This is a genomic window from Butyrivibrio sp. AE3004 (genome assembly GCF_000703165.1).
Classification (GTDB): Bacteria; Bacillota; Clostridia; order Lachnospirales; family Lachnospiraceae; genus Butyrivibrio.
This window is the reverse complement of sequence record NZ_JNLQ01000002.1, coordinates 2,869,692-2,927,362: the sequence shown is the minus strand read 5'-3', so window position 1 is coordinate 2,927,362 and position 57,671 is coordinate 2,869,692. Positions and strand designations below refer to the sequence as shown.

General features: G+C 39.7%; 40 protein-coding genes (2 of these 40 cut by a window edge). 33 read left to right on the top strand and 7 right to left on the bottom strand.

Annotation, left to right across the window (positions count from 1 at the left end; genetic code table 11):
* The 23 genes from BV60_RS0115560 to BV60_RS0115450 form a co-directional block, all read left to right on the top strand.
* On the top strand, positions 1-516 hold the 3' end of the coding sequence (locus tag BV60_RS0115560; protein ID WP_029323201.1) for a methyl-accepting chemotaxis protein. Its footprint begins 3,099 nt before the window's first position; 516 of the gene's 3,615 nt are visible here — the last part of the coding sequence; the start codon falls outside the window, past its left edge; its stop codon occupies positions 514-516.
* Positions 503-1,507, top strand: coding sequence for a fibronectin type III domain-containing protein (locus BV60_RS0115555; RefSeq protein ID WP_029323200.1), 1,005 nt, complete (start codon positions 503-505; stop codon positions 1,505-1,507). The genes BV60_RS0115560 and BV60_RS0115555 overlap by 14 nt, the downstream gene beginning before the upstream one ends.
* A 27-nt stretch (positions 1,508-1,534) precedes the next feature.
* On the top strand, positions 1,535-2,731 hold the full coding sequence (locus BV60_RS0115550) for a hypothetical protein (RefSeq protein ID WP_029323198.1): 1,197 nt from the start codon (positions 1,535-1,537) through the stop codon (positions 2,729-2,731).
* Positions 2,732-2,744: 13 nt separating this feature from the next.
* Positions 2,745-3,794 (top strand): glycosyltransferase family 2 protein, encoded by a 1,050-nt coding sequence (locus tag BV60_RS0115545; protein WP_029323197.1) that lies wholly within the window; start codon positions 2,745-2,747, stop codon positions 3,792-3,794.
* A gap of 2 nt (positions 3,795-3,796) precedes the next feature.
* A complete protein-coding gene (locus BV60_RS0115540; protein ID WP_035777285.1) occupies positions 3,797-4,921 on the top strand; it encodes a glycosyltransferase family 52 in 1,125 nt (374 codons plus the stop codon).
* Between the two features lie 36 nt (positions 4,922-4,957).
* Positions 4,958-6,709, top strand: a complete 1,752-nt coding sequence (locus BV60_RS0115535; protein ID WP_029323193.1) for an ABC transporter ATP-binding protein — start codon at positions 4,958-4,960, stop codon at positions 6,707-6,709.
* 74 nt (positions 6,710-6,783) lie between these two features.
* A complete protein-coding gene (locus tag BV60_RS0115530) occupies positions 6,784-8,544 on the top strand; it encodes a hypothetical protein (protein ID WP_029323191.1) in 1,761 nt (586 codons plus the stop codon).
* A 29-nt stretch (positions 8,545-8,573) separates the two neighbouring features.
* Positions 8,574-9,032 carry a GtrA family protein gene (locus tag BV60_RS0115525; RefSeq protein ID WP_029323189.1) on the top strand — a complete coding sequence of 153 codons (459 nt, stop codon included), beginning with the start codon at positions 8,574-8,576 and terminating at the stop codon, positions 9,030-9,032.
* A gap of 3 nt (positions 9,033-9,035) precedes the next feature.
* The gene (gene rffA / locus BV60_RS0115520) at positions 9,036-10,172 is read left to right on the top strand and encodes a dTDP-4-amino-4,6-dideoxygalactose transaminase (protein WP_029323187.1); all 1,137 of its coding nucleotides are present in this window, start codon (positions 9,036-9,038) and stop codon (positions 10,170-10,172) included.
* Positions 10,173-10,174: 2 nt separating this feature from the next.
* Complete coding sequence (locus BV60_RS0115515) at positions 10,175-12,058, top strand: hypothetical protein (protein WP_029323184.1); 1,884 nt, start codon at positions 10,175-10,177, stop codon at positions 12,056-12,058.
* Between the two features lie 15 nt (positions 12,059-12,073).
* The gene (locus tag BV60_RS0115510) at positions 12,074-12,619 is read left to right on the top strand and encodes a GNAT family N-acetyltransferase (RefSeq protein WP_051656787.1); all 546 of its coding nucleotides are present in this window, start codon (positions 12,074-12,076) and stop codon (positions 12,617-12,619) included.
* Between the two features lie 42 nt (positions 12,620-12,661).
* Positions 12,662-13,612, top strand: a complete 951-nt coding sequence (locus tag BV60_RS0115505; protein WP_029323181.1) for a glycosyltransferase family 2 protein — start codon at positions 12,662-12,664, stop codon at positions 13,610-13,612.
* Positions 13,605-15,269, top strand: a complete 1,665-nt coding sequence (locus BV60_RS0115500) for a DUF6020 family protein (RefSeq protein ID WP_029323179.1) — start codon at positions 13,605-13,607, stop codon at positions 15,267-15,269. The genes BV60_RS0115505 and BV60_RS0115500 overlap by 8 nt, the downstream gene beginning before the upstream one ends.
* The gene (locus tag BV60_RS0115495; RefSeq protein ID WP_029323177.1) at positions 15,266-17,980 is read left to right on the top strand and encodes an O-antigen ligase family protein; all 2,715 of its coding nucleotides are present in this window, start codon (positions 15,266-15,268) and stop codon (positions 17,978-17,980) included. The genes BV60_RS0115500 and BV60_RS0115495 overlap by 4 nt, the downstream gene beginning before the upstream one ends.
* 64 nt (positions 17,981-18,044) lie before the next feature.
* Positions 18,045-19,988, top strand: a complete 1,944-nt coding sequence (locus BV60_RS0115490; RefSeq protein WP_029323176.1) for a polysaccharide biosynthesis protein — start codon at positions 18,045-18,047, stop codon at positions 19,986-19,988.
* A 124-nt stretch (positions 19,989-20,112) separates the two neighbouring features.
* Entirely contained in the window at positions 20,113-21,396 is a 1,284-nt protein-coding gene (locus BV60_RS0115485) for a DegT/DnrJ/EryC1/StrS family aminotransferase (protein ID WP_029323174.1), read from the top strand.
* A gap of 20 nt (positions 21,397-21,416) precedes the next feature.
* Positions 21,417-22,979, top strand: a complete 1,563-nt coding sequence (locus tag BV60_RS23885; protein ID WP_242840990.1) for a WecB/TagA/CpsF family glycosyltransferase — start codon at positions 21,417-21,419, stop codon at positions 22,977-22,979.
* Between the two features lie 303 nt (positions 22,980-23,282).
* A complete protein-coding gene (locus BV60_RS0115475; RefSeq protein ID WP_029323171.1) occupies positions 23,283-23,843 on the top strand; it encodes a hypothetical protein in 561 nt (186 codons plus the stop codon).
* Between the two features lie 70 nt (positions 23,844-23,913).
* The gene (locus tag BV60_RS0115470) at positions 23,914-26,361 is read left to right on the top strand and encodes an ABC transporter substrate-binding protein (RefSeq protein WP_051656786.1); all 2,448 of its coding nucleotides are present in this window, start codon (positions 23,914-23,916) and stop codon (positions 26,359-26,361) included.
* A gap of 246 nt (positions 26,362-26,607) precedes the next feature.
* Complete coding sequence (locus tag BV60_RS0115465; protein WP_029323167.1) at positions 26,608-27,594, top strand: ABC transporter permease; 987 nt, start codon at positions 26,608-26,610, stop codon at positions 27,592-27,594.
* Positions 27,595-27,612: 18 nt separating this feature from the next.
* The gene (locus tag BV60_RS23880; RefSeq protein WP_029323165.1) at positions 27,613-29,292 is read left to right on the top strand and encodes an ABC transporter permease; all 1,680 of its coding nucleotides are present in this window, start codon (positions 27,613-27,615) and stop codon (positions 29,290-29,292) included.
* A gap of 178 nt (positions 29,293-29,470) precedes the next feature.
* The gene (locus BV60_RS0115455) at positions 29,471-30,634 is read left to right on the top strand and encodes an ABC transporter ATP-binding protein (protein WP_029323164.1); all 1,164 of its coding nucleotides are present in this window, start codon (positions 29,471-29,473) and stop codon (positions 30,632-30,634) included.
* Positions 30,634-31,608 carry an ABC transporter ATP-binding protein gene (locus BV60_RS0115450; RefSeq protein WP_051656785.1) on the top strand — a complete coding sequence of 325 codons (975 nt, stop codon included), beginning with the start codon at positions 30,634-30,636 and terminating at the stop codon, positions 31,606-31,608. Before BV60_RS0115455 ends, BV60_RS0115450 begins: the two co-directional genes overlap by 1 nt.
* 185 nt (positions 31,609-31,793) lie before the next feature.
* Here the strand turns inward: BV60_RS0115450 and BV60_RS0115445 are convergent, their stop codons facing one another.
* The gene (locus BV60_RS0115445; RefSeq protein ID WP_029323161.1) at positions 31,794-34,505 is read right to left on the bottom strand and encodes an ABC transporter permease; all 2,712 of its coding nucleotides are present in this window, start codon (positions 34,503-34,505) and stop codon (positions 31,794-31,796) included.
* A 69-nt stretch (positions 34,506-34,574) separates the two neighbouring features.
* On the bottom strand, positions 34,575-35,291 hold the full coding sequence (locus tag BV60_RS0115440) for an ABC transporter ATP-binding protein (RefSeq protein ID WP_029323160.1): 717 nt from the start codon (positions 35,289-35,291) through the stop codon (positions 34,575-34,577).
* Between the two features lie 221 nt (positions 35,292-35,512).
* On the opposite strand from BV60_RS0115440, the gene BV60_RS0115435 reads away from it, so the two are divergent.
* The gene (locus BV60_RS0115435; RefSeq protein WP_029323159.1) at positions 35,513-36,076 is read left to right on the top strand and encodes a zinc-ribbon domain-containing protein; all 564 of its coding nucleotides are present in this window, start codon (positions 35,513-35,515) and stop codon (positions 36,074-36,076) included.
* Positions 36,077-36,190: 114 nt separating this feature from the next.
* Positions 36,191-38,077: a putative bifunctional diguanylate cyclase/phosphodiesterase gene (locus BV60_RS0115430; protein ID WP_029323157.1), complete on the top strand. Its 1,887-nt coding sequence runs from the start codon at positions 36,191-36,193 to the stop codon at positions 38,075-38,077.
* A 118-nt stretch (positions 38,078-38,195) separates the two neighbouring features.
* Here BV60_RS0115430 and BV60_RS0115425 read toward each other — a convergent pair whose 3' ends face one another.
* Positions 38,196-39,365 carry a DUF3048 domain-containing protein gene (locus tag BV60_RS0115425; RefSeq protein ID WP_029323156.1) on the bottom strand — a complete coding sequence of 390 codons (1,170 nt, stop codon included), beginning with the start codon at positions 39,363-39,365 and terminating at the stop codon, positions 38,196-38,198.
* A 119-nt stretch (positions 39,366-39,484) separates the two neighbouring features.
* Entirely contained in the window at positions 39,485-40,564 is a 1,080-nt protein-coding gene (locus tag BV60_RS0115420) for a GGDEF domain-containing protein (RefSeq protein ID WP_029323154.1), read from the bottom strand.
* A gap of 113 nt (positions 40,565-40,677) precedes the next feature.
* Between BV60_RS0115420 and BV60_RS0115415 the strand changes: the two genes are divergently transcribed.
* Positions 40,678-41,625, top strand: a complete 948-nt coding sequence (locus BV60_RS0115415) for a phospho-N-acetylmuramoyl-pentapeptide-transferase (RefSeq protein WP_051656784.1) — start codon at positions 40,678-40,680, stop codon at positions 41,623-41,625.
* A gap of 58 nt (positions 41,626-41,683) precedes the next feature.
* On the opposite strand, the gene BV60_RS0115410 is transcribed toward BV60_RS0115415, so the two are convergent.
* Complete coding sequence (locus BV60_RS0115410; RefSeq protein ID WP_197029578.1) at positions 41,684-43,357, bottom strand: GGDEF domain-containing phosphodiesterase; 1,674 nt, start codon at positions 43,355-43,357, stop codon at positions 41,684-41,686.
* Between the two features lie 298 nt (positions 43,358-43,655).
* On the opposite strand from BV60_RS0115410, the gene BV60_RS0115405 reads away from it, so the two are divergent.
* A complete protein-coding gene (locus BV60_RS0115405; RefSeq protein WP_029323150.1) occupies positions 43,656-47,168 on the top strand; it encodes a glycosyl hydrolase 115 family protein in 3,513 nt (1,170 codons plus the stop codon).
* 113 nt (positions 47,169-47,281) lie between these two features.
* On the opposite strand, the gene BV60_RS0115400 is transcribed toward BV60_RS0115405, so the two are convergent.
* Both BV60_RS0115400 and BV60_RS0115395 read right to left on the bottom strand, forming a co-directional pair.
* Positions 47,282-48,421 carry a glycoside hydrolase family 88 protein gene (locus BV60_RS0115400; protein ID WP_029323148.1) on the bottom strand — a complete coding sequence of 380 codons (1,140 nt, stop codon included), beginning with the start codon at positions 48,419-48,421 and terminating at the stop codon, positions 47,282-47,284.
* On the bottom strand, positions 48,418-49,953 hold the full coding sequence (locus tag BV60_RS0115395) for a lipopolysaccharide biosynthesis protein (RefSeq protein WP_029323146.1): 1,536 nt from the start codon (positions 49,951-49,953) through the stop codon (positions 48,418-48,420). Before BV60_RS0115395 ends, BV60_RS0115400 begins: the two co-directional genes overlap by 4 nt.
* Positions 49,954-50,019: 66 nt before the next feature.
* Between BV60_RS0115395 and BV60_RS0115390 the strand changes: the two genes are divergently transcribed.
* The 6 genes from BV60_RS0115390 to BV60_RS0115365 form a co-directional block, all read left to right on the top strand.
* On the top strand, positions 50,020-51,075 hold the full coding sequence (locus tag BV60_RS0115390) for a GDP-mannose 4,6-dehydratase (RefSeq protein ID WP_029323145.1): 1,056 nt from the start codon (positions 50,020-50,022) through the stop codon (positions 51,073-51,075).
* A 2-nt stretch (positions 51,076-51,077) separates the two neighbouring features.
* Positions 51,078-52,667 carry a DUF6056 family protein gene (locus BV60_RS0115385; RefSeq protein WP_029323143.1) on the top strand — a complete coding sequence of 530 codons (1,590 nt, stop codon included), beginning with the start codon at positions 51,078-51,080 and terminating at the stop codon, positions 52,665-52,667.
* 26 nt (positions 52,668-52,693) lie between these two features.
* Positions 52,694-53,947 carry a glycosyltransferase 87 family protein gene (locus BV60_RS0115380; RefSeq protein ID WP_029323140.1) on the top strand — a complete coding sequence of 418 codons (1,254 nt, stop codon included), beginning with the start codon at positions 52,694-52,696 and terminating at the stop codon, positions 53,945-53,947.
* Positions 53,940-55,646 carry a hypothetical protein gene (locus tag BV60_RS0115375; protein ID WP_029323138.1) on the top strand — a complete coding sequence of 569 codons (1,707 nt, stop codon included), beginning with the start codon at positions 53,940-53,942 and terminating at the stop codon, positions 55,644-55,646. Before BV60_RS0115380 ends, BV60_RS0115375 begins: the two co-directional genes overlap by 8 nt.
* 114 nt (positions 55,647-55,760) lie before the next feature.
* On the top strand, positions 55,761-57,149 hold the full coding sequence (locus BV60_RS0115370) for an MBOAT family O-acyltransferase (protein ID WP_242840989.1): 1,389 nt from the start codon (positions 55,761-55,763) through the stop codon (positions 57,147-57,149).
* A 15-nt stretch (positions 57,150-57,164) separates the two neighbouring features.
* A protein-coding gene (locus tag BV60_RS0115365) for a hypothetical protein (RefSeq protein WP_029323135.1) crosses the window boundary here: on the top strand, positions 57,165-57,671 show its 5' portion. It continues 645 nt past the right edge of the window; 507 of the gene's 1,152 nt are visible here — the first part of the coding sequence; its start codon is at positions 57,165-57,167; its stop codon lies off the right edge, out of view.

Sequence of the window (57,671 nt, the reverse complement as noted above, 5' to 3'; positions counted from 1 at the left end):
GCTACCAACAAAGCAATAGAAAGCAGCGAATTATATGAGGATACCCAGAAACACATAGCAATCCTTGGAGGAAGCTATGGTGATGACGCACAGATTGTTGCAGAAACGGTAGATGAGCCGAAGTATGAAATAAAGAGTCCGACAGTTGAGAAAAAAGTTGTCAAATACAAGATTAGCATTGATGAAGGAACATATTCTCAGGCTGCAGACAGAAAGATAAGACTTTATAATCCTTTTAAAAACTCTGTTGTTAAGGTATACAGAGATGGGGACTGGGTGGAAATACCGTCAAAGAAAGTGGGAAGCTACCTGGAAATCGAAATGGAGAATAATGAGGAAGTATTTGCTATAGTCGAAAGAACAACCCTTTTTACAAGAATAATATATCTTCTGGCTGTTGCGGCTGTTATCGGTGTAATTGTGCTGCTTGTAAATAAGGCAATACTGAAGCATGATTTTACACTCCTGAAAAAAAGAAAAGGCAAAAAGAAAGAGGAAACGGATGAGAAAAAATAAAAATTTGTATTTAAAACAGTACATGCTGTTTTTACTGATGTTCCTATGCTTCTTAATGTTTTCCGAAAAAAGAGTATCCGCTGCCGTTTCCGCCATGACACAGAGCAAACTTTCTGCAGAAAGTGCGACAGTAAACTGGACAAAGGTTTCGGGTGCAAAAGAGTATTATCTCGGAATCGGAGTAAACGAAAATGATGCAAAGACTGCCGTCTCAAATCATATGGTGGTTGTCAGTGCCGATACGATACACTATACTTTTACAAATCTGAATCCCGGTATGAGATATTATGTGGTACTAAGATATCTTTACGAAGATAAGGACGGGGTAAAAAAGGAAGAACAGGCCGGAAGTATGATAATGAAGACTGTTCCTTCCAAGATAAGTGGTCTTACACAGGCGAGATGGTATAATAACCAGAAGAAAGTTTATGTTACATGGAATGAACAGCCTGCCGGCACTTACAGATATGTTTTTATGGATAAAAACGGTAAAAGGATTAAGGCGGGTGAGCTTCTTTCGAATTCGTTCAGTACCAGGATTGATAACAATAAATGCTATTCATTTAAAGTGAAATCTGTTGCGGTCATAAACGGTAAGACTTATGAAAGTGTATGGTCGGACAGAATATATCTTTTTGCACAGCCTATGATAAAGTCATATAATTATGGGAATGATTTTGACCTTACTATTAAAGGCGGCAGACTGGAACTGAAATGGGACCGTGTAAAATACGCAGATGCGGGTTACAGAATACATATATCCAGGAACCGCGACAAAGACTATGTTAGTGCAGGTACTGTAAGCAGGAAGAAAAGCTCAGCTGTTGTCAAGAGGTACAAAGGACATTCATTTAAGAGGTCCGAAACCTACTATGTCTATGTTGAGGGATTACGCAAATACGGCGGTCAGATAAGCTCTACAGGGATAGGCTATGTCTGGGAATACAAGAACGGAAGAGTCAGAAAAACTTACTATCACGGGAAGTATTGATCAATAAAGGATGAGGATATCAGAATTATGTATGAGATCGGAAGCGAATTCAATTTTGAAAATACGACAAGGAGAGAAAACTTTTTAAGTCTTTATTCTGAGCTTTCGCAAAGATGCGACAGAAGTATTGAGTTTTTGAGATGCGGAAGAGATGCAATAGGCTTTGTAGCCGATGATATAATTGCCAAGAACAAGGATCTGGAAAATGTATTTTTGCCTGCTTTGTCATGTGATTCGATGGTAAAACCTTTTGTGGTCAGAGGAACAAGAACTGTCTTTTACGGATTGGAAGAAACACTTTCGGTTAATGCAGATAAGCTTGCACTAAGAATAGAAGAAGTAATGGGCAAGGATGTAAAAGATAAGCCATTTGCAATTCTTTTAATGAACTTTTTCGGAATTGCCGATACTTTTGAGACAGAACGGGCTCTTAGAGACAGATTTAATAACATCATAATTATAGAGGATGTGACGCATATTCTTATGGAACCCGAAAAGTACATGTTTGAAGGCGGACTTGCGGACTACTATGTGGGAAGCATAAGAAAGTGGCTTGGAATTCCAGACGGAGCACTTGCTATTTCCAGATCGGAATTTGTAATGGGTGCACTGACCGGGGAAACAGATTTTACTGCCCTCAGGATGCAGGCGCTATTAGAGAAAACAGAGTATCTGGATAACGGTGATATGGAGCTGAAGGCACATTTTAGAAAACTTTTGTCTGAGGCAGAGGATTCACTTAGTGACGGTCTTGATCCGTATCATATATCAGATGTGAGCGCAGATTACTTAAGCGAAATTGATGTAGACAGAATCTGCGAAAGAAGATGTGCAAATTACAAAAATCTTTATAAGGAACTGAAAGCATTGCCTCTTTGCGGTAAAGCTTTCAGACTTCTTCCTGAGATACCGGTAAATGGGGATGGAGAATATAAATATACCCCGTTTATGCTTCCAATTGTACTTGATACTGATTTTATGCAGAGAAGTGCTATAACAGAGAGCGGAAAAAGTGTTACCCGTGACGAATTTGAAAAGCAGCTTGCTGAGAACGGAGTTTATGCTCCGGTACTTTGGCCTGTTTCCGATGAAGCAGCTAAAGTTTGCTCAAATTCAGAGCATTTTTCAAATAATATGCTCTCATTCTGGATTGATCAGAGATATAGCCGCTTTGACATGGAGAATGTGGCAAAAATACTAAATGATGAATTGAGCAGACTGTAAGAAAGATATTTATATGCGACTTAGTGTAATTGTGCCTGTTTATAATATGGCAGGTGAGGATAAATTAAAGCATTGTCTCGATTCACTTGTGAATCAGACTCTGCCGGACGGAGAAATAGAGATAATTGCGGTTGATGACTGTTCTACGGATAATTCCTTTGAGATAATGCAGGAATATGAAAAGGAATATCCCCAAAGGTTCATAGCCCTCCACAGCCCTGTAAATCACCACCAGGGAGGTGCCAAGAATCTGGGACTTGGAGCCAGCAGCGGAGAGTGGATAGGTTTTATTGATGCCGATGATTGGGTAGTACCTGATTATTATGAGAGACTGTTAAAAAAAGCTGACGAGACCGGAGCAGATATGGTGGGATGCGATTACAGCCTTGTAAATCACTACACCTTTGAACCTGGGCAGGTTGTGCATAACAATAATTCGGGGCAGACCGGGATTATGGATGAGGCGAAATATAAAAAGCTTCTTCTTGATACAGGAAGCCTTGTTGTAAAGATTTATAAGAGAAATATCGTTCTTGGAAAAAAAGAACTTAAAAACGGCAAATATGAGGTTTTTCCTGAAGATATTTTTTATGAAGACAACGCAGTGAGCAATACCTGGATGCTGAGGGTAAAGCACTTTGAGTATATAAAAGAGCCGCTTTATTTTTATTTTCAGCATGACGCTTCTACTGTTCACACGATCTCAAAAAAGAATCTCGAGGACAGGATGGCAGCCGGAAGACAGATTATTTCAGAGGCAAGAGAGAATGGCTATCTTGAAAAATACAAGCCTGAAATAGAGTTTATGTATACTGTTCTTTTTTATGTTAATACACTGTTTTCAGCAATGCCTATTGAACAGCATATAGAGGATTGCTATAGCTTTACAAAAAGTATGGGGCAGGAAATGAAGAAAGCTTTTCCTGATTTTCAGGCTAATCCGTACTATATTGAAAGAATTCACCCTGAGGAGAAGAAGCTTATAGGAATGCAGATGAAGTCTCATTTCCTTTTTTATGTATATTACAGACTTCTATGGTTCTACAGGGGACTGAGGAGATAAATTTGCACGATAGAATTTATGTATGTCACACTTTTTATCATGTATATGTGACATGCCTTAAGGAATTTCATATATTGCATCAGACAAGCCTAAAAGGCGAAAAAGCATCAGAGGGAAGTGAGGCTGCGGGAAGGGCAACTCTGGTGCTTTCCAAAATGAGTAATAAATTCGGTTCAATGGTTGAAAGAGCAAGAGAATGCGGGCTGTTTGAAGAGGTCATTGAATACGATGAAAAGGTGGATACATTCTTTCCGGAGCTTGCACCGCTTCGCACCAATACGGGCAGTCTTCCGAAAAATATGTTAAACAGAATAAAATTTTGCAAAAAGTTTGCAAAGCTTCAGGAACAGTATGTCCCGGTTGATTTTACAAAATACAGGGATATTTATGTATTTTGTGATTCAGACCCTATAGGCTATTATCTGAATTATAAAAAGATAAGATACCATGCGCTTGAGGACGGCCTAAACTGCATTAAGTACGGAGATCAGGCACGTTACGATAATAACGGGCATTTCAGGTTTAAGGCATGGCTGGCATCGACGGGACTTATTTTTATTCAGAATGGCTGGGGGAGATATTGCATAGATATGGAAGTTAATGATATTTCCATTCTTGATTATCCATGCCCCAAGTATATAGAGGTTCCCCGTGAACCGCTTGTGGACGAGCTTACGCAGGCTGATAAGGATCTGATGCTTAAGCTGTTTGTGGAAAATATGGATGAACTGAAAAAACAGCTTGAAGAAGGAAAGGATAAGCCAAGAGTTCTCATTTTATCGGAGCCCCTTTGCGACCTTAAGACCAGAGAGCGGCTGTTTAGGGATCTTGTAACGGAGTATGCGAAGGTGGACGGAAAGGATGCGATAGTCATGATAAAGCAGCATCCCCGCGATTATCTTGATTATAAGACTCTGTTTTCGGATGTTATTCTTCTTGCAGGAACTTTCCCTATGGAAATGCTTAACTTTATCGATGGGCTTAAATTTGATAAACTTGTATCTGTTTATACTGTTGTGGATTCAATCAGATTTGTAAAGGAAAAGGTGTTTCTCGGAGACGACTTCATGGATAAATATGAAGCACCCGAAATCCACAGACTGAATGAACAGATAATTGATGATTAAATCAGATAAAACTTGCGTTTATAAATTAGGAGAATTATGAAGAAGATTTACCAGAAAATGATGTTGCTGCTTGATGGAAGGCAAAAGAGACAGATGGTCCTGATCGTAATCATGATGCTTGTTGGAGGTCTCTTTGAAACCCTGGGAATTGCAATGATATTCCCTGTTATGAAAATTGTAATGGACCCTGATGCAGTATCTGAAAGCCCGAAGTATTCAGCTGTATATAATTTACTTGGATGCAGCAGTATCACTCAGTTTGCAGCAATAATCATGATATCGATGGTGCTTATATTCCTTGTAAAGAATATCTTTTTGTTTTTTATCAATGTAGTTCAGCTGCGATTTGTTTACACTAATCAGTTTGCGACCTCAAGACGCATGATGATCAACTTCATGCAGAGACCTTATGAGTATTACCTGAATGCTGATACATCGGTTATCCAGAGGAATATAACCTCTGATGTGAACAACATGTACGGACTGATACTGAGCTGCCTGCAGCTTATTTCGGAGATGATAGTTTTTGCATGCCTTGTGGTCATGCTACTTACTGTAGATGCAAAGATGACGCTTTCCATAGCATCCCTGCTTGTTGCGGTTCTGCTTATTATCAAATATATAATCAAGCCTGTTATGGCTAAGGCAGGGCAGGATAATCAGGACTACTACAGTGGACTTTTTAAATGGATTGAGGAATCCGTTACAGGTATAAAAGAGATCAAGATAGCAAATAAAGAGAATTATTTCATTAACGGTTATGCTGATTGCGGTGCCGGCTATGTTAATGCGGTACAAAAATATAATCTGTACAATTCAACCCCCAGACTTTTGATCGAAACCATAAGTGTGGCAGGAATGATTGGCTATATGCTCATAGTTATGATGAGTGGTCAGAGTGTAAAGGATCTTGTTCCGCTTTTCACTGTTCTCGGAGCAGCAGCGACAAGACTTCTTCCAAGTGCAAACAGAATAAACAACTACCTTACTTCCATAGCATATTTTGAACCCTTTTTCATGAATGTAAGCGATAATCTTCAGCAGGAGATAAATGATGGCAGTGTTTCTTATAAAGCTGAGGATTATAAGATAATGAAAGAAGTTGAAAAGCTTCCTGTTCATAAGTCTATAGAGCTTAAGAATATTACGTATCGCTATCCTAATTCCGCTGCCTATGTTTTAAAGAATGCGGATATGACAATACCTGTTGGAAAATCCATAGGTATTGTTGGAACTTCCGGTGCCGGAAAAACGACTATTGTTGACATTATGCTCGGATTATTACAGATAGAAACCGGAGAAATCCTGGCGGATGGTGTTGAGATAAGAGAGCATTATCCAGAGTGGCTTAAGAACATAGGGTATATTCCTCAGACTATTTTTATGCTGGATTCAACCATAAGGAAAAATGTTGCCTTTGGTGTTTCCGATGATGATATTGATGATAATAAGGTGTGGGCTGCATTGAAGGAAGCCCAGCTTGATGAGTATGTAAGATCCCTTCCGGAGGGGCTTGATACCACAATAGGAGAGAGAGGTATCAGACTGTCAGGTGGTCAGAGACAGAGAATCGGAATCGCAAGAGCCCTTTTTGAGGATCCGGAGGTTCTTGTTCTTGATGAAGCTACAAGTGCTCTTGATAATGAGACAGAGGCTGCGATCATGGATTCCATAAACAGACTTCATGGCAAGAAAACACTGATTATAATTGCACACAGACTGCAGACCATTGAAAAATGCGACATGGTTTACAGAGTAAACGGACAGAAGGTATCAATGGAGAGATAAGATACCTGAGAGAAAAAAGTTTTCCGACTTATAACAGGAGGTGCCTGCAATAATGGCAAACGAGGGGAGAAGGAATGCTGACGCTTAAGACCATAAGAGATAAGGTTTTTAAATTTAAAATATATCAGGAGCCGTTGGAAAAATGGATATTTCCGATAATTCTTTTATTCTATCCTATTATAGGTGCGACTCAGGGCGTTGATGTAACAGATACTACGTACAGTCTTGGGAATTATCAGTTTTCGGATGCACTTGATCCAATGTGGATGATAGCAACATATATTCCTAATGTTCTGGGAAAATTATTTATGAATCTTCCGGGCGGAAATACTATGCTCGGAATGAATATTTACTGCTCATTTATAATAAGTGCAACAGCTATTATTGCTTATTATCTGCTTCAGAGATGGATGCCAGGATGGATGACTTTTATCGGTGAGATAATTGCAATAAATCTTTGCTGGTGTCCCAGAGTTATATTGTATAACTATCTGACCTATTTTTGCTTTACCACAGGTACTTTGCTGCTCATGCATGCCATGACTGATTACGAGATTACAAAATGGAAGTTTGTGCTTGCAGGATTTGTTCTCGGATTATCTGTTATGGTGAGATTCCCCAATATAACCGAAGCTTCGATGATACTTATTTTGTGGTTTTACGAGGGGATTCACAGACGAGACTTTAATGAGATACTTAGAAAAACAGGATTGTGTATTCTTGGTTATTTTATTGGCTTTTTGATTCCCTTTATTGCAATCTGTATTCAATACGGAGTAAGCGCATATCCTGACATGATAATATCGCTTTCCGAAATGACAAAGGGAGCAGCTGATTATTCTGCATTTGGTATGCTGGGAGCAATTTTAAAAGCCTGGTACGGAAGTCTTAAGAATATGATCGTGATGATTCCATGCATTATAGTCGGAACGATCATGATAATGCTAAGATCCGGTAGATACTATTGGATAAAGAGAATACTTTATATTTTTGGTATTTTTGCCCTTCTGTATTTTTATTATGAGAGTGGTGTGTTTACCAGAAGTTATTGGTATTATGATTCAATGTTTGAACCCGCTATGATGTTTCTTATCTTCGGAATTATATTCTTTATTATAGGTATTACTCCGAAAATTCATGGTCAGGCTTCAGAGAGGAGTCTTTGCCTCGCATGTCTGATTATTATGGTTATTACTCCACTTGGTAGTAATAATTATACATATCCTCTTATTAATAATCTGTTTATTGTGGCACCGCTTATAATGTGGATGTTTAGAAGAATGAGGCAGGCAGCAGGTCCGAATGAGATTCATTTCACTTGGAAAGCCATGTATATGGCAATACTTGTACTTATATTTGTTCAGGGATCTCTTTTCCATTTAGAGCACAGCTTTCTGGACGGAACTGACGGAACAAAGCGATCAGCCCTTATGGGAACAAGGGATATACAAAAGGCAGCAGGCATGCATACTACCGAAAGTAATGCGGAGGAGCTTTCTGATCTCTATGATGCTATAAGAGAAAACGGACTTGAGGATAAAAGGCTCTTACAGTTCGGAAATGCTCCAGGACTTTCCTATCTGATGGATATGGAACCCGCTATTTTTTCAACATGGCCGAATCTTGATTCAAATACTACAGAAAAATTTGCAAGTGAACTGGCTACTTTTGATGGGGCAAAAAGTGAGGAAATGCCTGTTGTAATAATATGTCCCGAGTTTAAGGGAGAAGCATTGTGGGAAGAAAAGTATGACCTTATATTGGACTTCCTTAGAACTTGGAAGTATAATAATATCTTCGATGATGGACGATTCGAGGTTTATGTTGTCGAATAAAGGAAATGTTTTTTAGATGAGAGGATATTATGAATAATTTATTACAGCAGATCATGAAGTTTGGACTTGTGGGAGTTTTTTGTTTCTTTGTGGACTACTTCCTGTATCTTATAGCGAATTTTGCTTTTGAAAAAGTGGGAATAGCCTCAATTTTCCCCAAGTACTATCTATTATCTGCGCTGGTTGGTTTTATTGTTTCGGTAGTAGTCAATTATGTTCTGAGTTTTAAATTTGTCTTTGTACGTCGCGATGATATGAGCAGGAAGAAAGAATTTACAATATTCCTTATTCTCAGTATCATCGGACTTGGAGTAAATGAGCTTTGCCTTTTCGTCGGAATAGATCTTATCTATATGAATTGGGGATGGCTTCAGAGTATTATGAGCGAAGCTTTCGCAAAGAATCTTTTCTTCAAGTTTGGCGCTACAGCTGTGGTTATGGTATACAATTTTATAACACGTAAGATTTTTCTTGAGCAGAAGGATTAATATATGAGAATAAATTTTAATGTACCTCCCTATACCGGGAAGGAAATGGAATACATAAGGGAATGTGTTGAAAACCAGAAGATTTGCGGTGATGGCGTATACACAAAGATGGATAATGAGTGGATAGAGAAAAAGACAGGTGTAAAAAAATGTCTTTTGACCACATCCTGCACACATGCTACTGAGATGGCTGCAATTCTTGCGGGGATCAAAGAGGGCGATGAAGTTATAATGCCGTCATATACTTTTGTATCTACTGCCAATGCTTTTGTTCTTCGCGGAGCTAAGGTGGTTTTTGTGGATATCCGCCCGGATACCATGAATATCGATGAAAATCTTATTGAGGAAGCTATTACTTCTAAAACAAGAGCTATTGTACCTGTCCACTACGCAGGAGTAGGCTGTGAGATGGACACGATCATGGATATTGCAAAGCGTCACAATTTATTTGTTGTTGAAGATGCAGCACAGGGGGTAATGAGTACCTATAAGGGAAAAGCCCTTGGTGCAATAGGCGATTTCGGCAATTACAGCTTCCATGAAACAAAGAATTACAGTATGGGAGAAGGCGGAGCCCTGCTCCTTAGGGATGAAACCTATGTAAATGATGCCATAATCATCAGAGAAAAGGGAACCAACAGAACACTTTATCAGCTTGGAAAAGTAGATAAATATACCTGGTTACAGCCGGGGTCATCATACCTTCCAAGTGACATGAATGCTGCTTATCTCTATGCACAGCTTCAGATGGCAGATGAAATAAATGAAACCCGAATGGATCACTACAACAGATATTATGATGCGTTTAGAGATATGGCTGATTCAGGGATTATAGAATTGCCCTATGTGCCAAAGGAATGTGTTCATAATGCGCATATGTTCTACATAAAGTGTAAGGATGCAGAGGAGAGAGAAGGCCTTATACAGTATCTGAAGGCAAATGACATTCTTCCGGCCTCTCATTATGTGCCGCTTCATACATCAACTGCCGGACTTAAGTACAGCCGGTTTAACGGTGAGGATAAGTATACTACCAAAGAAAGCTTAAGGCTTCTCAGGCTTCCTATGTATTATAGTCTTACTAACGAGGATCTTGACGAAGTAGTGATGCGTGTTAAGGAGTACTATAAAGCTGTATAAATATGGAAAATAAAGGAAAAACAAAATCCCTCAATTCTATAATAACAGGTCTCATGACTGCTGCTTTTGCGGTGGTTATGGGACTTTTATACGCTTATTACTACGATCTTAATGATGATGTTTTAATGAAAGATCTTTTGTCGGGGGTTTTTACAGGAGAGCCCTGCTCACACAATATACAGATGCTTTACTCGATAAGCTTTTTCATAAGTCTTTTCTACAGGATTTTCAGAAATGCGGATTGTTATGGTATATATCTGCTTTTGTGTCAGTACATCAGTCTGTTTATTATCTTGAGATTTGTGTCAGGAAACATATCAAAGCTGATTCTTGGGAAAATGGGCAATAATACTGCTCTTTGGAAAAATGCCTTAATACATTTTTTTGCTGCCCTTCCGCTATTTGCTGTCGTACTGGCACTTATGCCCGGTCATTTGGTAATGGTTCAGTATACCTATGCCGTTGCGATGATATGTGCGGCAGCAGCTGTGTTGTTTTCAGAAAATAAGGATGTATTTGCGGTAATTCTTGTGATTCTGGCATTTTGTACCAGGTCCGAAATGACACTTCTTATGCTTCCCTTTGTATTGCTTGTGCCATTTTTCAGATATTTTGACGAAAACGGGAAGAATTTAAAAGAGCAGATAATTCCTGTTTTTGCTGTGGTAGTCGGACTTATAGTGTGTGAACTTATAAATTTTGCAGGCTATTCATCTAAGGAATGGAGGGAATTTAATTCCTTTTTTGACAGCAGAACACAGATATATGATTTTTACCAGATTCCGGATTATGAGGAAAATAAAGTTTTTTATGATTCGATTCAGTTAAAACGGAGTGAATATGAACTTCTTGTAAACTATAATTTCGGATTGGACAGTGATATTGATGCTTCAAAAATGGCGAAGATCGCAGACTATGCAAAGAGCATAAGTACGAAAGAAGGAATTCTGCCTGCCATAAAGAAAAATCTTCCTTTATACTTCTACAGACTGAGAAGTATAGGGATTCCACAAGACTATGAATACCCTATGACGGATTCTCCATGGAATATTGTTACAGGGGCTATGTATGTCATAACCTTTGTTTTGACGTTTCTCTATATGAGTGGCAAAAAGAGCATGCTTTTTACTATATGGAGTTCTGTTTGGAGACTTCTTATACTCTTTGGCGGAAGAACGCTTCTGTGGATGTATATTCTTGTAAGAGGTCGCGATCCAATAAGAATAACCCATTCTCTTTATCTTTTGGAGATTACGGTTCTTGTGATAACTGCTTGTAAAATGCTTGTGAGGCTGGTTAAATCAGCAGAGGAAAAAAAGCATGATAATAGTGAAAACCGTCAGAATGTGGAAATGGTCGCACATTTTTTTGCCGGTTTTTGTGTCCTTGTATTTTTTTCGGTTTGTATAAGATATATTCCGGAGGGCGCAAAGATAGTCAAAAAAGAGTGTCTTGGCAGAGATGAATATAATAGAGCATATGAGGAACTGGACAACTACTTTAAGGAACATGGGGATGAGTTTTTCTTTGTTGATGTTTATAGCTCTGTTGCCTATGCGGATATGGGATATACATATTCGCAGAGAATGCTCCATGACACAGATAACAGTGTTTCCAACTCAGTCCTTATGGGAGGCTGGGCGTCAAAGAGCCCTGCTGAAAAACAAAAGCTCTTGTATTTTTGCTTTGATGAACCGATGGAAGAGGCAATACTGGAGGATAAGTCTTATATAGTGTCCGATATGGATGACGATATGGAATGGATTTTCAACTATTACCTGGATAAAGACCGATATGTTACCCTTACAAGAGAGGATGAGGTTGCAGGGGAGTTTGTTATCTGGAAGATGACTGAAAATAAAGATACCGGTACTGTCTGGAATTGAGAAGAGGAATAATAGATGGAAACCATTATAGGAGAGAAGATAATACTTCGGAAAATAACTTATGATGATACACCGCTTGTGGTTAAATGGAGAAATAATCCAAGAGTAAGGAATAATTTTATTTATCGGGAATTCTTTACTGATGAAATTCACAATGGCTGGATGAAAAACAAAGTTGAAACAGGTGAAGTGGTTCAGCTTATCATCTGTGAAAAGCCGGAAACATGGGATAAGGAAGAGAACGAGATGTCCTTAAGACCTGTGGGAAGTGTGTACTTAAGGGATATAGACAATAAGGAAAAGACGGCCGAGTATGGTGTTTTTATAGGCGAGGATGACGCAACTGGTCACGGTTATGGCAACGAAGCTGCAGACCTTATGTGTGAATATGCAGCTTATGTGCTTAAACTTGAGAAACTGATACTTCGTGTTTTCGTGGGAAATGAAGCAGCCAGGAAAAGCTATGAGCATGCAGGATTTATAAAGAAGCAGGATCTGCCAAAAGTAGAGTGTTCCGATGGCTCAATAAGGGATATGATACTGATGGAAAAGATGCTTTAATGTTTTCGGAATAATAAAGAAAGAATATGGTAAAATAACCCTATGCGAAATAAATTAGTTAGCTTTGTGATTCCGTGCTATCGCTCGGAGAAAACAATTGAAGATGTTATAAATGAGATAGAAGGCGCAATGGACATGCTTGTCCTTTACAGCTATGAGATAATCCTTGTAAATGATTGCTCTCCGGACAATACCTGGGATAAAATCTGTGAGCTTGTCAGGGAGCATGACGAGGTTCGGGGCTATAATCTTGCTAAGAACTTTGGTCAGCACTGCGCCATAATGGCAGGCCTTAATGAGGCAAAGGGTAACATAATAGTATGCCTTGATGATGATGGACAGACTCCTGCCGATGAAGTTGGAAAACTCCTCTATCAGATAGAGAAAGGTGCAGATGTTGCATATGCAAGATATGCGCATAAAAAGCATAATCTTTTCAGAAATTTCGGAAGCGCCATGAATGAGTGGATGGCTCATATCATGCTCGGAAAACCGAAGGAGCTGTCTGTGTCCAGTTATTTTGCGGCAAGACGTTTTGTTGTGGATGAGATGATTAAGTATAAGAGCTCTTATCCATACGTTATCGGACTGGTACTGCGGACTACAAAAAATATCGTAAACGTAGATGTTACTCACAGAGCAAGAGAAGTCGGTGAGAGTGGCTATACCTTTTCAAAGCTCATGGGACTTTGGATAAATGGCTTTACCGCCTTTAGTGTTAAGCCTTTGCGTATAGGAACCCTGATGGGCGGAATATTTGCCGGTATAGGATTCATGTACGGAATATTTACGGTAATAAAGAAGATTTTGTATCCTGATCTTCCTGCGGTTGGATTTTCAGCGCTTATGTCAGCTATTACCTTTATGTGCGGAATGCTTATGCTAATGGTGGGTATGGCCGGTGAATATATAGGAAGAATATATATTTCCCAGAATAATAATCCGCAGTATGTTATTCGTGATGAGGCTAAACATGAGGAATCGAATGAGTAAGAATAAGACCTGGCTGTTGCCGGTCTTATTTGGTGTAGGTGCATCGCTGAGTCTGGTATTAGGATATCAGCTAGAAACGACTGACCATGTGGACCTTGGTAATACAAGGATGCTTATGCTCTTTGCCGGGCTGACAGTACTTATCAGCTTTCTTGTACATTTATCCTGGCAGAGACTTTTACTTAAGGCTGGAAGAGAATTAAACAGTATTTCAGCGGAGAGCACCTATAAAAATATAACGAAAATCAGAACGAAAAAGGGATATACCCGTAGCGAATTTTTCAGGGTCTGGATGCTTATAGCTCTTTGTAATTTTGTTGTTCTCCTTGGAGTCTATCCCGGTTTTTTCGTTTACGATGCTCAGACGGAAGTTATAGAAGTGCTTTCAAGAAGCTTTAATACGCACCATCCGCTTTTGCATGTGCTTCTTCTTGGCGGCAGCGTTGCTTTTTTTCATAAATTTACAGGCAGCTATAATTTGGGGATTTTTGCCTATATATTTATTCAGATGCTTGTGATGACCTGGATATTTACCTATTTCATCAGCTTCCTTAAAAAGCATGGAGCAGGAAAGAGGATAAGAACGGCATCAGCTCTGTTTTTTGGGGGTTTTCCGACAATAGTTATGTATACCCTTTGCTCCTGTAAGGATGGATTTTTTTCTGCATTTTTAATTCTTACAGTAATTCTGATGATGGAATGGGAAGAGCTTTCGGGAAGAGGAGAAAAAAAGAAAAAGGCCGGGCAGATTATCATCTGTGCTGTTCTTATGATGCTTTTTAGGCACAACGGATTTTATGCTTATATTGTTTTTGCGGTTATTGTACTGATTGTATCAAAGCTTCTAAAGATAAAAGACAGATTTCACGGGGCTACATTTTTGATCGCTCCTGTAATTATCTATTTTTGCATCAATCTTGTGATAGGACATGTGGTAGGAGCTTCCGGCGGAGAGCATCAGGAAATGCTTACGGTTCCGATTCAGCAGCTTGCCAGAGTGTATTATTACGACAGTGATAGTTTTACGCAGGAAGAAAAAGACATCTTGCACAGATACCTGAGCGAAGAGGGGTTATCTCACTATACACCCAGAATATCGGACATACTTAAGATGTACTTCGACAACAGAGCTTACGAAGAGGATAAAAAAGCATTTTTGAAGCTTTGGATTACAAAGGGAATACAGAATCCCATGAGTTACCTCAACGGCTGGTTTTTGACATCTTACGGATACTGGTATCCGGGTGCAGTCATAAATGTTTATCAGGGAAATACTGTATTTACTTTTACTTATACGGATAGTTCATATTTTGGTTACGAGGTTGAACTGCCGGGTGAAAGACACAGTTTTATACCGATAATCGACAGCTTTTACAGAAAATTGTCCATAGAGAAATTTCAACAGAACATTCCGGTTGTTTCTCTTTTGTTCTCGCCGGCAGCATATTTCTGGTTGTGCTTTTACCTTCTTTTGACATGGTTTGTTGTCAGGAAGGAAAAGAATATATATCCATGGATTCTTGTAATGCTGGTTTGGCTTACGGTATTACTTGGGCCGACATACCTTGTGAGATATACGATTTATCTGTGGTATAGCGCTCCGATTTTGGTGTATACTGTTTTACTGCGTAAGCATACGTCAGTGGAGGATTTATGAGAAGAAAAGTTGTTTATAAGGGGACAGCTATAAGAGCGGTAATAATAATCTTTGCAGTTATTGCCATACTATCTGTTTTTCCTTTTAGAATCTGGCAAAGAACAATCACCGAAAAGGGTGGAGGTGAGATTGTTCAGATTTCGGACAGAGTAAATGATTATCATGACATAGTTCAGAAATTTATAGCTCAGTATGACAGGCTTGAATCAATAGATATATATGTTGATAATATAGAACTCGGAAATTATATGTCCATGGTTTTTTATAATGAAAACATGGAAGAAGTCTACCAGAGATTTGTGTATTTAAGAGATGCAAACCTTCCGGGCTACATAAATGTTAAGGTGGGGCTTGACCTTAATGTTGGTGAGACATACACCATGATACTAAACGGTGCATTTTCAACGTTTTATGTAGCGTTCGAGCATGCGGGGGAAGATACATCGCCATATTTTGTTTCCTTTGCCTACCATGATACAACAGTGGATGGACTTCAGCTTGCGGCAGCATATAACTACAGACAGCCTATAACTAAGAAGATGTCGCTTCTGATCATTGCAGGAATAATTCTGCTTGCTGTTTTATTGTGCGCTATTGAAAGACTGACTGCAGATAAAAGAAAGAACAAGCTTGTAACCGTCCATCAGGTAGTAAGAGTAGTATGCAATCCCATAGCTTTCGTGGTTGCTATAGGATTGATGGTCCTTATATACCCTGTTAAGTATTTTGATACAAGACCTCTTGAGAATGTGTTTCTTGAGGTCGGAGTTGTTATAACAGCAGCATTTGTTTTCTACGCTATAAATCATGAAAACGATGCCACACTTGATGTTAAGCTTTGGCATAATCTCAGAAATTTTACTCAGATGGGATTTATTGCAGCAGCTTTATGGTTCTGCTGTGAATATATGAACGCTCTTTACACAATTTATCAGACGCTGGCAGAACGTAAGGAAATGATATTTCTTTTACTATTCCTTTGTGCGGCTATTCCGTTCTCCAGATTGCTTAAGACCGGAAATGTTGTATATATAATTATTGCTATGGTAATCGGGACACTATATAGAAATGCTCATTTACTTCCTGATACTGAGAAGGAATACGATCTTCACAATGCAGCACTTACTTATGGGATAATAATTGCCATTCTGGCAGGATTTCTGATTATTAATTTTGCTGTGGAAATATATTACAGACTGCGAAAAAAAGAGGAATATGTGTCAATGGGCACAGGCCTTAAAATAAGCAGTTTCGGAATTATACTTTTAGCATTTTTTGCGGTCCTTGTCGCTTTCAGAAACACAAGATGGTGGGGAGTTGCGCTTGCTGTTTTTGTAATCGGACTTATGCTCAGCTATGGCTTGTATGGATTTAAGGCATATCCTGAGTTGATTATCGGAGGATTACTCCTCAACTTTGTTATATCAATGGGATATTGCTGGATGTATAGAAGCTTTGCTGCTTTTAACACCGGAAGATATGCGTTTGTTTTCCACACGGTGACAGTAACGGCAGAATATATGACCGTAATGGAATGTGCATCAGCGGTACTGCTTTTATACAAGATATATACGACGAGGGATGAAAAGTCCTTCAGGAGCAGGTTCAGATATCTGTGGAAGGAGTTTGTTCTTTTTGGCTTTGTCACCGCATATATGCTGTTTACTATCTCCCGTACTTCATATCTTGCTTGTGTAGTAATGTTTATTTGCATGCTTGCCATCACAGCTGCAGATTGTAAGAAAGGAAAGCTTCGCTATCTGGGAATACAGGTAGTTACCATGGCATTGTCGGTAATTTTGTGTTTCCCCGCAGCTTTTGCACTTCAGAGAATGCTTCCCGCAATAGTGGCTCATCCTAAGAAGTTTCCGATTGAGACAGGAAACTATGGATTGTATGGAGGAGGACAGCCGGACAATCATCTATATATGAATATAGAAAGATTTGTGGATCTGTTTTCCGAGAAGATTCTTAATGTTGACTTTATGGATTATAATTATCCGGAAGATATAGCTAATTTCAACGATGAAGGATATTCAACTGTCGGAGAGAACGGAGTTCCGCTGACTGAGGATCAGTCAAGGGCGATGGTGTATTCACTACCTGAAATTGTTGCCTCAAAGCAGACAACACCTGAAATCAAAGAGTATCTTATGGAAACAGGGGGGCGTGAGCTTCTGGAAAACATGAGACTTGAAGAGGAAAGACTAAAGGCGGAAGCAGAAGCTGCCGCAAGTCAGGAAAATGCGGACGGTGCCGGCGGAAATGGAGAACAGCCTGAAAGTGAGCAAAATGATGAAACACAGGAAAGCTCAGGAACCGGTGACGGTATCGAAGAGTTTTCAAATGGCAGAATCACGATATTTAAGTCCTATCTTCAGCAGATGACACCTTTTGGACATGAGGAGATGGGAGCTGTTCTCCCTTCCGGTGAAGTGGCTGTTCATGCGCATAATACCTATATTCAGGTTATGTTTGATAATGGTATATTAGCCGGTATAGTATTCCTTTTGATGATGGCTTTTGCTTTCTTCAAAGGTGCCGCATATTATTTGAAGAACAGAAATGACATACCCGGAGCACTTCTTCCTTATGCTATGACTGTCGGCTTCGGAATAGCAGCCATATCGGAATGGGTATTTCAGTTTAGTAATCCGATGGCAATAGCACTTGTTTTTTCAATCATGCCAATTGCTTTTAAAGAAAAATAACGATGAAATCGGCAATTCTTCCACAGGTGGGATGAAAAGCTGATTTATGATAGAATAAAGAGATATGAAATCAGAGAAGAAACCTTTTAATTTTGCAAAATTTTACAGAAGAGTCGGACTTGTGGTTTATGATGTGCTAAGCATCATTATCGCAAGTTATTTGGCACTCCTTATGAGATATGAGTTCAACATTGATCTGGTGCCGTATGAATTTATGGATCCGGTTACTGATTTTTTGGTGATCAATGTAGCACTTTCACTTGTATTTTTCTATTTTTTCAGATTGTATAACAGTCTGTGGGCTTATGCGGGTGAAAATGAACTTCAAAATCTTGTATTTGCCTGTGTGGCATCAGGTGTAGCCAATGCTTTCGGCCTCCAGTTTTTTAAGGTAGGAAGACAGCCGGTTCCTCAGAGCTATTACTTTTTATATACGTTCATTTTGATAACGCTGATATTTATTAGCAGATTCAGCTATAGATTTATCAGAAGTGTAAAACATAAGACTGAGAACCGCAAAAACACTACTTCTGTTATGGTGATCGGCGCCGGGGAATCAGGTAACATCATTATAAAGGAAATTGTGAACAGCAACTTTTCCACTATGGTCATCAGATGCATCATAGATGATGACAGAAGCAAATGGGGACATTATATTCAGGGAATCAGAGTTGTAGGCGGTCGTGACAAGATATTGGAGTGTGCGGATCTCTATGACATTGATGAAATAATAGTAGCAATCCCTTCTCTTTCAAGAAGTGAGATGAAAAAGCTGCTTGATCTGTGTAAGGAGACTAACTGTAAGCTTCGTTCACTTCCGGGCGTATATCAGCTTGTGAATGGTGAGGTCAATGTAAGTAAGCTGCGCGAGGTAGAAGTTGAGGATCTTCTTGGAAGAGATCCCATTGCAGTAGACTTAAATCAGATTGCCGGTTATGTAAGCGGTAAGACAGTTCTTGTTACAGGCGGTGGCGGATCTATAGGATCAGAGCTTTGCAGACAGATAGCAAATCATAAACCCAAGAAGCTTATAATAATCGATATTTACGAAAACAATGCTTACGATATACAGCAGGAACTTAAGAGAAATCATCCTGAGCTTGATCTTGAGGTTTTGATTGCTTCCGTAAGAAATACTAACAGAATTAATAGGATCTTTGAAAAATACAGACCTGAAATTGTTTATCATGCAGCTGCTCATAAGCATGTACCGCTTATGGAAGACAGCCCTAACGAAGCTATAAAGAACAATGTTTTCGGAACATTTAAGACTGCCATGGCTGCAGCTATGAACGGCTGCAAAAAGTTTGTAATGATATCTACAGATAAAGCGGTTAATCCCACAAATATCATGGGTGCAAGTAAGAGAATTTGTGAGATGATCGTGCAGACCTTTAACAAGCATTATGATACAGAGTTTGTAGCAGTGCGCTTCGGAAATGTACTGGGTTCAAACGGCTCGGTTATACCTCTGTTTAAGAAACAGATAGCAGCAGGTGGTCCGGTTACCGTTACAGACCCTAATATCATCAGATATTTTATGACTATTCCCGAGGCTGTCAGCCTTGTAATGCAGGCCGGTGCATATGCAAAGGGCGGAGAAATTTTTGTCCTTGATATGGGAGAGCCTGTAAGAATCCTTGATCTTGCCGAGAACCTTATTAAACTTTCGGGATATAAAGTCGGAGAAGATATTAAGATTGAATTTACGGGACTTAGACCCGGAGAAAAACTGTATGAAGAGATGCTCATGGATGAGGAAGGACTGCAGGATACTGCCAACAGAATGATTCATATCGGAAAACCCATTGATATGGATGATATGAAATTCTTTGGACAACTTGAGGAACTTAACGGAGCTTCCAAGGCAGAGCATGCTGATGAGATAAGAGAAATTGTCCAGAAGATAGTAACTACTTATCATCCGGAGGACAATGCGGACTCGCACTCCATAGAACATCAGAAGGCACTCGAAAGAGCAGCTGAACTTATAAACGAGACAGAGTAAATTTTTTAATAATTTGTTAAATTAGTCCTTTCATGATAGGAAATGTAAAGCATGACCCGGCAACGGTACTGACAACAGAGCGGTATGAGTCGGGTAAAAACATGCGTTTAAAGATGAGGAAGATATGGACGAAAGATTTAATGGTATAAAGAAGTTTGAAAGCAAGATATGGTTATCTTCTCCCACGATGCATGGAGATGAGCTCAAGTGGGTTACTGATGCCATAGATAAAAACTGGGTTTCCACAGTAGGTGAGAATATAAATGAGGCTGAGCGCCTTGTACAGGAAATGGTTGGAAGAAAATATGCCGTAGGACTCAGTTCCGGAACAGCGGCACTTCATCTGGCAATAAGACTTGCAGGAGAAAAGCTCTATGGACCGCAGCCTGCAAATGTGGGAACACTCAGCGGCAAAAAAGTATTCTGTTCCGATATGACATTTGATGCAACCGTAAATCCGGTGGCATATGAGGGCGGTGAGGCAGTTTTTATTGATACAGAGGCTGATTCCTGGAACATGGATCCCGAGGCCTTGGAGAAAGCATTTGAGCTTTATCCAGATGTGAAGCTTATAGTTATCGCATATCTGTACGGAACTCCCGGAAAGATAAAGGAGATAAGGGCTATAGCTGATAAGCATGGCGCTCTGATTGTTGAAGATGCTGCTGAATCTTTCGGCGCATCTTATGAAGGCGTGCAGACAGGAAAGTTTGGAGACTATAGCGTTATATCCTTTAACGGAAACAAGATAATTACAGGAAGTGCGGGGGGAATGTTTCTTACAGATTCTCTAAGTGACTGCCATAAGGTAAGAAAATTAAGTACTCAGGCCAGAGAGGATGCGTCCTGGTATCAGCATGAGGAACTCGGCTACAACTATCGTATGTCAAATATAGTTGCGGGGGTCATAAGAGGACAGCTTCCTTACCTTAAAGAACATATAGAGGCTAAGAAAGCCATTTACTATAGGTACAAAGAAGGCCTTAAGGATCTTCCTGTGTCAATGAATCCTATTCCGGATAATACCGATCCAAATTATTGGCTCAGCTGTATGATAATTGACAGGGAGGCTTTGTGTCCTCAGGTTAGATCTGAGAAAGAGGTTCTTTACAAGTCAGAGCCCGGAAAATCATGTCCTTCGGAGATACTTGAAGCTCTTTCATATTTTAACGCAGAGGGAAGACCTATCTGGAAGCCCATGCATATGCAGCCTATGTACAGAAATAATATCTTTATTACTGTGCAGGGGATTATGCGCGGTAGAAGTAATGCATATATAAATGAGGGAACTTCTGTTGATGTAGGTGCGGATATATTTGAGAGAGGTTTATGTCTTCCTTCAGATAATAAGATGACTGAAGAAGAGCAGAGCGTTGTGATAGATATAATTCACAGATGCTTTAGATAATAATTGCGAGGTCATTTGATATGAGCTTTTCACGCTCACAGAGAAGAAAAAGAATATTGTTGATTGTGGATGCGGCTGCGCTGTGTCTTGCATATGCCGCAATGATCACGATCAGGTTTAACTGGTATTGGAAAAAAGAGTGGATGATTCCGCTGTACACCATGATTTTTTTCATGGAAATCCTTTTTGCCACGCTTGTAAATGTATACCTTGGAAGAAGGTTTGATTACAGGCCTATTGAATATCTTGATCCGCTCGAAATATTCAGCGGAGTCTTCAAGAACCAGGTAGCGCTGTTTTTGTTTTTACTTGTTGTGCTTATGGTATCTCAGAATACTTACTATGTATCAAGGCTTGCCATGGGATATCTGGTTGTTCTTAATTTTGTGTTTGTATTTTCTTTCAGACTGATATACAGGGCAATACTTATTAAGAACGGCAATCCTGAGGTTCACAGAAGAAAAATAGCAGGACTTGCATTTAAAAATGAAATTGAATCGGTAAAAGCTCATCTCGGAAAAGATCTCAGTCTTGAATTTGAACTGGACAATGTTTATTCTCTCGATGAAGCGTATTATCCGGAAAATACAAGAGATATTGATGATTATGAAGCAGCAATTAACCGTGACCAGCTTGTTCAAAAGGTTAAAGAATCAGGATGCAGTGACATTTTTGTATGTATTCCCGATAAGCTTGATATAGCAGACTTCGTGCGTAATGATATTGTAAGAAGATTTGGAAACGAAGGTATTAATACATACTTTGGAATATCCCTTGACGGACTATGGGTAACTAACCATCTTATCAGAGGGATAGGATACTATCAGGCTGCTTATTACTCCGCAATGTCTAAAAGATGCAAAGTCCTTGGCGTTAATTTTGCAGTATCCAATGTAGAAAATGCGGTTCTGTATGTTAGAAGCCATATACATGATTTCTTTGGTAAGTATATATGCTTTTGTAATGTTCATACCACTGTGGAAGCCAGTGAAAATCCTGAATATATGCATATTCAAAACTCATCGGCACTCACTTTTCCAGATGGACAGCCTATTGTAAACAGAATTCAGAAATCAGGATATGTTAAAGCGGAGAGAATTGCCGGACCGGATTTTATGGATGCTATGTTTAAATCCACAATGGATGGTAAACTTTCGCATTACTTTTATGGGTCTTCGGAAGAAACCATCGAGCTTCTTAAGGAAAAACTTCCTGAGAAATATCCCGGCATAGTAATTAAGGGATTCTATTCACCGCCTTTCAGAGAATTAACACCTGAGGAGGATAATGATATAATAGAGATGCTTAATGCATCGGGTGCAGACCTTATCTGGATAGGGCTTGGTGCTCCAAAGCAGGAAAAATGGATGGCTGCTCATGAAGGAAAATTGCATGGAGTGATGCTTGGCGTTGGAGCAGGATTTAATTTTTACGCCGGAAATATAAAAAGAGCACCGCTATGGATCAGAAAAATTGGAATGGAATGGCTGTACAGACTGTTTCAGGATCCGAAACGTCTTCTCAAGAGATACTTTGTATCAAATGCAAAGTTTATTTGGAAGGTATTTGTTTTGAGGAAATAGACAGCATGGGTGTTTGCAAAGTTTCCGCACCGACACTTTAAACTGACAAAGTGTCCGCGGCACAAAGACAAAAGTTCGCCGACGCTTGACTTATTTTAACAATTTGATATAATTTAATCTCGACATTGTAATAATACATATTAATATGTAATACTTACATTAAGAACAACGGCGTTCCTACTTGCAGAGTGTAAGTTCGGGGACGCTTATTTTGTAACATAGGACAGAATGGTAAATGTGAACGTTTGATTTATGTTCCTATACTATTAATTATAGAAGTTAGAAATATAGGATTTTGGGGTAATGAGTATTCTGCATAATCCATATAAGGGAGATTTCAATCATACTCCTGAGATGGATAAAAAAGGGAGGTTTCGCGACAGATTCTTCTATACAGGGGATATCTATGTGCTTCCTTATGACGAAAAAGAGAAGAAAAAAACATACCTGCCGTGTGTTCTTTACGGAGTGGGAATACTTGTGGCCTTGTTTGCGCAGGGGTTGGTAAATCAATCCTCTTCACGTACTATTTGGGTAGTGCTCCCATATTTCTTTCAGTATCTTCCGGCTTTGTTTTATCTGATCGGGGTTGTTGAATATACAGGTTCCACTTGTAGGATGACAAGGCCGCAGTATGACAAGGGCATCGGAAGAATGAGATTTTGCGCAATATCTGTGATTGTGCTTGCTGTAATCAGTACTGTTTGCGAGATTATTTATCTCGTGCTGCGAAAAGGACAGTATGATTTATCAGGAGAGATTGTTTATTTGCTTTTGCACATTCCGACTATTTTTCTTGCTTTATGGTTTAGCAGATATTATAACAGGCATTTTTCGGGAATAACTGTTGAATCAGGCAAATGATGTTGGTGACAACCACCTAGGTGGATGCACATATATTATTATGGGGGCCACCCCCAGAATGGAGGGCAATATGAAAAAGTTAGGCAAATTTCTGGCATTAGGACTTGCCGGAACAATGGTTGTTTCAGCTGTTGGCTGTGGCGGCGATGCTAACACAGGCGCAGACAATAGCACAACCGAATCTGCAGATACAGCAGAGTCTACTGCAGATGCTTCTACTGAGGAAGCTGCTGATGCTACAGAGGCAGAATCCACAGAGGAAGCTGAAGAAGCTACTGAGAGCACAGGAAGCGGAGCTCCGCTCGTAATCGGAGAGTCTGAATTCTCTGAGAAGTTCAGTCCTTTCTTCGCAAACACAGCTTACGATATCAACGTTGAGCAGATGACTTCAATTCCGTTACTTAAGGTTGATCGTATGGGTGAGATCATCATGAATGGTATCGAGGGCGAGACCAAAGAGTATGACGGCAATAGCTATGAGTACAAGGGACCCGCTAACTGTGAGATTACCGAGAACGAAGACGGCACAGTTGATTATGCATTCGAGATGCGTGATGACATCACATTCTCTGATGGTGAGCCTGTTACAATCGATGACGTTATTTTCACAATGTATGTACTTGCAGATCCTTCTTATGATGGAAGCTCATCCTTCAATGCACTTCCTATCACAGGTATGGAAGCATACAGAAGCGGTTCAGATACACTCTTCAACCTCCTTGTAAAGGCTGGTGAGGATAACACAGACTTCACATATTTTACAGAAGAACAGCAGAAGCAGTTCTGGGAGACAGATTTCCCTAAAGCTAAGGAACAGTTCATCAACGATATCGCAGATTACTGCTCAGCTAATGGCGCTGTTTCTGATGATGAAGATGTCGCTAAGGATCCTATTGCAAACGCAATGGCTAACTGGGGATATGGTAAAGCAGAAGGTGGCGTTCTTACAGCTCCTTCAGGTGCTACATTTGATGTAAAGGGTGGCCAGGCCCCTACAGTTGATGATTTCTGGAATGAAATCATGGCTGCTTATGAAAACGACGTTATGACAGCTACAGATAAGGAAAAGGCTGGCGACGGCATCCTTGATATGCTTTCAGACGATTATAAGAACTCTGTTGAGACAGGTGAGTCTGCACCTTCTATCACAGGTATTGAGAAGACAGGTGACAACTCAATGGTTGTTCACATGGACAAGCTTGATGCAACAGCTATCTACAGCCTTTGCTTAGAGATTGCTCCTCTTCACTACTATGGTGATAAATCTCTCTATGATTATGACAACAATACTTTCGGATTCACAAAGGGTGACCTTTCAGCTGTAAGATCTAAGACAACTCAGCCTCTTGGCGCTGGCCCTTATGTATTTGATAAGTATGAGAACAAGATTGTTTACTTTAAGGCAAACGAGAACTACTATCTTGGCGCTCCTATCATTAAGGACGTTCAGATGAAGGTTACTCAGCAGTCTGATGCTGAGCCTGCTATCGTTCAGGGTACAATTGATGTTGCTGAGCCTTCAGCTAACAAGTCTACTCTTGAGCAGATTGCCGGAGACAACTCAAACGGCGAGCTTACAGGTGACAAGATTGCTACATCACTTGTAGACAACAACGGTTATGGTTATATCGGAATGAACTCTGAGAACGTTAAGGTTGGTTCAGATCCCGGAAGCGATGAGTCTAAGGCTCTTCGTAAGGCTATTGCAACTGTTCTTGCTGTACACAGAGACGTAGTTGTTGATTCTTACTACGGCGATGCAGCTAACGTTATCAACTATCCTATTTCAAACACATCTTGGGCAGCACCTCAGGCATCTGATCCTGATTACAAGGTTGCTTTCTCAACAGATGTTGATGGAAATCCTATTTATACAGACGGCATGAGCGAAGATGAGAAATATGATGCAGCTCTTCAGGCAGCTCTTGGATTCTTCGAGAAAGCCGGATACACAGTTTCTGATGGTAAGCTTACAGCAGCTCCTGAAGGTGCTAAGCTTTCATACGAGGCAATGATCCCTGCAGATGGTAAGGGTGATCACCCTTCATTCGGTATCCTTACAGCAGCTAAGGAAGACCTTGCAAAGATTGGCTTCGACCTTATTATCAATGACCTTTCAGATTCTTCTGTTCTTTGGACAGCAACTGAAGGTGGCACAGCTGAAATCTGGTGTGCAGCTTGGGGTTCATCAATCGATCCCGATATGTATCAGATCTATCACTCAGAAGGTGGTTCTGCTTACATGTACAGAATTAACCAGAAGGAACTTGATGACCTTGTAGTTGAAGGAAGATCTACTACAGATCAGGCAGTACGTAAGGCTATCTATAAGGAAGCTCTTGACTATATTGTTGATTATGCTGTAGAAATCCCGATCTATCAGAGACAGCAGTGTTCTATCTATTCAGTAGATCGTGTCAATACAGATTCTGAGATGCTTCAGGATCAGACAACATTCTTCCACTTCTTCGCAAGCACAAGTGCTCACGATGGAATTGAGAAGCTTATGACTAAGTAATTCGTATTTAACAATATAAGTACGTATGACTTTGTCCGTGGGGGTAAGACGCTCCCACGGACAAGTTATGTATTTTTTTAGACAGATATAGAGCGGGGATGACAATGCGTTTTCTTCCGCAATTAATCCATTAATATAGAAAGAAATATTTCGCTATGCGAAATTTTATATAGATAACATTAGTCCCCTGGTAATATATGATTATTCAGGTAGAAGATATTTATTTTAGAAGGAGTATAGACAACAATGAAGAAATTCATACTAAAGCGTCTGCTCATATCGGTAGTATTATTGTTTTTCGTATCAATGATCATTTATACAATCATGAGATGTATGCCTACATCATACGTTGAACAGCAGGCGATGGCTTTATCAACAAAGCCCGGCGCAAAAAGTTACTCAGAGTGGGTAGAACAGTTAAACGCTCAGTACGGTCTGGACACGGGGGTAATCCAGGGCTACTTTAAATGGGCATCAAAAGCAATAAAGCTTGATTTTGGTGATTCCTGGTATTGGAATCAGCCGGTTTTACAGAAATTCAGCAGTGTTATCTGGTATTCATTTGCACTTGGCCTTGTTACATTTATTTTGGAAATAATAATCGCAATACCTGCAGGTGTAGCTGCTGCAAGAAGGCAGTATTCTGCAACAGACTATGCAGTTACGGTTATCGCACTTATCGGAATTTCGCTTCCGAGCTTTTTCTTTGCGACGATTTTGAAGTATATACTTTCAGTTAAACTTGGATGGCTTGACCTTTATGGCATTGTAGGAAGAATGCATGAGAGTTATTCACAGACAGGTAAAATTCTTGATATGGCGCGTCATATGATCATGCCTGTTATAACACTCACAGTTGTAAGCGTTGGTTCACTTATGCGTTACACAAGAACAAACATGCTTGAAGTTTTAAATGCTGATTATATCAGAACAGCAAGGGCGAAGGGACTTTCTGAGAATAAGGTAGTTAATTATCATGCTTTCAGAAACACACTTATCCCGATTGTAACTCTTCTTGGTGGATCACTTCCGGGACTCTTTAGTGGTGCTATGATCACAGAGACATTGTTCCAGATTCCCGGTATCGGTTATACATCATATCAGTGCGTAGTACAGGGTGATATCCCGTTTGTTATGTTCTACATGGTATTTATGGCAGTGCTTATTCTTTTGGGTAACCTTATCGCAGATATTCTCTATGCGGTAGTTGATCCCAGAGTTAGAGTAAACTAAGGAAAGGAGGCGGATGTAATGTCAGAAGATAATAAGAACGTAGTAAAAAAAGAAGAAATGCATCTTGATGATGCAAACAGAGTCCGTGTCCTCTCTCCGGGAATGATGGTCCTCAAGAGATTCCTTAGAAACAGACTCGCTATAGTTGGAATGGTAATTATTGTTGCAATGTTCCTGTTTGCGTTTGTTGGTGGAGCGCTTTATCCTTATTCAGAGAGTAAGGTGTTCTACAAGACAGAGCAGGTTATGAAAGAATTTGCAGGTGCTACTGAAATTGATCAGTTCCAGTTCCAGACAGCTGATGGAGTAAAACTTCCTTCAGATATCAATTCAAAGGCACTTATAGCAGTTTCAAAAAAGAAATATGTTTTCCAGACCAGAGACGGACAGATGATGGGAATGTCACCTGCTGCAGAAGATTCAGATGTTTTCCTTATATATTCACTTGAGCCCGCACAGGTATTTCTTAAGGGCAACAAGGAATTTGATGCTGCGGTAGAAGCAGGAAGAGCTGATTTCGAGCAGGATGGAAAAATCTATATGTTTGATGGCGAGGATTTCAAGGCTGATGTATATGAAGCTACCGAACTCGCGGTTGCAAGTAAGAGATCCTTTACAGGATATAGCAAGGATACCAAGTTCTCATATGAGTTCTATAGAAATGCTCTTGTTGCTGTTGCTACAAAGGCTACTTCGTTTGATGCGGATGGTGTAAGCTATTCTTTAAATGAGGAAGGTCTTGTTGAATCAAACGGTGAAGGCTATGCTGTTGTTTCTAACATGAACTTTAATGCAATTGATCCCGGTACTTTCCTTGATCCTGCATATAAGGCTGCTGCTCTTGAAGCTTTCGATGCACAGGGCAATTCAGGTTCCTTTGAATATGCAGATGCGGATGGTAATAATATAGAGTATAGATTTGAGAAAAAGACCGGACAGTACACAATCAAAAAGTTCCAGGAGACAAGACTTATCGATATTTATGCTGCTCCTTCAAAGGCACACCCTGTAGGAACGGATGCTAACGGAATGGACCTTCTTGCCCGTCTTATGTATGGTGGCAGAATCTCACTTCTTATAGGCTTTGTCGTAGTGTTTATCGAGGTATTCATCGGTATGATCATCGGTGGTGTTGCAGGTTTCTTTGGCGGTTGGGTAGATAACCTCCTTATGAGACTTGTTGACGTGGTTTATTGTATTCCCGCTATGCCTTTATACCTTATACTTGGTTCAATCATGGATTATTATCAGGCCAGCCCCAGAGCACGTATTTATCTTCTTTGCGTGGTTATGGCGGTTATCGGATGGGTTGGAATTGCACGTATTGTAAGAGGTCAGATCCTTTCACTTCGTGAGCAGGAGTTCATGGTAGCTGCTGAAGCACTGGGTATCAGCACATACCGCAGAATTTTCAAGCACCTTATTCCAAACGTAATTCCTCAGCTTATCGTATTTGCAAGTATGGGACTTGGTGAGGTTATCCTTTCTGAGGCTTCACTTTCATTCCTTGGTCTGGGTATCAAGTATCCTGCTGCTTCATGGGGAAGTATCATAAATGCGGTTAATGATTCATACGTTATGACTAATTACCTCTTTGTATGGCTTCCTGCAGGAACATTTATCCTTCTTACAGTTCTTGCATTTAACTTTATTGGTGACGGACTGAGAGATGCATTCGATCCAAAGATGAAAAGATAATACTGACAAGCGACACTGCGACCCACATGCTTGCATGTGCGGGCGTAGTGGCATTTGTCAGATAAGAAATCATGAGGAAGTAGAGCGAAAGCTCGGATTCCGAATGATTTCGAGTCTTGCGAGAGTACGAAGTAGGAAGCAAGACGTATTATCTTATATGTATATATAGGAGAGTAAAATGGCAAAAAATTCAAATTACATCTCGGCTAAAGAGTCAAGAAGGATTTCACGTGAGAACCGTAAGATCACATCCGAGATTGAGAAAAAAAGAAATAGAAAGCATATTCCTGAGAGTGAATATGTTACAAAGATGAAGAATCCTGATAACTGCGTCGAATTTGACAATGTTCATACATATTTCTTCACAGATATAGGTACGGTTAAGGCTGTTGACGGTGTATCCTTTGAAGTGCCACAGGGTAAGACTGTAGGTATCGTTGGTGAGTCAGGCTGTGGTAAATCGGTTACCAGTCTTTCACTCATGCAGCTGGTACAGAGACCTTCAGGACAGACTGTGGAAGGTGAAATTCGTTTTAACGATGGTGACAGGACAATAAATGTAGTCAATGCACCTGCATCAGCAATGCAGAAGCTTCGTGGAAATAAGATGTCAATGATTTTCCAGGAGCCTATGACATCTCTTAATCCTGTATTCAGAATAGGTGCTCAGGTTGATGAGGTTATAGCTCTTCACAATCCTGAGATGTCACCTGAGCAGGTTAAGGCCAGAACCATTGAGATGCTCCAGATGGTTGGTATTGCTAATAAAGAGGGTGTTTATCAGATGTACCCTCATGAGCTTTCAGGTGGTATGCGTCAGCGTATCATGATAGCTATGGCGCTTGCCTGTGATCCTAAGCTTATTATTGCGGATGAGCCTACAACAGCACTTGATGTTACTATTCAGGCTCAGATTTTGGACCTTCTCAGAAACCTTAAGGATAAAATCAATTCGTCAATCATGCTTATCACACATGACCTTGGCGTAGTTGCTGAGATGGCTGACTATGTGGTGGTTATGTATGCAGGTCGTGTTATTGAAAAAGGTACTGCAAGAGAGATATTCAAGGATCCCAGACATCCCTATACGATTGGTCTTATGAAATCTAAGCCCGTTGTAGGTAAGTATGTTGAAAAACTTTACAATATCCCCGGAAATGTACCGAACCCTATTGATATGCCTGATTACTGCTATTTTAAGGATAGATGTGATATGTGTGTAGAGAAATGTTCCGGAAAATATCCCGGAGTATACAAGGTTTCTCCCACTCATGAAGTAAGCTGTTACAGATGCGAAGATATGGCTAATAATTCAAAGACTGAAGAAGGAGGTGCAAAGTAATGAGTGATAATATACTTGAAGTAAAGCACCTCAAGAAATATTTCCCTATTAAGGGTGGTTTCTTCGGTGGCGTTACAGGAAATGTTAAAGCTGTTGATGATGTTACATTCTCAATTCCGCGCGGAACAACAATGGGACTTGTAGGTGAGTCAGGCTGCGGTAAGTCAACAACTGGTAGAACTATATTAAGGCTTCTTGAGAAGACAGAGGGCGATATCTTATTTAATGGTGAAGATATCAGCAAATATGATAAAAAGAAGCTTCGTGAGCTCCGTACAAAGATGCAGATCATTTTCCAGGATCCGTATTCATCTCTTTCACCTCGTCTTCCTATCGGCGAGATTATTGGTGAGGCTGTTCGTGAACATGGTCTTGTTCCAAAGGCTGAATTTGATGATTATATTACAGAGATTATGAAGGAATGCGGTCTTCAGCCATATCACAAAGATCGTTATCCTCATGAATTCTCAGGTGGACAAAGACAGCGTATATGTATCGCAAGAGCACTTGCTGTTAAGCCTGAGTTTGTAGTATGTGATGAGCCTGTATCAGCGCTTGACGTTTCAATTCAGGCACAGATCATCAATCTGCTTAAGGAATTACAGGAGAAAAATAATCTTACTTATCTGTTTATCTCACACGACCTTTCTGTCGTTGAGCATATTTCAGATGCTGTAGGTGTTATGTATCTTGGTAATCTGGTTGAGACAGGTAAGACAGAGGATATTTTCGCTAATCCGCTTCATCCTTATACAAAGGCTCTTTTCAGTGCTATTCCTATGCCTGATCCGGATATCAAGAAGGAGAGAGTTCTTCTGGAGGGTGATATACCGTCACCTGCTAATCCGCCTAAGGGATGTAAGTTCCATACGAGATGTCCTCATTGTATGGATTGCTGCAAGGAGCAGGATCCTATGCCCAAGGATATGGGTAACGGACATGTAGTAAGATGTCATCTTTACAACGACAAATAAGAAATAAAGATAAAAGCCATCAATGTTGTCACATGCATTGATGGTTTTTTTAATTGGAGAGGAAATTGCTCCACATTCCTATGAAATAAAAAACGCTCCGCTATGGATGCGACTGGTGTGCAAATGTATATGCACGCTAAAGCTTGCGTGCACCAGCGCGCAAAGAGTTGCAAAGCAACTCTTTATTAAATATCCTTCAGACTGAGATTTTTAACTTTACTCATAGCTATAGCATAGATTGCTCCTGTAAAAAGAACCGTTATTAAAACAGAAATGAAGCATGAGGGCATACTTGGCTCTTTTACAAACATTATATGTACCTGTTCCATAGTGTGTAAAACATAAAATGTGATATTACAGCCTAAATAAATACCAAGAATTATTCCGGTAGCTGTTGTAAATATTACCTCTCGTATGGCATAAATTATGGTTTCTTTGACGGTATAACCATTTATTCTCATGACTGTAAGCTCAGTTTTTTTGGAAACAATATACATATTTGCAAGGCCAAGTATGACAAAAAGAGCCATTACAGCAGAGATAATAATGAGTAATCCAACAATGAGATTTAGAACAATAACTACGCTTTGAAGTGACGCAACCTGTTCAGTAGCAGGTTCATATACTTCAAAACCGGAAATGTCGGATAGGGATTGAATAAGTGATTCCTCTTTGCTTTTATCATTCATGGTAATGAAAAAAGTATTGTCGTTATAATGTGTATCTACAATTTTTTCATAGTATTTTTTTGTACATACAACGTATCTCCCGATGTAATTTTGAATAATGCCGCTTATTATAGCAGAGTGTTTATATCCCATACCGTCCAGTATATAAATATCATCACCGGGACTTAAGTTATAGATTTCTGCAAGTTTGGTGGTAATGATAATTCCGTCTTCAGGCTTCATATTTTTTTGAGTATTATCTTCTGACAGAATATTTTTACCTGTGTGCCAGTCTAATAAGGGATGATAGTAGGAAAGTGCAGCAAGGTCATCGGAAATCAGAAATTCCATGTATTCAATAGTATCATCCATTTGAACACTTCCCTGTTTGTCCAGAAATAGTAGGAATTTGACATTATAATCAACAAGTAAAGCGGAAATATTTTTTGCTACATCGTCAGAAACAGAAGTGTTGATTGATATTTTTGCATCATATCCTGTATAATCACTGATCTGTCTGTCAAGCGCCCCGCCTATTGAGGACCTTATTGAGAAACCAATAACAGTGAGAGCACAGCAGCCGGCAACGCTAAGAACAGTAACGATAACTCTTACAAAATCGGAACGTATATTGAGGATAATAATTCGGCTGAATAATGGCAATTTCTTTAAAAAGAAAGACTTTTCCAAAGCTTTCATATGCCCTTTGGGGATTTTTGGTGAAAGCAGTTTTTTAGCGGTTTCTTTTAAAAGAGAACTGCATGAAAAGTATATAGATGCAAGTGCGACCAGGGAAGCTATCACTATAGTGGCAATAGTCGGAGTAAGCTCAATTACAAAAGGAAACTGACCAAAGATGAAGTGATCACCAAATCCAAGTGCTATGACCCATTCCAGAATAAATACAGAAAAAATGATTCCCATAATTATTCCTATTAGAGCGGCAGAAAAACCGAAAATGAAATATTTTGAAAAAATCTCATTTTCATGCATGCCAAGTGCTTTAGAAATGCCAATAATAGAGCGCTGTTCATAAACCATTCTTGAAAGAGATACAAATATTACCATAATGGATATAACAATAAACAGCGATGAAAAGGAAAGGTTAAGATTCCTTAAATTTTCAATATTGTTCTTAAGATAAACAAAAGAGGGATTGGAATTTCTGTTGAATACGTACCATAGAGCTTCACCCTGTGCGAGTGTTTTGTTATAACTTTCTTTTGTATCATCGACTCTTTTAATTGCATGATCATATTCTATGAGTGCTTCGTCATAATCGGTTATCTGTTCCTCTGCAGTTTTATAAGTTACGGGATCTTTACTTATGATCACAGAGAGCATGTTACCCAAATCCGCCATAGTTTCACCGGTTTTACTTTTTAGTGACGGAATCATTCTGGATGCAAGTTCAAGCTCATCTGATGCATCAGATAATTCTTTTTCACTGTCCAGGAGACTATCACTCATAAACTTAGTGTAAGCTTCATAGCGTGAAGCGTTTAATTGTTTGCCGAGTTCTTCAATAATATCTACATAATGATCTGCAACCTCAAAATATTTATCGTCAAAGGTTGAGGCAATGCCTGATTTGTCAAAAGTGATATCTGCATAGCTGTAGCAGTAATCAAGCTTTGAAAGATCAAAAGCTGATGGAAGAATATGTAAGCAATAAGATTCATTAAGGTCTGTGCTTATGTGATCAGAATGAAGGAAAATACCGGTAATATGAAAACTATTCAGATATAACTCAGGTATGTCTTCTCCGTAGCTATCCTTTAGTGTTAGTGTGTCTCCTATATTTAGGGAGAGTTTGTCTGAAAGAGTCTTTTCTATGATACATTCATCCGGTTTTGAAGGTAATCGGCCTGATTTAATAATCGGAACACCTATTGTTTCCGGGAGTGAGCTCACGGTAATGGATTCAGTGCGATCATCAAGCTTTAGTTTGGCAAATGTTCTAAGGCGCCCCTCAACATGAGTAATGCCCTCTAGTTCGGATATTTCAGATAAATCGGATTCGGATAAAAGACAATTGGAGGAAACTTGTATATCCCTGAAGTTGGTAGAATTATACAGAGATTCACCGGTCTGTTTTAGACCATAGGCAGAGTAAGTAAGCCCCAGATAAGCTGCGGTAGCAAATGAAGCGATTACAATAATGGACAGCCAGGACACAAGCTGTTTTTTTATATTTCTGAGGGAATCAGTTACCTGTATCTTTTTCATAAGACCTGCTTTTATTTTAGAGGGGGTACTAATACATCAGATAAATAGTGAACCGGGTAAGGAAAATAGTTACCATACAAGACTGCTTGCACTTGCAGGAGAAGAATTTTCAACTATTGAGTCAAGCTGTCCGTCCTTTATCTTTATGATTCTGTCAGCCATTTTTGCTATCTCATTATTATGAGTAACCATAACAACGGTAGTTCCTTCTTCTCTGACAATCCGCTCAAACACGGATAGTACTTCAATACTTGTAGAATAATCAAGAGCGGCTGTAGGTTCGTCTGCAAGTATCAGCTTAGGGCGTTTGCATATTGCTCGTGCAATTGAAACACGCTGCTGTTGACCACCACTTAGCTGGGCAGGATAATTTCCTGCTCTATCGGATAGACCGACGACTGCAATTGCTTCATCCGGAGACATAGAAGACTCTGAAAGAACCGATATAAATTCAACATTTTCCTTTGCGGTAAGATTTGGCATAAGATGATAATCCTGAAATACAAAGCCAATATAGTGGCGTCTGTATTCTGTGAGCTCTTGCGGAGTCGGGTGCGAGTAATCATTGCCTTCAACTTTGAGCTCACCTGTTGTAAGGTGATCCATTCCGCCTATAATATTTAATACAGTTGTTTTTCCGCAACCGCTTTCGCCCAGAATAACCACGAATTCTTTCTCGTATATTTCAAGTGAAATGTTTTTTAGGGCTTCAAGTTTACCGTCCCCGGAATTATATTCTCTGGAGACATTATTCAGGGTGACTATGACCTTCTTTTTATCAGACATGATAATCTCCGAGGATAGATGAAAATAATGCATGATTCTTTAAAGTATTGTAATTCAAAAGGCATGCTTTTAGGGGTGTCTGGAGTTACAATAAATATAGCACAATTGTCTGAAATCGTGTATTATTGGAATGGTATGTTTCTTTTTATTTAAGAAAATATCTTAAATATTTAGAAAATTATAAGGAAAAATATTCGTTTAAAGACGAGGAGGGAATAGGTATGAGATTTTGTACTAATTGCGGAGAGGGAATTGACGATAAGGCTCAGATGTGCCCTAAGTGTGGGGCACCGGTATTAGGACAGGGGAATCAGATTCCGTTGCAGATGGTGCCTCCACAGGATGGAGCGCAGCAGACAGGACAGATTCCCGGAGGTACGACGCAGCAGGGTATGGGACAGGGCATATATCAGCAGCCGCAAATGTATCCTGCTTTTGATCCCACTGATCATACAAAAGATATGGATCCTTCAGACATTGTTGAGAATAAGATCCTTGCAGTAGCTATCTATGTATTTAGCGTTGTTGGTATGATTATTGCTCTTCTTGCAGCAAGGGATTCCAAATTTGTAGGTTTTCATTTAAGAGAAGCGATAAGACTTGCCGTATTGGATACGATTGTTGGCATAGTTGCAGTTGTTCTTTGCTGGACTTTTATTGTTCCTATTGCTGCATGTGTCTTTGCCTGCGTTCTTTTTGTTGTGAGAATTATAGGATTTGTCAATGCTTGCAAGGGTAAGGCGAAAGAACTGCCAATCATCCATTCATTTAAATTTTTAAATTAAAATTTGTATTGTAAAAATGGTATTAAGAAATTCTGAAAAAACAGGGAGTTTAGTTGCTCGCTGTTTTTTTTATGTATAATTAAAGATGTATTAGCAAACGTTGGGAGACAGTATATGATCACTTTACTAAGTCTTGGGATCATAGCAATCGGCATACTTGCGATTCGTGCACGTAGTATCAGCCGCACAGTAGGCACGATCTGGATTGATCTGCAAATTGATGTGACAATTGCATATATTTTACTTATATGGGCGCTGGAAACCTATGACAATTATATTGGCTTTAAGGGCGACCTGTGTTACGTTGCAAGTGAAACGCTGTTTATTATTACTCTAAACACCTATCTTCTTTGTGCACTGAAAATAACTATAGGACTTGTCAGGTATTGGGAAAAGAGTCCGCTTTTATCAATATTTCCCTTTGTATTACAGCTAATATATCTTCTTGTATTAAATCCAATAAATCACATTGCATTCTTTAGTGATGTAAGAGGTACAATAACTATTGAGAGGATGATATTTATCTTTCTATCCACTCTTTTCAGCCTTTCCTATGTTGTGGTTTCAATATTTCTGGCATGGAGACATATCCGAAGGCTGGGAAAGGTAGCTGCTTCCGTTATCACAACCATTGTTCTCATAGTTTTCGGAATGCTTATTTTGAATAACTGTGTAACAGATTTTAAATATATGGGTGCGGCATTTTCAGCTTCCGTAACCTTTAACCTGGTCATGCTATATCTTGTTGATAATCCGACTGATCCAAAGACAGGATTATATAATCAAAAAGCTTTTTTCAGAGCAGTTGAAGAGGATTTGATTTTAAATCCCAACACAGAATACCAGCTATGTCTGCTTGACATAAGAGATTTTCAGGATGTTAATGAAAGATTTGGCTTTGAAAGAGGAGATGATATATTAAGGCGAGTGGCTGCCGAGATGAGGAGAAAATTCTCATGGGAAGTAGAACTTGCTTATCTTGGAGAAGATAATTTTGCGGGATTGTTTCCCCAGGGGTCATATTGGATGCTTCAGGGAAATCTTTCTCTGGATGAGATGTATCCGGGCGAGGAGATGGATTATACATTATCACTCTATTCCGGAGTCTATCCTATAACAGACAGAAAAATGAATCCTCAGCTTATGTGCGACAGGGCAAGATTTGCCATGGATTTCATTCGCTATGAGTACAGTAAGCATGAGCATATCTTTGATGAAAAACAGAATCATGCTTTTGAGATGCAGGCATATATGCAACACAATTGCGATAGGGCTATTCATGAAAGATGCTTTGTGCCGTATTTTCAACCAATATATGATGCACGGACAAAAAAAATCTGCAGTGCAGAGGCTCTGGTAAGATGGAAAGATAAACAATACGGACTTATAAGTCCGGGAGATTTTATACCATTATTTGAACGAAACGGATTTATAAACAAGCTTGATTTATATATGTGGGAATCTGTCTGCAGGCAGATTTCGGAATGGAGGAGTGAAGGAATACTTGTACCTCCGATTTCAGTGAATATTTCAAGAAGAGATTTGCAGATGGAAAATCTGTACGAGATTATACTTGATCTTATAAAGAAATACCATCTTTCTCCGAATGACATTAAGCTTGAAATAACGGAAAGTGCATTTGTGGCTGAAAATCAGAAGTTCTTCAGTACCGTAGATCTTCTAAAGGAAGTTGGCTTCAGAATTCTTATGGATGATTTCGGAAGCGGATATTCAAGCTTTAATACTTTTAAAAATGCCCATGTTGATATATTAAAGGCTGATATGAAGTTCATGGATGGAATAGGTTCATCTGAAAAAGGAAAGATTGTTATAAATACAATAGTTGAGATGACCAAGAAGCTTGATATGCCTATAGTGGTTGAAGGAGTAGAAACTGAGGAGCAATATGAATATCTAAGGTCAATAGGCTGCGAAATGATACAGGGATTTTATTTTTCAAAACCCGTGCCGGCTGATGTGTTCAAATCCCTAATAGAGTAGTGTTCATTTGGGGGACACTAATAATAAATATGAAAAATGACAGGGTAATAGGTATAGATGACAGATTGGTATGCATAAAAAGAAGGCGTCGCATGTATTAGCGACGCCTTTCGTAATGTTACTGTATAACTAACTGATCCCATGTATCAGCAGGAACAAGTGCGATATATGTTTTACCATTGTTGATCTCAAGCTCGTTTGCCTGTGAATCAAAGAACTGAGTTTTAACAAGTTCGCCTGTCTTTGTCCAAACAATATCGGTAGCCTTACCATTTGTGCAGTAGTAACCGGGCTGGTTGATATCGATGCAGTTATAAATAAGGTAACCATGATCATCGAGCTGATTGAATGTACATTTCTGAAGAATTACATTCTTAAATGAAAGAACAGCCCCATCTTCGCCATCCTTGTGAGGATTGCCGTAGTCATAGTACTCATATTCCTTGGTTGATTCATTGTATACCAGCTTTGAGCTGTTGTGCTCAAAAGGAATGATATCAATGGTATTGGCATCGATGCACTGAGCATAGCCCTTGCTCTCAAGGTTGACTTCATTTCCCCAGGGAGTGAAATTAAAGTGAGCTTCCTTTACACCATCGGGAGTAAATTCGTTGTATGTTGTTGAGAAGTTACTTCCGGAGAAATTGTTCTCAAGGTCTCCGGCAAGGATATACTCTGTGTATTCTCTCTTTTTGCCGTTGTCTACACGGGAGAAAGTACCTGAGAAGTGATTGTTACCCCATTCCTTTGCAAGATAAGGATCGATATGTACCTTCGGACCACCATCGTGACAAAGAACTGCGTTCCATTCAGCGGAAAGAATAATATTTGTAGGTCTTGTACTTCTGATTGAACCGAGCTGCTTGAGTGAACCCCAATCCTTCATAAGGCACATAAGACGTGTGATACGACCGTTCTGAGTACTGTTCATCATCTCGTAAACAACATCACACTCTGAGATACCAAAGTGAGGAAGAGCGATAGATTCATTGTCAACCATGGCTGCAATCGGGCGTTGATCCTTAAGTGATTCGCTTATAGGTTCACCTGTAAGCTCACTTCTGTACATTCCGGCAGGAATTTCAGCTGAAACAATCTCTGGAGCGGCTTCTTCTTCAACAGGAGCTTCCTCAACCACCGGTGCCTCTGTAGATTCACCCTCGATAGATTCCCAGGAAAGACCTTCGGAAGAGTCTTCGGCAGGTGCTTCTGATTTACCGCATCCTACTGATGCTGTGAGCATCATCGCTGTAAGCGCGACGCTAATGATTCTTTTATTAAACTTCATAATCAAAATCCTCCTTAAAATGTGTTTTAAGACACATCTTTAATATTCTAACAGAAAAGGTATCAGCGAAAAAGTATTATTTCAAAAATGACAATCTTTTATCACAAAAACATATTATATTAGCAAAAATCCCTTCTCTTACGGTCAGCTGCCTCTATAAGCATTCTAAGCTCATCCTCATCTCTTGGTGTACCGTGAGAATAGCCGCTGGTGTAATGAATAGGCTTGTTTATTTCAGGAATACTGAGCGTTGCCATATTGCGTTCCCAGATAGATAGCTTCTGCAGTGCATCACTAAGCTCCATATCCTGCAATATTATAAGGAAAGAATCGGAACCATATCGATATGAATGGCTGTCAGTGAGGTTTGTTTTAATGCACTCGCCTACCTGTCTGAGGATTGAGTCACTTACATCCTGCCCCAACTCTTCAATAATTTTTTTGAATTCATCCAGGTCTAGCATAACTACAATAATGTGATGATTCTGATATGAATTAAAATCATCTCTGAGAGCGTAGCGGTTTTTCATATCAGTGACATTATCATGAACGGGCACATTCTGAAGCATGTCGTTCATGGTCTCGATGCGATGGATACGCTCAAGCTCTGTGGCCTGCATTCTGTATTTGTTTAAAGAACCTACAAGTGTAAGAATTGCAAAAATACAATAATTAAAAAGATTAATTGTTTTTGCACCATCATAGGAATAAAGGATCAGGTAAAACACAAGGTATGCACCCCATATGAGTATTGAGCTCACACAAGGTGGAAGCAAAATAAAATTAACAAGACAGAAGATGGCTGCAAAAAAGATAAACATCTGCTTGCCGCGTACATAATGGTAAAAAGAAACAAACATACCAAATCCGATGATCAGAAAGAAATATGTGATACACAAGAAGCGGTATGACTTAAAAGGCCTCTTTGAGGACTTGAGTCCGTGATGCGAAATTACAAATGTAATGGCACTTACTATAATGGAATATACACTGCTGGGAAATACACCACCTGAATGCAGGATTGTGCCGTCAAATAGTATGTAATACAGAAGCATAAGCGATTCCGCGATAGTAAATGCAAAGGCTATATCGCGTGTGGATTTAAGGTTCATGCGATAAAGACCTTCTTTTATTGACGGATGTATATAGGGATTCATATAGTTTTTGAAACGTTCCCACCACTTAGAAATAGTTGCCATTCTTTCCTACCTTCGATAATATATTGTTGCAGGCTCTTAAAGAGTCAAAGAAAATTATAACATGAATATGCAATTTTCTGAATAAAAATGAGGGAAAACAGGAGAGTTTTAAGATGCTTTACGGATTTTTGATCAGCAGATTTACACAGTTTCAGGTTGCTGCAATAGGAATGCTATGTTCTTATGTGCTCACATTTCTAACACTTAGCAGGCGGTTTTCATTTTTGCCTCAGGATCAGGGAAGGGCGTTTGCCATAAACGGTGCTCTTTCCAAGGGAAAACTCAGAGGTGTGGGAATTGTATTTATAATAGACTTTATTCTGATGGCAGTTTTGTTTCTGCCGATATCCATAGAATTGCTTATTTATCTCGGGCTGTTGTTTCTTATAATGCTGAGCGGATATTTGGATGATGCCTCAGATAAACCGTGGAATGAATATAAAAAAGGACTGATTGATTTTGTTTTATCGGTCGCTACCATGGCAACATTTCTTGCACACAATGATACCCGGATTCATTTTCTGGCTTTTGAAATAGAGCTTCCTTATGCTGTATATTTCATATTGGGCGTTATTCTTATATGGATCGCAATAAATGTAACGAATTGCTCAGATGGTGTTGACGGACTTTGTGGATCACTTGTTATTGTAACTGTAATGTCCTTTGTTGTAATGTTTAGAGAGCAGCTTGGAAGCATAGGAACAGCAGGTCAGCTTCTGTGCGCGGTGCTACTTGCATATTTGTACTTTAACTGTTCTCCGAGTTCCATGCTCATGGGAGATGCGGGATCAAGAGCTCTTGGATTCTTTATAGCACTTATAACAATGAAATCAGGCCATCCGTTTTCGTATCTGATGTTGTCATTAGTGCTCATAATTGACGGTGGTCTTGGTCTTTTGAAAATATCTATCATAAGATTCCTTAAAATTAAGGTTATGACAAACTTAAGAACTCCGATACACGACCATATGAGAAAAAATTTGGAATGGTCCGATACACAGGTAGTGATAAGGTTTGTGATTATTCAGATTGTAATCTCCATATTGTTCGGAGCTCTGTAAATATAAAATATAAAAGAACCTTCTTACGGCATCAAAACCGTAGGTAGGTTCTCTTGTTTTATACTTCATATATTTTGTTCTTAAGACGTTTTTCAAATTCTTCAAGACTAAGGGGTTTGTCATAGAAAAATCCCTGTACATGATTGCAACCCACTCTCTGAAGAAGCTCGATCTGGTCAGGTCTTTCCACACCTTCGGTGATGACCTCTATATCGAGTTCTCTTGCCATATTGATGATGTTCTTAAGAACTATTTCATCACGGCTTGTAAGTACTTCATTGTCAATAAATGATTTGTCGATTTTTATGGTTGAAACAGGAAGATCTCTCAGAATTCCGAGAGAAGAGTATCCCGTACCGAAATCATCTATGGAGCTTGCGATATGCATGCCGTTTAGCTTGTTAAGGAAATTGGTAATAAGTCCCTTTTCCTTTTGAGTAGCGGTCTCAGTAACTTCTATCTGAATATAGTCAAGATCTATATTGTACTTTTTGGTTATTTCAAGTATCTGATCTGCGAGGCGCTCATCGGAAAGATCGCTTCTTGAAAAATTAACAGATATGGGAACCGGATCAAGTCCGTTATCAATCCAGTGTCGTAAGGTGCGACATACTTCTTCCATTACATAGATGTCAAGACCTATGGAATAGCTGTTTCTTTCCAGCACAGGGACAAATTCCGCAGGATAGACATATTCACCTTTGCAGAGCCAGCGGGAAAGTGCCTCGGCTCCTACCAGAGTGTGTGTTCTGGTATCTACCTTAGGCTGGAAAAATACTTTGAATTCATTGTTGCTAAGGCTTTCTTCAAAACTGTCTTCAATTTGCTTTTCACGGTAGACCCGTGTGCTCATTTCTTTTGTGACAAACAGGAAAGGCTCATTTGAAAGAGACCTGGCAACGCTGCAGGCGATAGAGCTTCTTCCTATTATCTGTCCCGGATTCTTCAGGGAATCATCTATGTCGTAGACGCCTGCGACAGCACTTATGGTAACAGGAATCTTTGCACCATCACGGATACCGTAGACCTCTGTTTTTTGTAAAAGACCAAGAAAATCACCCGTACGCTCCTTGCGTATAAGGGCAACAAAATTATCACCCCCGAGATGGCCTATTACCTCGTCTTCATTACAAAATTCCAAAAGTGTTCGCGCATATCTGCGGATGATATTATCGGTCTCTTCGCTCCCAAAGCGTCTGTTTATAAGCCCAAAACCTTTTAGGTTAAAATAATAGGAATTATAAGACGTTATGCTGCCTGAGAGCATTTTTTTTGTGGCAAAGGCAATAAAACCGCCCGCATTTGGAAGACCGGTAAGATATTGCGTAAGAGCACTCTTTTGTACGAGTTCTACAAGTCTGAAGCGTCCCATATGAAAAAGAAAAACTCTTACAGCTGATAAAATGAGCTGGCGATCCTCTGACGACCAGTTGGTCTCAATTGGAGCGTGGACATGAACAGTAATAAGTCCATTCTCAAAAGTCCGGTGTGATTCTTCAAGCCATACTATCTCAGCCTCAGAATCGGAAGGAACTTCCCTCGAATAAACGGTCAGATGTCTCACTTCACCGGTGGGAGTCTGCCTTGTTTCTGGAATATTCATATCCAATGTGATCTGGGAAATGTTAAGAGAAGGCGCAAGAAGATCAAAAGCCTGCTCTGCAGCGACCATGGTATTTTCGGTATCTGATAATACCTGAATGAATTTATCGAGAATGTTATTATTATTCATAATTTTCCAATCGATTAGATTAAACGCAACCATTTCTATTTTCCTACAAATTAACAATTAAAACAAGCAAAATGTGCATAGTTATAAATAGGCTTTAACAAATCGTCATTTTTCACAATTTATAGGAAAATATTCGGCAAAGTGCTATGACACAAATTTATAAAAAATTGATAAAATGTAAATATTCAGAATATGTAAAAAAATATTGAACTTTTCCGGATAGATATTTTGGAGCCTTTGCAACAGATATTATCCGGGGAAGGTAAGATAGTAACCAAAGTCTCATGGGGGGAGAGTTATGGGGATAACTATCAGACAGTACTCATCGATTGTGGTGACAATCAGTGAGCGCGAATCTGAAGCGGTCAAACTGGCGGTTTCTAATCTAATCCGCGATTTCAAACGTGTACTTCAAACAAATACAGAGATTCATGATCCCGACTCACAACAAATACTGGTCGGGACAGTTGGCGTGTGTGAAGATTTTGAGGAAGAGGATCTTGTAGGTCTTTTCAGTTCTCATGGCAGAAGAAGAAAAGAAGCCTACGTCATCCGTGACAGGAGAGGACGTCTCGTAATAGCAGGTTCTGACAGGAGAGGAACGGTTTTCGGGATATATGAATTCTGCAGAACACAGCTTGGGGTATCACCATGGTATTTTATGGCTGATGTTCCGATCCATCCTAAGTCGGAAATTACACTTCCGGATGATTATCATGTTTCGGATCATCCGAGTATTGAATACCGCGGGATTTTTATTAATGACGAAGAGGAGCTGGATCACTGGGCACAGAAATATCTGGGTGAGACAACCATAGGCATTAAGACCTATGAAAAAATATTTGAGCTAATGCTAAGGCTTAAGATGAACTATCTTTGGCCTGCCATGCATGTAAATGCATTTAATTCTAATCCTGAAAATGCAAAGCTTGCAGATAAAATGGGAATCGTAATAGGAACCTCCCATTGCGATATGCTCATGCGCAGTAATAACAAGGAATGGCGTCCGTGGCTTGAAAAGAAGGGATATGACAAAATGCCGTATGACTTTACCGCATCGGAGAAGAGCCGTGACGCAATTATTGAATATTGGCAGGAGGCAGTTGAGCAGAATAAAGATTATGAAGTGACCTATACTCTTGGTATGAGAGGGATCAATGATACAGAATTCGAACCTGTTGCACTTGCGGGGCTTCGAGGTGATGAACTGCGAGATGCCAAGATAGAGCTTCTGCAGGATGTAATAAGTGCTCAGGAGCAGATTTTGGACAATACTCTTGAGTATTCTCCTATGAAGATTTTTGTACCTTACAAAGAGGTGCTTGAACTGTATGATAACGGATTGAATATTCCGGACGATTTTACTCTTATCTGGGTTAATGATAATTATGGCCATGTAAGGCGTTATCCCAATGAAATCGAAAAACGCCGAATGGGTGGAAACGGGCTGTACTATCATAATTCATACTGGGCTCCTCCAGGGGCATCATATCTTTTCCTTTGTTCCATTCCGCTTTCACAGACAAGGAATGAATTAAAAAAAGCATATGAAGAGGGCATCCGAAAGCTGTGGGTGACTAATTTCGGTGCGATAAAACCTCTTGAGCAGCAGATGACATATTATGCTCAGCTTGCCTGGGATATTGGCAAGGGAGACACAATTTGTGCAGATGAGATTGAATTTTTGGCAAAGTGGATAGATGAAACCTTCAGCGGACATCATGGGAAAAAGCTTGCGCCGATGCTGGTCGAGTTTGACCAGCTGACAAATGTGCGCAAGGTTGAGCAGATGGACGTGGATGCCTTTTCGCAGACAGCTTATACGGATGAGGCTGTGAGCAGAATTCACAGATATGAATATATGTTCAAAACAGGAAACAGAATATATCATTCTCTTCCGGATAATGAAAAGGATGCTTTTTTCCAGCTGGTTCTTATGAAAATACATGCGGCTTATTATACTTACGCCATGTATTACTATGCCGATAGAAGCAACCTTTGTCTGAAACAGGGAAAAACTCACAGCGCAGCGGATTATACGACCAGATCTCTTTCTTTTGATCATGCAAGGCGTAGTATGCTCTATTTTTACAATCATGTAATGGCTGACGGCAAATGGGATGGGGTTATGACACCCGAGGATTTCCCTCCGCCGAGAACGGCCATGCATCCGGCATGCAAACCACCGATATATAAGTCTGAGGATCACCTTATAGTGACCTGCCAGAACGAGGAGAATTCTCTGACCTTTGTTAAGCCTGTAGAGAAATGGTTTGAGGTAGCAAATGCAGGTGAAAACGAGATAGTAGTGACGGTGGATCTTCCTTCATGGCTTAGGATAACCGATGACAGTATGGTTGGCTTTGAGGGTCACGGAGATATAAGGATATGCGGCGAGGAAAGGCTTCTTTTAGAGGTTGATTGGAATCAGGTTTCCGATATGATCGAGCTCATGACCAAAAAAGGTGAAGTCAAGGCTGACGATCCTGTGGTATCAATAAAGGATTCCATCCATGTCATGGCACTTATGACCGGAGAAAGCCATATTATAGCTGTGGAGGCAAAGCTTTTCAGAGGGATAACCCTTCTTGGACAAGGCAATATAGTATTTCCTCCGCACATGGAGGACGACGGAATGCTTCGAATTGAGGCAGATATGGTCCGAGATCTTCAGGGGGCATGGGTTCGCATTCCAAATCTGGGAAGACAGAGAGGCTCTCTCGTAGAGGCGAGAACAGAAGGTGCGACTCTTACATATGAGGTTACTGTCACAAGTTCGGGAGCATTTCTTTTGGAGCTTCACAGATTCCCTTCCCTTAATGCTGTCGGAAGGATAAGAATAGGTGTTTCTGTGGATGAAAATCCTATGGAAGTAATAGAGTCCAAGGCTAACGATGAGTTTAAGGGAGAATGGAAAAATAATGTGAGAAATAATGTAGATAAGCTCTACTTAAGGCTCCCGAATATAAAGCCCGGATCTCACAGGATTATTTTCCATGCTGTTGATAAGTATTTTTCATTTTCCAGATTTGTAATTTACACGAGGGAGAGACAGGAAAATACCCTTGGAATAAGAGGCGGAGATTTAAGACTTCCGCTCAGCTTCGATGCGGCAGGATTTTCCTGGGATTTCTATGGAAAAGAGGCATATGAGCTTCCGCCGAGGCCGGTATATTATGCATTCAGAAAGCAAAAAGGAAACTGTCTTGAAATCGGTGAGCATATGGAGTTTCTGCCGCATTACGGATCACCCCTTCCTGCTGCCGAAATCGTTGGTCAGGGTGAGCACACCTCAGTTGAAAAGGATGGCAGGATTCTTATAGAGGCAGCTTCGGCACTTGCGGAATCAAAAGCAGCTTACACCGAAGGAAAAGGCTGGGATTACTGTAATGCTCCGTCGCATGGTGAGACAGGGCTTGCGATGTACATACGGGATGAGAAGGCACTTGAAAGATACAGAGGTACTACCTGGGGCGGCATGAGTGCCATTAAGAAAGCGCCCTCATTGCATTATAATATTGAAACAAGAGGAGGCACCTACAGAATCTGGGGAAAGATTCTTATGTGGGATGCGGATAAGGCTCATTTTACTATTGGTGTTGACGATAAGATATATTCAGAAAGGGATTTGTACGGCGGACAGTCGGTATGGAGATTTTCTGCAGAAAACATCTGGCGCTGGATTCCACTTGTTGATGTGAAGTTAAGAGGCGGAAAACATACCCTCAGATACTATGCACTTTCAGCCGGAGTCCGTGTTGAACAGTTTTATCTTACGGCAACGGATGAATTGCCGCCTCCAATGGTATGATCTAAAAAAGAAATAATTGCCGTAAAGAAGATAAAGGAGCTGTGAAGAAATGATTTTTCATTTTTTACAGCTCCTTTTATAATTTTATAAGAAATGTCTATGAATTGTAATCATTATAATATACTTAAAAATGCGAGAGCAGAGCCCTGCCCCCAGGGATAGTGACCATAGGTCTGCCTGTGGACTGCTATGTCTTCGCAGCCGCTAAGAGAACCTGAAACAGAGCCGTTTTCTGTGTTTTCAATAAGAAAATCCTTAGCACTTATAAGAGACTTTTTTACTTCCGATGAAAGCTCTGCTGCATGTGAATGGAATGCACCGCTTCGTAGCCAGCTGGCCATTGAATAAGCAATCATTGCGGTGGCGGAAGTGTCCGCTTCTCCGGCTACAGCGGGCAGAAGCCAGGAAAAGCCGCCATCCGGTCTTTGATAGGACAATGCCACTTTTATCAGACTGTAAAAATCTGACATCAGTTTATCAGAAGTGCTTTTTAGGAGCGAGTCACTGATAGCATTTTCACTATGATCTGATTCCTTTTGAAGGTTTGCAAGTAGCTCGGAATAACCCATCATCAGCCACCCAACGGCACGGCCCCATCCTATTATTCCAAGTTTTTTTTCGGATGATAGGGAAAAAGCATGATATGGAAGGCCGGATCTTTCATCAAAGCCGTTTGAATGAAAATTGATAAGCTGTTTTGCTGCAAGCAAAAGAGCATTCTTTTTGTGAAATTCCGTAGCGTATTTTGAAAGAAACATAGCGGATTGTCCTGCGCCGTCAGCGTAAACAAGGTCATTTCCCTTTGAAGGATTATAAATAATACTTTCTTCGGAGTTTTTTGGGCATTGAGCAAGGAAATTCGCTATTTTTACAGCTCCGTGCTGGTAGCGCTTTTCGTCCGTGCCTTTGAAAAGATTAATCAGGGCAACACCTGCAATTGAATCATCAACGTAATGGGCATCACTTCCGGATTTGATCCATTTATCAAAGTATGAACGAAGAACAGCGATGGCATTTTCTCTGACCGGGTCTGAAATGAGTCCCAGAACCTCTCCGGAAGGAGCAAAAACAGCTTCCGTAAGGCCAAGCATCAAAAGACCCGCAGGCCAGAACATGGGATCACGATTTGTTGTAGCTCTGCCCAATGCTTTCTTGGCAGCGTCTTTCATCAGATCCTTTGCGGAGTAGTTATTGATTTCCAAAAGATCGGTAGAGGTTACACGTATCATTTGCTCAATTGTTTCCTGATTCATGCTTTACCCAGCTTTCTTAATACAATATTTTTAAGATATGTGTATTCATAAGTTTTGTGGAACAGTATCCAGAATACACTGTTAAATACGATGGTTACTATTACGATCATTACTGCAAAGCTTACTAATGTAATTTCTTTAAGAACAAAAATACTGATAAAATACAAAAGACATATTATTGCTGCCTCTGTGAGGATGTATTTTATACTGTCGGCAAAATAAGATGCGGCACTTCTTTCAAAGCATACTCTGTATATTATTACCGGCTTTGTTATGTTTGCGATAAGACCTGATATGACAGTTCCGACATAAATACCCGCAAGACCGATTTTTTGTACAAGAACAATTGAGATAACAAGATTAACAAGGCCCTGGATAAGTGCAAGATATTTGTCCTGCTCAAAAACTCCGGCAGCAGTTTTATAGTTGGATAAAACAATTCTGTCACCCTTGAAATAATAATCGGTAATAAGTAAATATACAGCAGCTGTGGCAAGCAGCCATTCGGGACCGTTTTTTCTAACAATCCACAGATAGATGAGGGGCTGCAATAGTATGAAAAATCCACATGCTGAAAATCCGTACACCCATGAGGCAAAAAAACGATAAACCTTAAAGGTCTGATACTGTTTTTGCTTTGATTCCGTTGCAATAAGATTGCCAAAGCCTGATATTACCGAATTGAAAATGATGTTGACAAAATTGGCAATAGTACCGGTTACCATGGTGTAGTTGTCCACATGACCTGCGACCTTTACCTCTATGAACGAGGAAATGATAAGGGTATCTGTCTGAAGTCTCGCTACGTCACCTACTTTGTGCATAACAAGGGCTTTGGTCTTTCTCCATACCTCGTCATGTTCTTCTTTTGAAAGAGGTGTGATGTTTTTATCCGTAAGATATGGATAAAGCTTATTCAGGTAGCTGCTTACAAATATTTTTTGTATAAGCTGAACTACAGCATCTGTCAGCAGGTACAGATAGAAATTCGGAATGATCAGAAGAATTATTATCTGGAAAAAGACAGTTACTATCTTTGTTATGGTGTTTATGTTTGTCTGTATATAATTTTTCTGTTCCGCATTTACAAGACTGTACTTGTAAGACACAAAATAGGTGCTCACCGTGTTGAACAGGAATATAAGATAATAAAATCTAAGGTCACGCAGTCCGATATCCCCGGAATTTTTTGCCAGATATTGAAGGAAGGGGACAAGGGACAGACCGATTACTGCAACAACAATGGCGATTGTATGGTAAGCCTTCCGATACATCTGCATATATGACTTTACTTTTTCTGTATCTTTAGCGGCAACAGGTGCATAGAGACTGAAATTCAGAGCTGTTCCGATGCCAAGCTCAGCCATTGACAGAAGTGATAGGATATTGCTATAGAGTGCATTGACACCAAGAAGAGTCTCTGCCAGTCTGTGTATAAAAATGGTGCGTAGAATAAAGGACATGAGCGCAGTTGCCAGTTGTCCTACATATCCAAACGTTATATTTTTGGCAGCCAGCTTTGTTCTGCCCATAAAATTGACCTCCGGGACTTTTTTAACTATCATGTTATTATATCATTTTAAGGAGAGTTTTTAGTAATGAAAGAAAAAAATGTAAATCTTAATGGTAAAACAGTGCTTATCACGGGCGCTGCCGGCTTTATCGGTTCACATCTTGCGGTAAGACTTCTTGATGAGTTTGAAGATATAAAGGTAGTCGGCTATGACAATGTTAACGATTACTATGATGTCAGATTAAAGGAAGAGAGACTTGCGAATCTTTCAAAGTATGAGAATTTCATATTTGTAAAGGGTGATATAGCAGATAAGAAAATGGTTGATGAGACTTTTGCAAAATACAAGCCCGCAGTAGTTGTTAATCTTGCTGCGCAGGCAGGAGTTCGTTATTCAATAGAGAACCCCGGGGCTTATATTGAGGCTAACGTAATAGGCTTTTACAATATTCTTGAAGCCTGCAGACATTCAGACCCCAAGGTTGAGCACCTTGTATACGCATCAAGCTCAAGTGTTTACGGCGGCAATACAAAGCTTCCTTTCAGCACTAAGGATCAGGTTGACCATCCGCTTTCACTTTATGCGGCAACCAAAAAGTCTAATGAGCTTTTTGCTTACTCATACAGCAATTTGTACGGAATGGCTACAACAGGCCTTCGTTTCTTTACTGTTTACGGTCCTATGGGAAGACCTGACATGGCTCTTTTCCTCTTTGCGGATAAACTCCTTAAGGGCGAGACAATTCAGATATTCAACTATGGTAATTGCAAGAGAGACTTTACATATGTTGATGATATTGTAACAGGTGTGGTTAATGTTATGCAGAGTACCCCGGATGAAGATGAGAAGGGTAACAGATACATGGTTTACAATATCGGTAATCATAATCCCGAAAATCTTATGGACTTTGTTGATATTCTTCAGAAGGAGCTTGTTGCTCACGGTGTTCTTCCGGAGGATTTTGATTTCGAGGCACACAGAGAGCTTCTGCCCATGCAGCCCGGAGATGTTGAGGCTACTTTCGCAGATGTTGATGACCTTATGAGAGATTTTGATTTTAAACCCGATACTGATCTTAGAGACGGTATCAGAAACTTTGTTGACTGGTATGCGGGATATGTAAAAAGAAGAGACCAATAATAGTGAAAAAAAATATTAAGCTGAAAACGCTGAGAATAATTCTGTTTTTGATAAACGCCATTGCTATTATTCCAATATTGTACGTGGCATGCTTTAACGTACCCTCTGCAGATGACTTTAGCATGGCAAACGAAGTGCATGATGCTTTTATATCGTCAGGTTTTTTTGCTGCAATATTTAAAGCCGTGTACATGGGAATATGGTATTACCTTAACTGGACCGGAGTGTATTTCAGTAATACACTTACGGCCCTTGCTCCGCATGTGTTTGGCGAGAGATTATATTTTTTCGGTACCTGGATTGTTCTTATTATGTTTACCGTGGGACTCTGCTATTTCCTTAGGCAATTGCTCGTGGGAGTACTCAGGCTTGAAAAGCATCTTTCGGGATGCATTACGAGCGTGATCTACTTTATTCTTATTCAGTGTATGCCTGCGGGATCTGCCAGGGTAGAGAGCCTCTTCTGGTACAGTGGAGCAATAAATTATCTGTTTATGTTTGGGCTTGGCCTTTTGTGGCTTGGGTTTATTTTAAAGCTCTCATTGGTACAAAACTATAAAAAATATAAGATCACAGTTCTTTCCGTTATAGGCTTTTTGCTTGGCGGTGCTAATTATATGACGGCACTTTCTCTTGGAATAATATCAGTCTGTGTTCTTGTTATATCTGCTATATCAACCGTTTCGGGGGGCGCAGCCCCGGATAAGCAGATAGCATACAGAAAGTATACTGTTGTAAGAATTTCTGAGGGACTTTCCGGGCTAAAGGTTTCGGTTATTCCCTCTGTATGCCTTCTTTTGGGACTTTTTCTTTCCATGATAGCACCGGGAAACAGTAAAAGAGCGGCAGAGTCTGCATACAATCCTGTAAAAGCTGTTTTGATGGCAATTTATTACACGTTTGATTCTATGCTTGGAAAATGGCTTAACTGGCAGGTGGTTATTCTTATTGCATTTCTGGTTCCGCTCCTTTGGAAGGCAGCCGGAAGAATAAAGAGATTTTATCACTTTGATCATCCGCTTCTTTTTGTTTCTTTTTCATTCCTTCTCACAGCGGCAAGCATAACTCCCCCTATATATGCAACGGGAAGTATTGAGGCGGGAAGAATACAGGCACTTTTCTATATGCAGGGAATGCTTTTGATGATTCTGTCTATAGGTTATGTGTGCGGCTGGATAAGGTGTGTTATAAATCCCGCAAAGAAGATGGATGAGGATGCATCGGAAAAGAGAAAACCGGCTGATCTGTTAAAGGATGCTTTCCTTGGAAAATATGCATCCGGAGTGATTATTGCTGTAGGAGCTGCTTTTATTGTATTCTCCGTACTTGCGATTAAGCCGGAACCTTCTGTTTTTACAGGGACATTAGCGGCAGCAGATATATTAAACGGCAGTGCTACTGTATATAAAAATGAATTTAATGAGCGTTTGAAGATATTAAAGGACGAAAATGCAAAGACTGCCGAACTTTCTTCATATTCTGTAAGACCGCAGATTCTTTTCTTTTCGGATATTACAAAGGATGAAAATGACTGGCTGAACAAAGCGGTTGCAGAGTACTATCATAAAGACAGGGTTATTCTTAAGGACTGACAGAATAACACAGGATGGAGGTTCTTTTGACATCAGGGAAAATAAATAATAACACCGAAAAAAATACCACGCAGATAACGGGGCTTGATAAATGGCTTATAGGTTTTGTTACCGGAAATCTTGAGAGGATTGCTTTTTTTGCACTTGTTTTTATAGCGATACTTATCAGAATAATGCTTATGCCGGAAACTGAGCTTTCTCCGGACTACAACAGCTATTATCTTCCCTGGGTCAATGCCTACAGAGAGTATGGCTTTTTTGGAGGACTTTCAAAGGACATCGGCGATTATTACGTTCCTTACAATGTCATGTATGCGATTTGTTCATTGTTACCCTGTGAGCCATATATTCCGATTGCTCTTTTTTCACTCGCAGCCGAGCTTGTGAGTGCTTACTTTATTAAAAAGATACTTTTTCTTATCCTTGTAGAAAACGGAACGGATGAAAAGACAGCTGCAAGGAGAGCAGCATTTGCCGCAGCACTTACATTATTTTTACCGTTTGTTGTTCTGAACGGAGCGCTGTGGAAACAGTGTGACGCTATTTATGTGGTTTTTCTTGTTATATCAGTATACTGTCTTCTTAAGGAAAACTATCGGATAGCTTTTGTATTTCTTGCAATTGCTTTTGGATTTAAGCTTCAGGCAATCTTTTTTGTTCCGCTGTTTTTAGTCATCTATTTTATAAAAAAGAAGTACAGTATTCTGGAATTTTTCTGGATACCTGTAATGTACCTGATCCTGGGACTTCCTTGTGTTTTATGTAAAAGAGGACTGAAGGCAACATATTTGGCATATCTTTCCCAGACAAAGGAGGTATCTACAGAAGGCTATGGAATGGTATCCTTTTATCCGAATTTCTACAATTTCGGACTGGATTCCTTTGATTCGATACTTACGAGCCCCGCTGTGCTCTTTGCGGTAGTGGTTCTTGGAATACTGGCTGTATATGCGCTGTCTCATGTGGCATTTTTTAATAAAAAAGAAAATACCCTGTATTTCGGGATTTTCATGGCCTGGACATGCTGTATGTTTTTACCTGGTATGCATGAAAGATATGATTATGCGATCGTTTTACTAATGACGGCATTATGTCTTAGTGTCTGCAGGGATAAACTGTGGATAGCCTGCATTATGAATATTAATTCGTTTCTGGTCTATATAACGGTACTTTTCAGACAGGAAGTGTTTCCTATTACTGTGCTGTCAGCACTGCAGATAGCTGTATATGCTTTTTCTGCTTTCGATTTGGTTAAGAGGATGGGAGGAGAGTGTGAATAAGAAGAAAAAAGGGGAATCTGCGGTTTCCGTTCCGGAAAAACTGTACAGAATATTTATATCGTTCCTGTTTTGGGCGGTGTGTGCCTTTTTATTATTCATAAGTGTGTATAACACCTGTCAGGTGGACAATAACGAAGTCACCTATTTCTTTAAAGGGAATATTCTTTCAAATATTGCAGCAATAATAATTGTTATTGCTGTTCTTTTTGTTTTCTGCAAAACAGGTATTCAGAATTTTTTGTCCCAAAAGCTGGATTCAAATGATTTTTTCAGGGGGATGACTAAGGGAATCCTGCTCCTTGCTATCATTCTTTTTTCATTACTGTTTGTTCTTACAGGCGGGACAGATCCCGTATCTGACCAGGCCTTTGTTCAAAACGCGGCATACAATATAAACGCAGGTGATTATTCAGATCTTTTGCCGGGAGGATATCTTTTTACATATCCTAACCAGCTTGGACTTGTATGGATTTCGATTTTATTCGGAAAAGTATTCGGATTTGGGAATTATATGACATTCAGGTTAATCAATGTTATGTTTATTGGCCTTTTTTACAAGAGAATATCTGATATCACAGGTATGATAAATGAGAAGAGAAGATTTAATGAGATTACAGTTCTCTTTCTTGGTATTTTGTTTTATCCGCTCATCATGTACTGCACATTTGTATACGGAACGATTCCGGGACTTGCGCTTTCTGCATCGGCAATTTATCATGCTCTGAAGTTTTATAAGGATAAGCTTCCTGTAAATGCCGCTATGTCTGCAATCTGCATAACTTTGGCAATGCTTTTTAAGAACAACTATCTTATTGTGTTTATAGCAATATTTATTCAGTCGATGGTTTATCTTTTGGGACATAGGAAAAAGGCTTTGTCTGTATTGCCGATTCTTCTGATAGCATCTTATCTGATACAGGCGTTTTTACCTACTGCTCTTACAAAAATTGCAACAGGAATGGATGCGCCAAAGGGAGCCAGTCCGATTTCCTGGATTGCCATGGGATTGCAGGACGGAGGACTTGCCGAAGGCTGGTATAACGGCTATAACACCGATACCTTCAGGGACTTTGAATATGATAAAGAGCTGCAGGCAAATGCCGCAAAGGAGAACATCCAGGAACGCATCGGGTATTTTAAGGAAAACAGATTTGACTGCTTTCGCTTTTTTTCACGTAAACTTGCATCTGAGTGGAATGACCCTACATTTGAAAGCTACTGGATAAACAGACCGGTAGGCGAAAGGACTTCCTCAATAGGAATTTCCACAGTTCTTCTTGGTAATGAAGGAATATGGATGGGGATTGTTTTTTTGGATCATCTTCAGGTATTTATCCTTCTTGGGGCATTTTTGTATGTGATTATAAAACAGGACAAAAGCGAGGCTGATCTTATACTGGTCCTGACCTTTATAGGAGGCTTTTTGTTTCATATCTTTTGGGAGGCAAAGCCGCAGTATACACTTACATATTTTGCGCTTCTTCTTCCGCTTTGTGTTTCCGGTTTCAGTGAGCTGTTTTTCTTTATAGAGAATATTTTTTCAAAAAACAAGCATAAAAGACCTTCAGGGGGAAGAAAAATATGGGTACTTATGCTGTTTGCCTTGCCGATTATTATGTTGCTTACTTTGTATTCGGGTTCTGTAGGAAATTCCCTTACAGAGGACGGGGTACTGACTTCGGAATTTGTTAACCGATAAAACAAATTGGCTGGTTATTTCATAAATGATGTAATAGAATATGTTCCGGTACAAATTTTTTAGAAATGGAAAAGAAATATGGTTTTTAGTTCAACAGTCTTTATATTTTGTTTTTTGCCGGTAACGATCATCGGCTATTTTTTGATAAATAATCTGACCTATAAAAATACCTGGCTTCTTATCATGAGCCTTGTATTTTTTGGATGGTCACAACCGGGATATCTGTGGATCATATTTTTAAGCATTCTTATTAACTATCTTGGCGCTTATGCAGCCTTTGTGGCAGAGGCTAGATCAAAAGTTGCAAAAAGAGCGGTGCTTTTTGCAGCAATAGCAGCAAATCTCTCGCTTCTTTATTATTTCAAATACTTTGACTTTACGATTCAGACCATAAACAGTATAGGACATACAGAAATTCCACTGAAAAATATAATACTTCCTATAGGTATATCCTTTTTTACCTTCCAGGGAATGAGTTATGTAATAGATGTGTATAGAGGGGAGGTTCCGGTTCAGAAGAATCCCTTTAAGGTTGCGCTTTATATTGTGTTGTTTCCTCAGCTGATAGCCGGACCTATCGTTAGATATACAGATATTGCGAATGAGATTGGCAGCAGGAAAACCACTATCAGCGACTTATCTTCAGGAATTACACGTTTCGTCATAGGACTTGGCAAAAAGGCTATTATTGCCAATACAATGGCAGAGGTTGCGGATGGAATATGGAATGGAGACATCGCAGGCAACACCGTTCTCATCGCATGGCTTGGAAGCATAGCATATTCGCTCCAGATATTCTATGATTTTTCGGGATACAGTGATATGGCTATCGGGCTTGGACGGGTATTTGGATTTCACTTTATAGAAAACTTTAACAGACCATATATTTCAAGAAGCATATCCGAGTTCTGGAGAAGATGGCATATTTCACTTTCGACATGGTTTAGGGATTATGTGTACATTCCCCTCGGAGGTAATAGGAAACACCTCTATAGAAACCTGTGGACTATATTCTTCCTGACGGGTCTCTGGCACGGAGCGTCCTGGCATTTCGTTATTTGGGGACTTTGGAACGGATTGTTCATGGTTATTGAGAGGCGTTTTAGAAAGAGACTGATGTCCGAGGATGTTTCTGTACCCAAAAGAATTCTTCAGCATATCTATGCACTTTTTATCATAAATATCGGATGGGTGCTTTTTAGAGCAGATACACTCTATATGGCCCTTAAGTACATCGGTACAATGTTTGGGGTCGGCCTCTCAAAAACACCTGGATTTACCATATTCTGGCATCTTAACTGGTGGGTTGTTTTTGTTCTCGTAATCGCAGTAATTGATATAACCGGAGGGTTCATCAGACTTAAGGATGGTGTTTTTAGGAAAATATCAACACCTGCTCTTTATAAGACGGCTAAGGCTGTTGCAATTTACGGAATTCTTATTTTGTCAGTTATGAGAATAATGTCCGGGACTTATAATCCGTTTATTTATTTTCAGTTCTGAGAAAGGCCCTTCACAATGAAAAAAGATTTATCTGAAAAAATATATATTGCCGGCTTTGCAATCATGCTTCTATTGCCGCTTGTGTTCATTAATTTTGATCCGGAAGCCATATCGGAAAAAGAAAACAGATATTTGACAGGTATTCCCCAAATCATAAAGGATGGAGAAATCAATAAATCTCTTCCGACAGATATCGAGAGCTACCTTGATGACAGAATAGGCTTTCGTGATGAACTTATTTCAGCAAATGCACTGATGCAATATCATTTATTCGGCAGGATGGAAAACGGAAGCCGTTACAGGCTTGGGCCTGACGGAGAATTTAATATTATAGAGAATGATATGGTGGAAACCTATCAGCACTTTAATCTTTTTACTGACGAAGAGCTACAAAAGCTTACAAGTGATTATCTGACAATATCTGATTATCTGAAGGAAAATGGTGCTGAGTTCTATTATATGCAGTGCTGGGATAAGCAATCCATATATCCCGAATATTTTCCTGACAGTGTCAATAGTTAC

Excerpts from the sequence above, each read along its gene's own strand:
- BV60_RS23885 (WP_242840990.1), top strand. The coding sequence starts at position 21,417 with ATGAGCTTTTCACGCTCACAGAGAAGAAAAAGAATATTGTTGATTGTG.
- BV60_RS0115410 (WP_197029578.1), bottom strand. The coding sequence starts at position 43,357 with ATGAATAATAATAACATTCTCGATAAATTCATTCAGGTATTATCAGAT.
- BV60_RS0115530 (WP_029323191.1), top strand. The coding sequence starts at position 6,784 with ATGCTGACGCTTAAGACCATAAGAGATAAGGTTTTTAAATTTAAAATA.
- BV60_RS0115450 (WP_051656785.1), top strand. The coding sequence starts at position 30,634 with ATGAGTGATAATATACTTGAAGTAAAGCACCTCAAGAAATATTTCCCT.
- BV60_RS0115425 (WP_029323156.1), bottom strand. The coding sequence starts at position 39,365 with ATGAAGTTTAATAAAAGAATCATTAGCGTCGCGCTTACAGCGATGATG.
- BV60_RS0115415 (WP_051656784.1), top strand. The coding sequence starts at position 40,678 with ATGCTTTACGGATTTTTGATCAGCAGATTTACACAGTTTCAGGTTGCT.
- BV60_RS0115500 (WP_029323179.1), top strand. The coding sequence starts at position 13,605 with ATGAGTAAGAATAAGACCTGGCTGTTGCCGGTCTTATTTGGTGTAGGT.
- BV60_RS0115490 (WP_029323176.1), top strand. The coding sequence starts at position 18,045 with ATGAAATCAGAGAAGAAACCTTTTAATTTTGCAAAATTTTACAGAAGA.
- BV60_RS0115525 (WP_029323189.1), top strand. The coding sequence starts at position 8,574 with ATGAATAATTTATTACAGCAGATCATGAAGTTTGGACTTGTGGGAGTT.
- BV60_RS0115470 (WP_051656786.1), top strand. The coding sequence starts at position 23,914 with ATGAAAAAGTTAGGCAAATTTCTGGCATTAGGACTTGCCGGAACAATG.
- BV60_RS0115485 (WP_029323174.1), top strand. The coding sequence starts at position 20,113 with ATGGACGAAAGATTTAATGGTATAAAGAAGTTTGAAAGCAAGATATGG.
- BV60_RS0115405 (WP_029323150.1), top strand. The coding sequence starts at position 43,656 with ATGGGGATAACTATCAGACAGTACTCATCGATTGTGGTGACAATCAGT.
- BV60_RS0115455 (WP_029323164.1), top strand. The coding sequence starts at position 29,471 with ATGGCAAAAAATTCAAATTACATCTCGGCTAAAGAGTCAAGAAGGATT.
- rffA (WP_029323187.1), top strand. The coding sequence starts at position 9,036 with ATGAGAATAAATTTTAATGTACCTCCCTATACCGGGAAGGAAATGGAA.
- BV60_RS0115390 (WP_029323145.1), top strand. The coding sequence starts at position 50,020 with ATGAAAGAAAAAAATGTAAATCTTAATGGTAAAACAGTGCTTATCACG.
- BV60_RS0115505 (WP_029323181.1), top strand. The coding sequence starts at position 12,662 with ATGCGAAATAAATTAGTTAGCTTTGTGATTCCGTGCTATCGCTCGGAG.
- BV60_RS0115515 (WP_029323184.1), top strand. The coding sequence starts at position 10,175 with ATGGAAAATAAAGGAAAAACAAAATCCCTCAATTCTATAATAACAGGT.
- BV60_RS0115475 (WP_029323171.1), top strand. The coding sequence starts at position 23,283 with ATGAGTATTCTGCATAATCCATATAAGGGAGATTTCAATCATACTCCT.
- BV60_RS0115495 (WP_029323177.1), top strand. The coding sequence starts at position 15,266 with ATGAGAAGAAAAGTTGTTTATAAGGGGACAGCTATAAGAGCGGTAATA.
- BV60_RS0115550 (WP_029323198.1), top strand. The coding sequence starts at position 1,535 with ATGTATGAGATCGGAAGCGAATTCAATTTTGAAAATACGACAAGGAGA.
- BV60_RS0115545 (WP_029323197.1), top strand. The coding sequence starts at position 2,745 with ATGCGACTTAGTGTAATTGTGCCTGTTTATAATATGGCAGGTGAGGAT.
- BV60_RS0115440 (WP_029323160.1), bottom strand. The coding sequence starts at position 35,291 with ATGTCTGATAAAAAGAAGGTCATAGTCACCCTGAATAATGTCTCCAGA.
- BV60_RS0115420 (WP_029323154.1), bottom strand. The coding sequence starts at position 40,564 with ATGGCAACTATTTCTAAGTGGTGGGAACGTTTCAAAAACTATATGAAT.
- BV60_RS0115510 (WP_051656787.1), top strand. The coding sequence starts at position 12,074 with ATGGAAACCATTATAGGAGAGAAGATAATACTTCGGAAAATAACTTAT.
- BV60_RS23880 (WP_029323165.1), top strand. The coding sequence starts at position 27,613 with ATGTCAGAAGATAATAAGAACGTAGTAAAAAAAGAAGAAATGCATCTT.
- BV60_RS0115400 (WP_029323148.1), bottom strand. The coding sequence starts at position 48,421 with ATGAATCAGGAAACAATTGAGCAAATGATACGTGTAACCTCTACCGAT.
- BV60_RS0115430 (WP_029323157.1), top strand. The coding sequence starts at position 36,191 with ATGATCACTTTACTAAGTCTTGGGATCATAGCAATCGGCATACTTGCG.
- BV60_RS0115535 (WP_029323193.1), top strand. The coding sequence starts at position 4,958 with ATGAAGAAGATTTACCAGAAAATGATGTTGCTGCTTGATGGAAGGCAA.
- BV60_RS0115465 (WP_029323167.1), top strand. The coding sequence starts at position 26,608 with ATGAAGAAATTCATACTAAAGCGTCTGCTCATATCGGTAGTATTATTG.
- BV60_RS0115555 (WP_029323200.1), top strand. The coding sequence starts at position 503 with ATGAGAAAAAATAAAAATTTGTATTTAAAACAGTACATGCTGTTTTTA.
- BV60_RS0115395 (WP_029323146.1), bottom strand. The coding sequence starts at position 49,953 with ATGGGCAGAACAAAGCTGGCTGCCAAAAATATAACGTTTGGATATGTA.
- BV60_RS0115435 (WP_029323159.1), top strand. The coding sequence starts at position 35,513 with ATGAGATTTTGTACTAATTGCGGAGAGGGAATTGACGATAAGGCTCAG.
- BV60_RS0115445 (WP_029323161.1), bottom strand. The coding sequence starts at position 34,505 with ATGAAAAAGATACAGGTAACTGATTCCCTCAGAAATATAAAAAAACAG.